At 72.0% G+C, this 54,841-nt stretch carries 48 protein-coding genes and 1 pseudogene; 18 read left to right on the top strand and 31 right to left on the bottom strand.

Annotation, left to right across the window (positions count from 1 at the left end; translation table 11 throughout):
• A pseudogene (locus ACZ619_RS24855) lies at nucleotides 1–172 on the bottom strand (ATP-binding protein); the annotation flags it as partial.
• A gap of 182 nt (nucleotides 173–354) precedes the next feature.
• Between ACZ619_RS24855 and ACZ619_RS24850 the strand changes: the two are divergent.
• The 4 genes from ACZ619_RS24850 (at nucleotide 355) to ACZ619_RS24835 (ending at nucleotide 2,511) form a co-directional block, all read left to right on the top strand.
• Nucleotides 355–1,206: a helix-turn-helix domain-containing protein gene (locus tag ACZ619_RS24850; RefSeq protein WP_469602840.1), complete on the top strand. Its 852-nt coding sequence runs from the start codon at nucleotides 355–357 to the stop codon at nucleotides 1,204–1,206.
• A 7-nt stretch (nucleotides 1,207–1,213) separates the two neighbouring features.
• Entirely contained in the window at nucleotides 1,214–1,411 is a 198-nt protein-coding gene (locus ACZ619_RS24845; RefSeq protein ID WP_469602837.1) for a DUF397 domain-containing protein, read from the top strand.
• Nucleotides 1,412–1,485: 74 nt separating this feature from the next.
• On the top strand, nucleotides 1,486–1,683 hold the full coding sequence (locus ACZ619_RS24840) for a DUF397 domain-containing protein (RefSeq protein ID WP_469602834.1): 198 nt from the start codon (nucleotides 1,486–1,488) through the stop codon (nucleotides 1,681–1,683).
• A 63-nt stretch (nucleotides 1,684–1,746) separates the two neighbouring features.
• On the top strand, nucleotides 1,747–2,511 hold the full coding sequence (locus ACZ619_RS24835) for a class I SAM-dependent methyltransferase (RefSeq protein ID WP_469602831.1): 765 nt from the start codon (nucleotides 1,747–1,749) through the stop codon (nucleotides 2,509–2,511).
• Here the strand turns inward: ACZ619_RS24835 and ACZ619_RS24830 are convergent.
• From ACZ619_RS24830 to ACZ619_RS24800, 7 genes are all read right to left on the bottom strand, one after another.
• On the bottom strand, nucleotides 2,508–3,614 hold the full coding sequence (locus ACZ619_RS24830) for an ABC transporter ATP-binding protein (RefSeq protein ID WP_469602828.1): 1,107 nt from the start codon (nucleotides 3,612–3,614) through the stop codon (nucleotides 2,508–2,510). The genes ACZ619_RS24835 and ACZ619_RS24830 overlap by 4 nt on opposite strands.
• A gap of 13 nt (nucleotides 3,615–3,627) precedes the next feature.
• Nucleotides 3,628–4,689, bottom strand: a complete 1,062-nt coding sequence (locus ACZ619_RS24825; RefSeq protein WP_469602825.1) for an ABC transporter ATP-binding protein — start codon at nucleotides 4,687–4,689, stop codon at nucleotides 3,628–3,630.
• 30 nt (nucleotides 4,690–4,719) lie between these two features.
• Nucleotides 4,720–5,697, bottom strand: a complete 978-nt coding sequence (locus ACZ619_RS24820; protein ID WP_469602823.1) for an ABC transporter permease — start codon at nucleotides 5,695–5,697, stop codon at nucleotides 4,720–4,722.
• Between the two features lie 97 nt (nucleotides 5,698–5,794).
• The gene (locus ACZ619_RS24815) at nucleotides 5,795–7,597 is read right to left on the bottom strand and encodes an ABC transporter substrate-binding protein (RefSeq protein WP_469602820.1); all 1,803 of its coding nucleotides are present in this window, start codon (nucleotides 7,595–7,597) and stop codon (nucleotides 5,795–5,797) included.
• 101 nt (nucleotides 7,598–7,698) lie between these two features.
• Nucleotides 7,699–8,739: an ABC transporter permease gene (locus tag ACZ619_RS24810; protein WP_469602817.1), complete on the bottom strand. Its 1,041-nt coding sequence runs from the start codon at nucleotides 8,737–8,739 to the stop codon at nucleotides 7,699–7,701.
• Between the two features lie 631 nt (nucleotides 8,740–9,370).
• Entirely contained in the window at nucleotides 9,371–11,278 is a 1,908-nt protein-coding gene (gene typA / locus ACZ619_RS24805) for a translational GTPase TypA (RefSeq protein ID WP_469602814.1), read from the bottom strand.
• 221 nt (nucleotides 11,279–11,499) lie between these two features.
• Entirely contained in the window at nucleotides 11,500–13,665 is a 2,166-nt protein-coding gene (locus tag ACZ619_RS24800; RefSeq protein WP_469602812.1) for an ABC transporter family substrate-binding protein, read from the bottom strand.
• A 387-nt stretch (nucleotides 13,666–14,052) separates the two neighbouring features.
• On the opposite strand from ACZ619_RS24800, the gene ACZ619_RS24795 reads away from it, so the two are divergent.
• From ACZ619_RS24795 to ACZ619_RS24780, 4 genes are read left to right on the top strand one after another with little or no spacing between them, the layout of a single operon-like run.
• Nucleotides 14,053–14,343 (top strand): hypothetical protein, encoded by a 291-nt coding sequence (locus tag ACZ619_RS24795; protein ID WP_469602810.1) that lies wholly within the window; start codon nucleotides 14,053–14,055, stop codon nucleotides 14,341–14,343.
• 47 nt (nucleotides 14,344–14,390) lie between these two features.
• Nucleotides 14,391–15,212 (top strand): hypothetical protein, encoded by an 822-nt coding sequence (locus ACZ619_RS24790; protein WP_469602808.1) that lies wholly within the window; start codon nucleotides 14,391–14,393, stop codon nucleotides 15,210–15,212.
• 25 nt (nucleotides 15,213–15,237) lie between these two features.
• On the top strand, nucleotides 15,238–17,169 hold the full coding sequence (locus ACZ619_RS24785; protein WP_469602806.1) for a fumarate reductase/succinate dehydrogenase flavoprotein subunit: 1,932 nt from the start codon (nucleotides 15,238–15,240) through the stop codon (nucleotides 17,167–17,169).
• The gene (locus ACZ619_RS24780; RefSeq protein ID WP_469602804.1) at nucleotides 17,166–17,942 is read left to right on the top strand and encodes a succinate dehydrogenase/fumarate reductase iron-sulfur subunit; all 777 of its coding nucleotides are present in this window, start codon (nucleotides 17,166–17,168) and stop codon (nucleotides 17,940–17,942) included. Before ACZ619_RS24785 ends, ACZ619_RS24780 begins: the two co-directional genes overlap by 4 nt.
• Here ACZ619_RS24780 and ACZ619_RS24775 read toward each other — a convergent pair.
• Nucleotides 17,917–18,906, bottom strand: coding sequence for a phosphotransferase family protein (locus tag ACZ619_RS24775; protein WP_469602801.1), 990 nt, complete (start codon nucleotides 18,904–18,906; stop codon nucleotides 17,917–17,919). The two genes, ACZ619_RS24780 and ACZ619_RS24775, sit on opposite strands and share 26 nt — an antisense overlap.
• A complete protein-coding gene (locus ACZ619_RS24770) occupies nucleotides 18,903–20,060 on the bottom strand; it encodes a glycoside hydrolase family 18 protein (protein ID WP_469602798.1) in 1,158 nt (385 codons plus the stop codon). Before ACZ619_RS24770 ends, ACZ619_RS24775 begins: the two co-directional genes overlap by 4 nt.
• A 475-nt stretch (nucleotides 20,061–20,535) precedes the next feature.
• Between ACZ619_RS24770 and ACZ619_RS24765 the strand changes: the two genes are divergently transcribed.
• Nucleotides 20,536–21,807 (top strand): hypothetical protein, encoded by a 1,272-nt coding sequence (locus tag ACZ619_RS24765; RefSeq protein ID WP_469602795.1) that lies wholly within the window; start codon nucleotides 20,536–20,538, stop codon nucleotides 21,805–21,807.
• Nucleotides 21,808–21,960: 153 nt separating this feature from the next.
• Here the strand turns inward: ACZ619_RS24765 and ACZ619_RS24760 are convergent, their stop codons facing one another.
• The 6 genes from ACZ619_RS24760 to ACZ619_RS24735 form a co-directional block, all read right to left on the bottom strand.
• Nucleotides 21,961–24,549 carry a SpoIIE family protein phosphatase gene (locus ACZ619_RS24760; RefSeq protein WP_469602793.1) on the bottom strand — a complete coding sequence of 863 codons (2,589 nt, stop codon included), beginning with the start codon at nucleotides 24,547–24,549 and terminating at the stop codon, nucleotides 21,961–21,963.
• 259 nt (nucleotides 24,550–24,808) lie between these two features.
• The gene (locus tag ACZ619_RS24755; RefSeq protein ID WP_469602790.1) at nucleotides 24,809–25,240 is read right to left on the bottom strand and encodes an ATP-binding protein; all 432 of its coding nucleotides are present in this window, start codon (nucleotides 25,238–25,240) and stop codon (nucleotides 24,809–24,811) included.
• An 84-nt stretch (nucleotides 25,241–25,324) separates the two neighbouring features.
• Entirely contained in the window at nucleotides 25,325–25,741 is a 417-nt protein-coding gene (locus tag ACZ619_RS24750) for a (deoxy)nucleoside triphosphate pyrophosphohydrolase (RefSeq protein ID WP_469602787.1), read from the bottom strand.
• Nucleotides 25,742–25,771: 30 nt separating this feature from the next.
• Nucleotides 25,772–25,975, bottom strand: a complete 204-nt coding sequence (locus ACZ619_RS24745) for an SPOR domain-containing protein (protein ID WP_469602784.1) — start codon at nucleotides 25,973–25,975, stop codon at nucleotides 25,772–25,774.
• 302 nt (nucleotides 25,976–26,277) lie between these two features.
• Complete coding sequence (locus tag ACZ619_RS24740; protein WP_469602782.1) at nucleotides 26,278–27,030, bottom strand: GntR family transcriptional regulator; 753 nt, start codon at nucleotides 27,028–27,030, stop codon at nucleotides 26,278–26,280.
• Nucleotides 27,031–27,177: 147 nt separating this feature from the next.
• Nucleotides 27,178–28,395 carry a DUF4190 domain-containing protein gene (locus ACZ619_RS24735; RefSeq protein ID WP_469602780.1) on the bottom strand — a complete coding sequence of 406 codons (1,218 nt, stop codon included), beginning with the start codon at nucleotides 28,393–28,395 and terminating at the stop codon, nucleotides 27,178–27,180.
• A 191-nt stretch (nucleotides 28,396–28,586) separates the two neighbouring features.
• Here ACZ619_RS24735 and ACZ619_RS24730 point away from each other — a divergent pair, with 191 nt between their 5' ends.
• Nucleotides 28,587–29,759: a serpin family protein gene (locus ACZ619_RS24730; RefSeq protein WP_469602777.1), complete on the top strand. Its 1,173-nt coding sequence runs from the start codon at nucleotides 28,587–28,589 to the stop codon at nucleotides 29,757–29,759.
• 87 nt (nucleotides 29,760–29,846) lie between these two features.
• On the opposite strand, the gene ACZ619_RS24725 is transcribed toward ACZ619_RS24730, so the two are convergent.
• The 3 genes from ACZ619_RS24725 to ACZ619_RS24715 form a co-directional block, all read right to left on the bottom strand.
• On the bottom strand, nucleotides 29,847–31,322 hold the full coding sequence (locus tag ACZ619_RS24725; RefSeq protein ID WP_469602775.1) for a sensor histidine kinase: 1,476 nt from the start codon (nucleotides 31,320–31,322) through the stop codon (nucleotides 29,847–29,849).
• Nucleotides 31,323–31,441: 119 nt separating this feature from the next.
• On the bottom strand, nucleotides 31,442–32,149 hold the full coding sequence (locus tag ACZ619_RS24720) for a response regulator transcription factor (protein WP_469602774.1): 708 nt from the start codon (nucleotides 32,147–32,149) through the stop codon (nucleotides 31,442–31,444).
• 74 nt (nucleotides 32,150–32,223) lie between these two features.
• Entirely contained in the window at nucleotides 32,224–35,226 is a 3,003-nt protein-coding gene (locus tag ACZ619_RS24715; protein ID WP_469602772.1) for a glycoside hydrolase family 2 TIM barrel-domain containing protein, read from the bottom strand.
• A 254-nt stretch (nucleotides 35,227–35,480) separates the two neighbouring features.
• Here ACZ619_RS24715 and ACZ619_RS24710 point away from each other — a divergent pair, with 254 nt between their 5' ends.
• A complete protein-coding gene (locus ACZ619_RS24710; RefSeq protein ID WP_469602769.1) occupies nucleotides 35,481–36,482 on the top strand; it encodes a LacI family DNA-binding transcriptional regulator in 1,002 nt (333 codons plus the stop codon).
• A 7-nt stretch (nucleotides 36,483–36,489) separates the two neighbouring features.
• On the opposite strand, the gene ACZ619_RS24705 is transcribed toward ACZ619_RS24710, so the two are convergent.
• Together ACZ619_RS24705 and ACZ619_RS24700 are read right to left on the bottom strand one after the other, a co-directional pair.
• Nucleotides 36,490–37,719, bottom strand: a complete 1,230-nt coding sequence (locus ACZ619_RS24705) for a hypothetical protein (RefSeq protein WP_469602767.1) — start codon at nucleotides 37,717–37,719, stop codon at nucleotides 36,490–36,492.
• On the bottom strand, nucleotides 37,716–39,104 hold the full coding sequence (locus ACZ619_RS24700; RefSeq protein ID WP_469602764.1) for a HesA/MoeB/ThiF family protein: 1,389 nt from the start codon (nucleotides 39,102–39,104) through the stop codon (nucleotides 37,716–37,718). The genes ACZ619_RS24705 and ACZ619_RS24700 overlap by 4 nt, the downstream gene beginning before the upstream one ends.
• Before the next feature lie 243 nt (nucleotides 39,105–39,347).
• Here ACZ619_RS24700 and ACZ619_RS24695 point away from each other — a divergent pair, with 243 nt between their 5' ends.
• On the top strand, nucleotides 39,348–40,688 hold the full coding sequence (locus ACZ619_RS24695) for a M14 family zinc carboxypeptidase (protein ID WP_469602762.1): 1,341 nt from the start codon (nucleotides 39,348–39,350) through the stop codon (nucleotides 40,686–40,688).
• Here the strand turns inward: ACZ619_RS24695 and ACZ619_RS24690 are convergent.
• From ACZ619_RS24690 to ychF, 5 genes are all read right to left on the bottom strand, one after another.
• The gene (locus tag ACZ619_RS24690; protein WP_469602759.1) at nucleotides 40,642–42,237 is read right to left on the bottom strand and encodes a serine/threonine-protein kinase; all 1,596 of its coding nucleotides are present in this window, start codon (nucleotides 42,235–42,237) and stop codon (nucleotides 40,642–40,644) included. The genes ACZ619_RS24695 and ACZ619_RS24690 overlap by 47 nt on opposite strands.
• A 201-nt stretch (nucleotides 42,238–42,438) precedes the next feature.
• Entirely contained in the window at nucleotides 42,439–42,873 is a 435-nt protein-coding gene (locus ACZ619_RS24685) for a hypothetical protein (RefSeq protein ID WP_469602758.1), read from the bottom strand.
• 404 nt (nucleotides 42,874–43,277) lie between these two features.
• Nucleotides 43,278–43,691: a PIN domain-containing protein gene (locus ACZ619_RS24680; protein WP_469602755.1), complete on the bottom strand. Its 414-nt coding sequence runs from the start codon at nucleotides 43,689–43,691 to the stop codon at nucleotides 43,278–43,280.
• A complete protein-coding gene (locus tag ACZ619_RS24675; RefSeq protein WP_469602752.1) occupies nucleotides 43,673–43,957 on the bottom strand; it encodes a hypothetical protein in 285 nt (94 codons plus the stop codon). Before ACZ619_RS24675 ends, ACZ619_RS24680 begins: the two co-directional genes overlap by 19 nt.
• A 177-nt stretch (nucleotides 43,958–44,134) precedes the next feature.
• Complete coding sequence (ychF, locus tag ACZ619_RS24670) at nucleotides 44,135–45,223, bottom strand: redox-regulated ATPase YchF (protein WP_469602749.1); 1,089 nt, start codon at nucleotides 45,221–45,223, stop codon at nucleotides 44,135–44,137.
• A 195-nt stretch (nucleotides 45,224–45,418) separates the two neighbouring features.
• Here ychF and ACZ619_RS24665 point away from each other — a divergent pair, with 195 nt between their 5' ends.
• Entirely contained in the window at nucleotides 45,419–45,988 is a 570-nt protein-coding gene (locus ACZ619_RS24665; protein WP_469602746.1) for a DUF6542 domain-containing protein, read from the top strand.
• Here ACZ619_RS24665 and ppgK read toward each other — a convergent pair.
• The gene (ppgK, locus tag ACZ619_RS24660) at nucleotides 45,985–46,734 is read right to left on the bottom strand and encodes a polyphosphate--glucose phosphotransferase (RefSeq protein ID WP_469602743.1); all 750 of its coding nucleotides are present in this window, start codon (nucleotides 46,732–46,734) and stop codon (nucleotides 45,985–45,987) included. The two genes, ACZ619_RS24665 and ppgK, sit on opposite strands and share 4 nt — an antisense overlap.
• A 110-nt stretch (nucleotides 46,735–46,844) precedes the next feature.
• Complete coding sequence (locus tag ACZ619_RS24655) at nucleotides 46,845–47,858, bottom strand: 4-hydroxy-3-methylbut-2-enyl diphosphate reductase (protein ID WP_469602740.1); 1,014 nt, start codon at nucleotides 47,856–47,858, stop codon at nucleotides 46,845–46,847.
• A gap of 105 nt (nucleotides 47,859–47,963) precedes the next feature.
• On the opposite strand from ACZ619_RS24655, the gene ACZ619_RS24650 reads away from it, so the two are divergent.
• From ACZ619_RS24650 to ACZ619_RS24635, 4 genes are all read left to right on the top strand, one after another.
• Nucleotides 47,964–49,343 carry an APC family permease gene (locus tag ACZ619_RS24650; RefSeq protein WP_469602738.1) on the top strand — a complete coding sequence of 460 codons (1,380 nt, stop codon included), beginning with the start codon at nucleotides 47,964–47,966 and terminating at the stop codon, nucleotides 49,341–49,343.
• A 72-nt stretch (nucleotides 49,344–49,415) separates the two neighbouring features.
• A complete protein-coding gene (gene xseA / locus ACZ619_RS24645; RefSeq protein ID WP_469602736.1) occupies nucleotides 49,416–50,624 on the top strand; it encodes an exodeoxyribonuclease VII large subunit in 1,209 nt (402 codons plus the stop codon).
• A 57-nt stretch (nucleotides 50,625–50,681) separates the two neighbouring features.
• Entirely contained in the window at nucleotides 50,682–50,939 is a 258-nt protein-coding gene (locus ACZ619_RS24640) for an exodeoxyribonuclease VII small subunit (RefSeq protein WP_469602733.1), read from the top strand.
• Between the two features lie 155 nt (nucleotides 50,940–51,094).
• Nucleotides 51,095–51,685 carry a malonic semialdehyde reductase gene (locus tag ACZ619_RS24635; RefSeq protein WP_469602730.1) on the top strand — a complete coding sequence of 197 codons (591 nt, stop codon included), beginning with the start codon at nucleotides 51,095–51,097 and terminating at the stop codon, nucleotides 51,683–51,685.
• A 72-nt stretch (nucleotides 51,686–51,757) separates the two neighbouring features.
• Here the strand turns inward: ACZ619_RS24635 and ACZ619_RS24630 are convergent, their stop codons facing one another.
• Entirely contained in the window at nucleotides 51,758–52,282 is a 525-nt protein-coding gene (locus tag ACZ619_RS24630) for a DUF4245 domain-containing protein (RefSeq protein WP_469602728.1), read from the bottom strand.
• Between the two features lie 127 nt (nucleotides 52,283–52,409).
• Between ACZ619_RS24630 and glpX the strand changes: the two genes are divergently transcribed.
• Nucleotides 52,410–53,447: a class II fructose-bisphosphatase gene (glpX, locus tag ACZ619_RS24625; protein WP_469602725.1), complete on the top strand. Its 1,038-nt coding sequence runs from the start codon at nucleotides 52,410–52,412 to the stop codon at nucleotides 53,445–53,447.
• 57 nt (nucleotides 53,448–53,504) lie between these two features.
• Here glpX and ACZ619_RS24620 read toward each other — a convergent pair whose 3' ends face one another.
• Both ACZ619_RS24620 and ACZ619_RS24615 read right to left on the bottom strand, forming a co-directional pair.
• Entirely contained in the window at nucleotides 53,505–53,882 is a 378-nt protein-coding gene (locus ACZ619_RS24620; RefSeq protein WP_469602724.1) for a WhiB family transcriptional regulator, read from the bottom strand.
• A gap of 152 nt (nucleotides 53,883–54,034) precedes the next feature.
• Nucleotides 54,035–54,736 carry a DUF1707 SHOCT-like domain-containing protein gene (locus ACZ619_RS24615; RefSeq protein ID WP_469602721.1) on the bottom strand — a complete coding sequence of 234 codons (702 nt, stop codon included), beginning with the start codon at nucleotides 54,734–54,736 and terminating at the stop codon, nucleotides 54,035–54,037.
• Between the last annotated feature and the right edge of the window lie 105 nt (nucleotides 54,737–54,841).

The raw sequence follows: 54,841 nt of genomic DNA, 5'->3' as shown, positions 1-54,841 counted from the left end.
GCCGCACCGCATTGGAGACCAACTCCGCCGCCAGCAACTCCGCGGTGTCCGCGAGACCGATCAGACCGTGCATCGTCAGGATCAGACGGAGAGTATGGCGGCACACGGTCACCGCTCTGAGGTCGTTCGGAACGGAGAGCGTGTAGTCCCAGGTGTCGCAGATTTCGGGCATGCCGCATCAACTCCGGTCAGGCAGAAGGGGGTTCACGCGCGGTGGCATTGCCGCATGGCGAAGCGGTGCACTTCCACAGCGTGTTCGTTGCATCACCGACGGTAGGGGTCAATTTTGGCACCACGCAAGTCGCTGCCATAATCTGGCACTCGAACGCGGCAGTTGGGGTGGAGGAGGAAGCCGTGCCACGCAGGCAGCAGGCCACCGCACGACAGCAGCGACTGGGCGCCGAGTTACGGAAACTGCGTGAGGCCGCCGGCCTAAAAGGGCGTGAAGCGGCCGAGTTGCTGGGAACCGACAGCGCCCAGATCAGTCAGTTCGAGGCCGGACTCGCCGGCGTCAGCGAGGCACGCGTTCGCAGGATTGCCGCCCACTACGCCTGTACGGAGCAGGATTTGGTCGACGCCCTCGCGGCGGTGGCCGCCGACCGGAACCACGGATGGTGGGAGGAATACCGGGGACGTCTGCCCTCCTCGTTCCTCGACCTGTCGGAACTGGAGCACCACGCGACCTACCGGCGGGACGTGGACTTCCTGTTCGTCCCCGGGCTTCTCCAGACCGAGGACTACGCCCGGGCACTCTTCTCCTCCCGCGTTCCGCGACTTCCCGAAGAAGAGCTGGAGCTGCGCGTCCGGCACCGCATGCGGAGGCGCGTCATCCTGGAGAGGGCGGTGCCCGTTCCGTACGAGGCCGTCGTCCACGAGGCAGCGCTGCGCATGATGGTCGGCAGCCGTACTGCGGCACGGACTCAACTCACCCGCGTGCTGGAGCTCTCCGAGGCACAGGGCACCTCGGTGCGAGTGATCCCCTTCGACCTGGAGCACTTCGTCGACGTCGGGGCCGCCATGGTGTACGCGGGCGGCGCCGTCCCCAAGCTGGACACAGTCCTCCGGGACGGGCCCCACGGCACTGTGTTCGTGGACTCCGAGGCGCAACTGGGCGTATTCCGAACACACTTCCGTAGAGTGGAGGCGGCGTCACTCGACCCAGGCCGGTCCCGTGACTTCATCCACCGACTGGCGAAGGAGCTGTGAGGCGCGCATGACCCACCGCGACCTGTGGCGGAAGTCGTCGTACTCGGGCGGCGGCGACGGCAACGCCTGCGTAGAGGTGGCGCCCCACCCCACCCACATATCCGTCCGCGACTCCAAGCACCCCGCCACCGGCCCCCTCACCTTCCCGCCCGCCTCGTTCGCCCCCTTCATAGACGCCCTCAAGGCGGACCCGCCGCGCCCCTGAGCCAGTTCCGGCAGGACGGCGATGCGGTCGCGTGACTTCACCCGCCACCTGGCGAAAGAGCTGTGAGGCACACCATGCGCCCTGACAACTGGCGGAAGTCGTCCCACTCCGGAAGCGGCGACGGCAACGCCTGCGTCGAAGTCACCGCCCACCCCACCCACATATCCGTCCGCGACTCCAAAGCCCCCGCGCGAGCCGTTCTCAGCTTTCCCACTGCCGTCTTCGCTCCGTTTCTCAGTGCCATCAAGTTCACACATGACACAGGAAGTTGATAGAAGCTCAAGAAGAAACCCGTTCCTGATCCATCGTTCAACATCATGTGCCACACTGCCGCGGTGGTAGATCATTCGTACGCGGATCTCTCGCTCGCCGCGCTCTACGACGGCCTCAACCCGTGGGGTCCCGGTGACGACTTCTACCTGGGCCTGGTGATGTCCGCGGAGTCCGTGCTCGACGTCGGCTGCGGCACCGGGCAGTTGCTGCGGCGGGCCCGTGCGGACGGGCACGCCGGGCGGCTCGTGGGGCTGGATCCGGCCGCCGCGATGCTCGTCCAGGCCCGGAAGGGCGACCCGGGTGTCGAGTGGGTGCTCGGCGACCTGCGCAGCCACCGCTGGGACACCGGCGGCTTCGACCTCGTCGTGATGACCGGTCACGCCTTCCAGGTGCTGCTCGGCGACGAGGAGCTGCGGCGCGCTCTCGGCGCCGTACGACAGGCCCTCTCCCCCGGCGGACGCTTCGTGTTCGAGACCCGGAATCCGGCCGCCCGTGCCTGGGAGACGTGGACCCCGGACCGGGTGCGCCACGTCACCGACGGGGAGGGCCGCGAGGTCGGTGTGCGGCACGAGGCCGACAAGGCCCCCGTCGGGGACCGGGTGTCCTTCACCGAGACCTACGAGGGCGCGCACTGGGCCGAGCCCCGGGTGTGCCGCTCCACCCTGCGCTTCCTCGGCCCCGACGCCCTCTCCGGCTTCCTCACGGAGGCCGGCCTCAGGGTCGCCGAGCAGTACGGCGGCTGGTCCCGCGAGCCCCTCACCACCGACAGCCCCGAGATCGTCACCGTCGCGGAACCGGAACCGGAACCGGGTTCAGAGTCGGCCTAGTTGTCCTCCTCCAGTGCCGCCAGGGCCGGGTCCAGGACGATGTCCTCGTCGCGCCGGGTGGTCGGCTCCTCCGGGAAGTGGCAGGCGGTCAGGTGGCCGTCCTCGTTCCCGGAGATCCGGACCAGCGGCGGTTCCTCCGTCGCGCAGCGTTCCTGCGCCTTCCAGCAGCGGGTGCGGAAGCGGCAGCCGGACGGCGGGGAGATGGGCGACGGGACGTCGCCGGCCAGACGGATCCGCTCACGGCCCGTCGCCTCCCCGTCCTCCGCGAGGCTGACCTCGGGCACCGCGGAGAGCAGGGCGTGGGTGTAGGGATGGCGCGGGCGGGTGTAGATCGACTCCCGGTCGCCGACCTCGATGATCTTCCCTAGGTACATCACCGCGACGCGCTGCGAGAAGTGCCGCACGATCGCCAGGTCGTGGGCGATGAACAGGAACGCGATGCCCAGTTCCCGCTGCACCTCCTGGAGGAGGTTGACGACCTGGGCCTGGATGGAGACGTCCAGCGCGGAGACGGGCTCGTCGGCGACGATCAGCTTGGGTTCGAGGGCGAGCGCGCGGGCGACGCCGATGCGCTGGCGCTGGCCGCCGGAGAACTCGTGCGGGAAGCGGTTGAAGTGCTCCGGGTTCAGGCCGACGATCTCCAGGAGTTCACGGACCCGCTTCTCGCGGCCGCCCTCCGGATTGATGTCGTTGATCTCCATCGGACCCGAGATGATCTTGCCGACGGTCTGGCGCGGGTTGAGTGACGAGTAGGGGTCCTGGAAGATCATCTGGATCTCGGACCGGATCGGCGCCAGCTGACGGCGGTTGGCATGGGTGATCTCCTGGCCCCGGTAGGAGATCGTGCCGCTCGTCGGCTCCAGCAGCCGGGTGATCAGGCGGCCCGTGGTCGACTTGCCGCAGCCCGACTCGCCGACCAGGCCGAAGCTCTCCCCCACGCGCACGGTCAGGTCGATGCCGTCCACGGCCTGGACCTGGCCGACCGTCCGGCGGATCGGGAAGCCGCCCTTGACCGGGAAGTACTTGGTCAGCCCGGAGACCTCCAGCAGCGGTTCCCCGGCGGTGGCCTCGCGCTGGGCGGGCAGGATCGTTTCCTGGGTCATGAGGTGTCGTCTCCTAGCCCAGTCGGGGCTTGATCTCTTCGATGAAGATGCTTCGCTTCTGGTCCGCCGTCAGGTGGCAGGCCGAGGCGCGGTCGGGGGCCAGCGCGGGCCGTTCGGTGGCGCACCGGGCGCCGCCGACCCGGTCCTGGAAGGTGCAGCGGGGATGGAAACGGCAGCCGGAGGGCGGGTGCAGCAGCGACGGCGGTGTGCCCGGGATCGGACTCAGGGGGGTGGAGAGATCGGAGTCCAGTCGCGGCATCGAGTTCAACAGGCCCCAGGTGTAGGGATGCCGGGGGGCGCGCATGACCTCGTGGACCGAGCCGCGCTCCACCGCGCCCCCCGCGTACATCACCATGATGTCGTCGGCCATGTCCGCGATCACCCCCAGGTCGTGGGTGATGAAGATGATGCCGGAGCCGAACTCCTGCTGAAGGTCCTTCAGCAGATCCAGGATCTGCGCCTGGACCGTCACGTCCAGGGCCGTCGTGGGTTCGTCGGCGATCAGCAGGTCCGGGTCGCAGATCAGCGCCATCGCGATCATCGCGCGCTGGCGCATGCCCCCGGAGAACTGGTGGGGGTAGTCCTTCGCCCGTTCCCGGGGGTTGGGGATGCCCACCTTCGCCAGCATCTCCACGGCCCGCTCCCAGGCCACCCGCTTCGAGACCCGCTTGTGCTTCATGTACGGCTCGGCGATCTGCCGGCCCACCGTGTAGAACGGCGACAGCGCGGTCAGCGGGTCCTGGAAGATCATCGCGACCCGGTTGCCGCGCAGTTGCTCCAGCTCGGTCTCGGTGGCGGTGATCAGCTCCTTGCCGTCGAGCAGGATCTCGCCGTCGACCTTCGTGAACTGCGGGTTGTGCAGGCCGAGGATCGTCAGGTTGGTGACGGACTTGCCGGAGCCGGACTCGCCGACGATACCGAGTGTCCTGCCGCGCATCAGCTCGAAGGAGAGTCCGTCGACCGCCTGCACGGGACCGTCCTCCGTGGAGAACGTCACCTGGAGATCGCGGACCGAGAGGAAGCCGTCCGGCGCGCTCGCCGCCGGTGCGCCCTCGGGCTTGGTCACTGTGGTCACGGTGTCGCTTCCTAAGGTTCTTCAGACGGGTCAGGAAAGGCGGATGCGCGGGTCGATCCACGCATACGTGATGTCGGTGAGGATGTTGATGATCAGGATGAAGAAGGCGCCGAAGAGCATCACGCCCATCGTCAGCGGCAGGTCCTTGTTGACCGCGCCGTCCACCGCGAGCCGGCCGATCCCCTGGAGGGAGAAGGTCAGTTCGGTGACGACGGCACCGCCGAGCATCGCGCTGACGTCGATGCCGAGCACGGTGACGATCGGGATGAGCGAGCCCCGCCAGGCGTAGCGGAAGAAGACGTACTTGCGGGACATGCCCTTGGCCTTGGCGGTGCGGACATGGTCCTCGGCGAGCTGCTCGATCATCGAGGAGCGGGCCATACGGGTGTACTGGGCGGTGAAGATGGTCGCCATCACGCACACCGGGATCGACATGCCGACGAACCAGCCGACCGGATCCTGGGTGAGAGGCACGTACTTGGGGTCCTCCATCAGGCCGGTGCTGTAGACGAGGACGGTCAGGACGATCGGGCCGAGGAAGTAGATCTGGAACGAGCTGAGCACCATGGAGGCGCCGGTCGCGAACTTGTCGATGTACGTGCCCCGGCGGAAGGCGGCGATCATGCCCGCGCCGACGCCCACGACGAGGAAGACGACCGCGCCGCCGACGGTCAGGGTGAGGGTGAGCGGGAAGCGGTCCATGATGGTGCTCCACACCATGTCGCCCGAGTAGAACGACACGCCCAGGCACGGGGCCGGGCAGTGGCCGGTCGGGAAGTCCCGGCCCATCACGATGCCGGACATGAAGTCCCAGAACTGCTGGGCCAGCGGCAGGTTGAGGCCCAGCGCCTCGCGGATGTCCGCCAGCCGGGCCGGTGTGCAGTCCTTGCCGCAGGCGAGGGAGGCGTAGTCGGAGGGGGCTGCCACGAAGAGGAAGAACGTGGCCGCGCCGATGAGGAACAGGGTGACGGCGGCGCCCACCGCGCGCCGGACGATGAACTGGATCATGACGGCCTGGCTGCTCTCTGCAAGGACGGTTGGAGGGTTCACGCAGGGCCGCGGAGGCACACCGGGGGGTGTGCCTCCGCGGCACCGGAGCCGTGGACTACGACTTCAGGTAGAGCCTGGTGACGTCGATGTAGCTGGAGACGCTGCTGTAGCGGGCGCCGCCGATGTTGGAGCCGAACAGCTGGAGCTGCTTGGTGTACCAGAGCGGGGCGGACGGGTTGACCTTCTCCAGGATGTAGTGGTGCGCCTCGCGCCAGGTCTTCGCGGCCTCGGTCGGCTCCTGGGTGAGGGCCTTCTTGATCAGCGCCTGGACCTTGGGGTCGTTGATGTGCGAGTAGTTCGAGCCGCCGTCGGCGACCTGGTCACCGTCGTAGATCGGGGTGACGACCGTGCCCGGCGACGGCCAGTCCTGGCCCCAGCCGGTGATGTACATGTCGTACGGGTTGTCGAGCTTGCCGATCTGCTCGTAGTAGCTCGCCGCGTCGACCTCCTTGGCGACGACGTCGAAGCCGACCTTGGTCAGGGCGTCCTCGATGGCGACCTTGCGGCGCTGGCCCGCCTCGCTGTTGGCGTAGGCGAAGACGACCTTCTTCTCGGACGCCGGGACGCCCTTGAGGATCTCCTCGGCCTTGGCGATGTTGCCCTGCGGGGTCTTCAGCCGGCCGTAGGGGTCGTACGACGCCTCGTAGCCCGGCAGGGTCGGGGCGAACAGGTTCGGGGCGACGTCACCGCCGTACGCACCGCCCTCACCCGCGATGAGGGACTTGGAGTTCACCGCGTAGGTGATGGCGTCGCGGACCTTCTTGTCCTTGATCCGGTCGAGGTTGAACGTGAGCGTCATGACGTACGGCTGGTAGCCCTTGATGGTCCGCTTGTACGTCTCGGCGTTCTTGACGACGTCCTGGATCTGGGTGGCGTCGACGCTGCCGGTGAACTGTATGGCGTCCTTGGAGTCGCCCTGGTCGGCGATGAGCCGCTTGGTCTGGGTGGACTCGGTGATGCCGTAGGTGAAGTTGAAGCCGTCGAGGTACTGGTGGCGCACCGAGTCGGTCTTCGGGTCCCAGTTGGTGTTCTTCACCAGGACCAGGGACTTGCCGGACTTCGAGGAGGCGATCTTGTACGGACCGGTGGCGACCGGGGCCTTGTCGTAGTTGGCCTTGGTGTCGGTCTTGGCCGGGACGATGGCGTAGCCCGCCATGGCGAGGGTCTGCGGGAGGTCCGTGCGCGGGGTGTCGAAGTGGAAGACGACCGTCTTGTCGTCCGGGGTGTCCAGGACCGAGGCCGGCAGGTGCTTGGAGCCGAAGCCGCCGTCGGGCAGCGCCTTGCGGTAGTCGGCGCCGCTCAGCCAGTTCTGGAGGTAGGTCGGGCCGTCGAAGATGAACTTCGCGTACAGGCGCTCGACGGTGTGCCGGACGTCGGCGGAGGTGATCGCGTTGCCGTTCTGGTCCTTGATCCCGTCCTTGAGGGTGAAGGTCCAGGTCTTGCCGCCGTCGGAGGACTTGCCGGAGTCGGTGGCGAGGTCGCCGACGACCGAGACGTTGCCCTTGTCGTCCTCCTGGAACTGGGTCAGCCGGCGGAAGAGCAGGTTGGCGGCGAGCCCGGCGTCGGAGACGTAGATCTGACCGGGGTCCAGGTGGGTCAGCTGGGTCTCCTGGTACACCTGGACCGTGCCGCCGCTCTTCGCGCCGGGCACGTCCTCGGCCGGGCCCGTCGACTCGGCGGCGCCGAGGTAGGACACCGCCTTGGACTGGACGGAGGCCTCCTTCTGGTCCTTCTTGGAGTCGGTGCCGGACTTCCCGCCCTCGTTCTTCGAGCAGGCCGTGAGCGCGAGGGAGCCGGCCGCGACCGCGACCACGAGGGTGCGCGCTCTGCGGGACAGCAGTGAGCGATGAGACATCATGTGGCGAATCCACCTACTAGTCGGTTGTGATCCCTGAGTGCTGCCGTGCGCCGGCCGTGAGACCGACGGGGGCGGCAGCCACCCCCCACCCAAGGGACGCCCTACCGCCCGGACTTGGGGTCGAACGCATCCCGAACGGAGTCGCCGAGCAGGTTGAAGCTCAGGACGAAGATCACCAGTGCGACGCCCGGGAAGAACATGAACGCGGGGTCCTGCTCGGCGTATTGGGCGCCGGCCGCGAAGAGGCGTCCCCAGTCCGGGGTGGGCTCGACGAACCCGACACCGGCGAACGAGAGAAAGGCGATGCTGAGGATGGTGTTGGGGAGCTGGAACGTGAACTGCACCAGGATCGGCGTCACGACGTTCGGCAGGATCTCCTTGCGGACGATCCGCCAGGGCGAGGCTCCGGAGACCCGGGCCGCGTCGACGAACTCCCTTTCCCGCAGGGACAGCACGGTGGAGCGGACGATGCGCGCCATGCCCATCCAGCCCAGCAGCCACAGCACGATCAGCATGGCCAGGGCCCGGAAGTAGGTGGGCGTCTCCTCGCGGGGATTGACGAAGAACGAGGTCACCACGGGCATGAAGGCGATGAAGAAGAGCTGCTGCGGGAAGGACAGGAAGAAGTCCGTCACCCGGCCGAGCCAGTAGTCCGTACGACCGCCGAAGTAGCCGCCGATCAGGCCGATGACGATGCCCGTGAGCATGACCAGGACGGTGATGCCGAGCGCCATGAAGAGCGAGGTCCGCATGCCGTACAGCAGCATGGCGTACAGGTCACGGCCGTACTGCGGCTCGACACCGAACCAGTGGCCGCCCGAGACGCCGCCCAGGTAGCCGAGCGGCAGGCCGAATTCGTCCAGGATCGGCTTGTCCGCGTAGGTGGGGTCCTGGCCGTACAGGGTGTACGGATTGGTGCCGGAGAGCTTCGTCAGCAGCGGGGCGGCCAGCGAGATCACGAAGTACGCGATCACGATGAGGGCGCAGATGACTCCGGTGCGGTCGCGCTTGAAGCGGATCCACATCAGCTGGCCGGGGGACCGGCCTTCGAGCGTGCCTGCTCCGGGCTTCACCGAGGGCGCTGGTCCGCCCTCGACGACAGCCGAAGTACCGCCGTCCTCGATGTCGATAGGACTGGTCACTGTTCGTCCGTTTCACAGATATGGGTGTGGGGGCTTCCGGGTAGCCCGAGGCACGCGCGGCGCAGCGGCGGGAAACCGCAGTCGGACGCGCGTAGGCGAGCGGCCGCGCTAGGCGGCCGGACGGAGCCTCAGAACCGGGTGCCGGACGAACAGTCGGAACGGGCAAGGCCTGATGGCGCGAGTGCGACCCACCTGGTGCTCGTGACACCACGCATGGGAGTTCCTCCTCATGACTACACGTGTTCACCAACCGGAGAAGGTTTCCGCCTACCCTCCGACACCCCTGACGGAGGGTCAGGCACCTTCTGGTGCTCGTGAGTCGGCGCTGTCCCCACAGCGCTGAGACCCATTGACCCGAGCGTTACGCGGCTAACTATCTGCCATGAGTCAGGTGCCGACCACTGTCTTTAGATCTCAGTTCAGTCACAGCTGGCGCGAAGTTCTTCCAAAAACTGGACAAACCGTTCGCCACGAGAACGCCGCGAAACGGACGTGTTACATGGCTATCGGGCGAGGATCTCCGCATTACGGACAACGGTCGAAGATCGGCGGACGCCGTGCGCCGGAAAACGGGTTGCAAAAAGCCCGGGCACCCCCATCATGGGGATGCCCGGGCTCAGGTGTCCTGCGGTCAGCCGTGCTTGGCGCGGCTCGCGGCGCGGGCCCGCTCGCGGGCGTCCAGGTTCACCTTGCGGATGCGAACGGCCTCCGGGGTCACCTCGACGCACTCGTCGTCACGGCAGAACTCCAGCGACTGCTCCAGCGAGAGCTTGCGCGGCGGAACGATCGCCTCGAACGAGTCGGCCGAGGAAGACCGCATGTTCGTGAGCTTCTTCTCCTTGGTGATGTTGACGTCCATGTCGTCGGAGCGCGAGTTCTCGCCGACGATCATGCCCTCGTACACCTCGGTGCCAGGCTCGGTGAAGAGCACGCCGCGCTCCTGGAGGTTCGTCATCGCGAACGCGGTGACGGCACCGGAGCGGTCGGCGACCAGCGAGCCGTTGTTGCGGGTCTGGAGGTTGCCGAACCAGGGCTCGTGACCCTCGTGGATCGAGTGGCCGATACCCGTGCCGCGGGTCTGGGTCAGGAACTCGGTCCGGAACCCGATCAGGCCACGGGAGGGCACCACGAACTCCATGCGCACCCAGCCCGAGCCGTGGTTGGACATGTTGTCCATCCGGCCCTTGCGGACGCCCATGAGCTGCGTGACCGCGCCCATGTGCTCCTCGGGCACGTCGATCGTCATGCGCTCGACCGGCTCGTACGTCTTGCCGTCGACCTGCTTCGTGACCACCTGCGGCTTGCCGATGGTCAGCTCGAAGCCCTCGCGGCGCATCTGCTCGACCAGGATGGCGAGCGCCAGCTCACCACGGCCCTGGACCTCCCAGGCGTCCGGACGCTCGGTGTCGAGCACGCGCAGCGAGACGTTACCGATCAGCTCGCGGTCCAGGCGGTCCTTGACCTGGCGGGCGGTGACCTTGCGGTCCTTGACCGCGGCCTTGTTGTCGGCGCCCTTGCCGGTGCCGCCACGGCCGACCAGCGGCGAGGTGTTCGTACCGATGGTCATCGAGATCGCCGGCTCGTCGACCGTGATCAGCGGCAGCGGGATCGGGTTCTCGGTGTCGGCGAGGGTCTCGCCGATCATGATGTCCGAGATACCGGCGACCGCGCAGATGTCACCCGGACCGGCCACCTCGGCGGGCTTGCGGGTGAGCGCCTCGGTCATCAGCAGCTCGGTGATGCGCACGTTGGACATCGTGCCGTCGCGCTTGATCCAGGTGACGGTCTGGCCCTTGCGCAGCTCGCCCTGCTCGACGCGGAGCAGCGCGATACGGCCGAGGAAGTTGTCGGCGTCCAGGTTGGTGACGTGCGCCTGGAGCGGGGCCGCCTCGTCGTACTCCGGGGCCGGGACGTGGGAGAGGATCGTGGAGAAGAACGGCTCCAGGCTGTCGCTGTCGGCCGGGACGGTGCCGTCCTCCGGCTTGGTCAGCGAGGCCACGCCGTCCCGCGCACACGCGTAGACGATCGGGAACTCGATCTGGTCCTCGTCCGCGTCCAGGTCGAGGAAGAGGTCGTAGGTCTCGTTGACGACCTCGTCGATGCGCGAGTCGGGGCGGTCCGTCTTGTTGATGCACAGGATGACGGGCAGGCGCTGCTGGAGCGCCTTGCGCAGGACGAACCGGGTCTGCGGCAGCGGACCCTCGGAGGCGTCCACGAGCAGCACCACCGCGTCCACCATCGACAGACCGCGCTCGACCTCGCCACCGAAGTCGGCGTGGCCCGGGGTGTCGATGATGTTGATGGTGATGACGTCGCCGCCATCCTTGGGGTGGTACTTCACGGCCGTGTTCTTGGCCAGGATCGTGATGCCCTTCTCACGCTCCAGGTCGTTCGAGTCCATCATTCGGTCGTCGAGCGATTCGGCGGCGTGCGCTGCGAAGGCACCGGCCTGCTTCAGCATGGCGTCGACGAGGGTCGTCTTGCCGTGGTCGACGTGGGCGACGATGGCGACGTTGCGGATGTCGTGGCGCGTGGCCATAGTGCGGCGTACTCCCGGAGTGTGAGGAAGGGGCCCGCGCGTACATCGGTGTTACGCGAACCCTGCCGGGCTGAACACGCCACGGCCTCACCCCATCGTACGTGCACTCACCAGCAGGGGCTCGCCGGGCCGACGGAAGGGGGTGCGGGGAACCGCGCGACCGGCCACGATCCACCCGCACCCGGCACTCGTCCGGCCCCCTCTCCGCCTCGCGGAGAGCCCTACCCCTTGCTCGGGCCCGGCGACGCCTTCGCGCCCTTCTTCAGGAAGCCCATGTCCTGGTAGACGGGCGTCTGGAAGCCGAACGCGCCCACGTTCACCAGCCCCTTCCGGGCCCCGACGATCTGCGGCCGCTGGTACAGCGGCAGCGACCCGGCCGACGCCCAGATCCGGGAGTCCGCCTTCCGCAGCAGCCCGTCCGCCTCGTCCTCGTCCAGCGTCCCGAGCGCCTGGTCGAAGAGCTGGTCCACCTGGTCGGTGCCGACCCGCGTGTAGTTCTGCTCGACGTTCAGCGACCCGTCGGCCGCCACCACGGGCTTCGCGTAGATCGGCCGCGCGTCGGTCGCCGGGAACGCGGAGGCCGGCCACGAGTAGAGCGCGAGGTCGTACTGCCCGGACGCGATGTGGTCCTTGAAGTAGCTCTCGTCCGGGACCTTGCTGATCTCGGTGACGATCCCCACCTTGTCCAGCATCTTCGAGATCCGGTCGGCGACCGAGAGCAGCGTCTCGGACCCCGGCCCCGACGGCAGCACGAACCGCAGGGTCAGCGCCTTGCCGTCCTTGGCCAGCGGCCCGGCCGGCGCCCCGGCGCCCTTCGGCGCGGCGGTCCCCTTCGGCGCGTACGCCCCGGGCGCGCCGTGGGCGTGGTCGCCCTGGTGGTCGCGGGTGTCCTTGCCGTCGGGGTCGGCGTGCCCCTTGTCGTCCTCACCGACGATGTACTGCCCGTCCCGCCCGCCGTCGGACGCGTCCTCCGGGTCCCCCTTGTCGCCCTTGTCGCCCTTGTCGCTCTGCGCCCCGGCCGCCTTGCCGCCGTTCCTGACCGGCCCGCCGGCCACCCAGCCGGCGTCGGCCAGCAGTGCCTGCGCCTCGTGCGCGTCGAGGCCGCCGAGCGAACCGCTGCCGTCGGTGTAGGCGGGCTGCCCGGAGAGCGCGAGGTGGCTGCCGACCGGTACGGCGGGCAGTCCCAGCGGGGTGAGCACCAGCTTGGCGAGCGCCTCGCGGTCCAGCGCGCGGGCGACGGCGCGCCGCACCCGCTCGTCGGCGAGAGGGCCCTCGGAGCCGTTCAGGGCGAGCTGGGTGTAGGCGGGCTCCAGCGACTTGCGGACGTCGAAGGAGCGCAGCACCTCCTGCTGCTCCAGCCACTTCTCGATGCTCCCGCGGAGCTTCCTCCGGCCGTCGGGCAGCTTCTCCGCGTCCATGCCGAGGTCCAGCGCCCAGGCGCGCAGCTTCTTCGCGGAGGTCTTCCCGGCGCCCTGGAGCGGGGTGCCGGTGCCCTTGTCGCGGCCGGCGATGACGATCCGCTCGGCCTCGGAGGCGTCGATGTCGGCGACGTCGACCGTGCCGTCGGCGAGCGCGGCGGCCCGCTTGTCGCGGGGGACGGCGTGCAGGTCCAGCTCGTCGAGCTTGGCCGGGCGGCCCCACCAGCGCGGGTTGCGGGTGAGGACCACGTCCTTCTGGGCGGTGTCGACCTTGTCGACCCTGAAGGGGCCGGCGGTGACGGTGAGCTTGCGGCGGGCGCCGTCGTTGAAGGCGTCGGGGGTGCCCATGACGTCCTTCGGGTACAGCGGGGAGAACAGCGACCTCCAGTCGGCGTACGGCCGCTCGAAGGTGACCCGGACCTCCAGGTCGTTGGCGCCGCGCTCGATCTTGGAGATGCGGTCGTAGCCGGCGTTGCGGGCGGTCCAGTAGGCGGAGTCCTTGCCGGACAGGGCGCGCCACTGGGCGGCGAAGTCGGCGGCGCCGATCTCCCGGCCGTCGCTCCAGACGGCCTGCTGGTTGAGCCTGTAGAGGACGACCTGGCGCGGCTCGGTCTCGATGACCTTGGCGGACTCCAGGTAGTCGGGGTTGCGGACCGGGCGGCCCTCGGCATCGAGGGTGAACATCGACGGCAGGACGGCCTGGGCGACCCGGGTGGTGCCCGCGTCGGCGTCGGCCTGGAAGGTGTTCAGGGTCTCCGGTACGGCGTCCACGGCCATCTTCAGCGTGCCGCCCTCGGCGACCAGGTCCCTGGCGGCCGGGGCGATCTCCTGGCCGGCCAGCGGCTTGCTCGCCTCCTCGTCCGAGCCGCAGCCGGACAGCAGGGGCAGGGCGAGGGCGCTCGCCGCGAGCAGCGCGAGGCTCCGCCGGTAGCGCCGCGATGTGCCGTCGTTCGTCTGCGGCGCCGTCATGGCTGGTCGCGCAGTTCCCCGCGCCCCTTCAGGGCTCGGTCCGAAGCGGTGGTGGGACATCTCTGCTACCTCCGGAAGGCCCCGTGACACGGGTGCGGTCTGTTCGCATTTGGGGGTATTTTGGAGTTGATCACATGTACGCAGAAGTACGGACCCACTGAAATGGACGGGGTCCGCCGGCCGGGGACGACACGGCGACCGGGGTGGTCAAAGGCCACCCGTGCGGCGCAATCCCGGCGCACACAGAGCGCGTGCGGGCGTGCGGCTCAGGCGCGCAATCCGCCAATCGCTGCACATGCCTTCACATCAGCAGGTGTGGCGCGCAACACTCGCAGGCGCATGAACGTTGCCGCCCAGGACCACGGGGTCCGGAAGTGAGGTCACGTCATGTCCGTGCACGACGACCTGACGTCAGTCCAGCGCTGCCTAGAGGACCTGAACCGGTCCGTAGGCCGCCTGGAGCAGCAGCTCGGGAGCGGCGGACTGGAGATGCGCCGCGTCCGTGCCGACGCCGATCACCTGCGCGAGAGCGTGGCACTGCTGCGGGAGGCCGCCGGCACCGGCACCCCGCGCCGGCGCCCCGAGCTCGTCACCATCTCCGACGATCCGTACGACATCAACCTGTGGACGGACACGGACGACGAGGGCCTCGGCGCCCGCGACCGGCGCGCACCGTAGGAGCGCGGCCCGCAGGCCCCCACCCCCGAGCCGACCGGAGTCATCCATTGGCCACTGGTACGGAACCACATCCGAAGAGCGGCGGCGTACGCGCCCGTACACGCGCCGCGATCGCCGCCCCGCACCTGCGGACCGACCGCTGGTGGCTGGCTCCCGCCGTCACCGCGGCCGGTCTGTTCGCGTTCGTCGTGTACTCGACGTGGCGGGCCTTCTCGAACGCGCACTACTACGCGGCGCCGTACGTCTCGCCGTTCTACTCGCCGTGTCTGGCCGAGAACTGCCAGACCATGCCGTCCGGCCCGAACGCCGACCTCTTCGGCAGCTGGTGGGCGATCTCCCCGGCGATCATCATCCTGGTCTTCCCGCTGGGCTTCCGGCTGACCTGCTACTACTACCGCAAGGCGTACTACCGCAGCTTCTGGGCGTCCCCGCCGGCCTGCGCGGTGGCCGAGCCGCACGCGAAGTACACCGGTGAGACCCGCTTCCCGCTGATCCTCCAGAACGTCCACCGGTACTTCTTCTACTTCGCCCTCCTGGTCGCCTGCGTCCTGTCCTACGACACGGTCCTGTCCTTCCGCGACCCGCACGAGCGCTGGGGCCACATGGGCCTGGGCACCCTGGTCTTCCTCGTCAACATCGTGCTGATCTGGGCGTACACCCTGTCCTGCCACTCGTGCCGGCACATCGTCGGCGGCAAGCTCAAACACTTCTCCAGACACCCCGTGCGCTACCGGGCGTGGCAGTTCGTCGGCCGGCTCAACGCCCGGCACATGCAGCTCGCCTGGGCGTCGCTGCTGAGCGTGGCGCTCGCCGACTTCTACGTCTATCTCGTCGCGTCCGGTGTCTTCGACGATCCGCGATTCTTCTGATGCTTCCAGGGAGTAGGGCCTTCTGATGACCGTGGTCGACCGCCAGGAGTGGGATGTCGTCGTGGTCGGTGCCGGCGGCGCCGGTCTGCGCGCCGCGATCGAGGCGCGCGAGCGGGGCGCCCGTACGGCGGTGATCTGCAAGTCGCTGTTCGGCAAGGCCCACACGGTGATGGCCGAGGGCGGCATCGCGGCGGCGATGGCCAACGTCAACGAGCACGACAACTGGCAGGTCCACTTCCGCGACACCATGCGCGGCGGCAAGTTCCTCAACCAGTGGCGGATGGCCGAGCTGCACGCCAAGGAGGCCCCGGACCGGGTCTGGGAGCTGGAGACCTGGGGCGCCCTCTTCGACCGCACGAAGGACGGGAAGATCTCCCAGCGCAACTTCGGCGGCCACGAGTACCCGCGCCTCGCCCACGTCGGCGACCGCACGGGCCTCGAACTGATCCGCACCCTCCAGCAGAAGATCGTCTCCCTCCAGCAGGAGGACCATCGCGAGACCGGCGACTACGAGTCCCGGCTGAAGGTCTTCCAGGAGTGCACCGTCACGCGGATCCTCAAGGACGGCGCACGCGTCTGCGGGGTCTTCGGGTACGAGCGGGAGACCGGCCGTTTCCTCGTCCTGGAAGCGCCCGCCGTGGTGATCGCGACCGGTGGCATCGGCAAGTCCTTCAAGGTGACGTCGAACTCCTGGGAGTACACCGGCGACGGGCACGCGCTCGCCCTGCTGGCCGGGGCACCCCTGCTGAACATGGAGTTCGTGCAGTTCCACCCGACGGGCATGGTCTGGCCGCCGTCCGTGAAGGGCATCCTCGTCACCGAGTCGGTGCGCGGCGACGGCGGTGTGCTCAGGAACTCCGAGGGCAAGCGGTTCATGTTCGACTACGTCCCGGACGTCTTCAAGGAGAAGTACGCCGAGTCGGAGGAGGAGGGCGACCGCTGGTACGAGGACCCGGACCACAACCGGCGCCCGCCCGAACTGCTCCCCCGCGACGAGGTGGCCCGGGCCATCAACGCCGAGGTGAAGGCGGGCCGCGGCTCCCCGCACGGCGGGGTCTTCCTGGACGTGTCGACGCGGATGCCGGCCGAGGTGATCCGGCGCCGGCTGCCGTCCATGTACCACCAGTTCAAGGAGCTGGCGGACGTCGACATCACCGCGGAGGCCATGGAGGTCGGGCCGACCTGCCACTACGTGATGGGCGGGGTCGCGGTGGACTCCGACACCGCCGCCGCGCGCGGCGTCCCGGGGCTGTTCGCGGCCGGCGAGGTGGCCGGCGGGATGCACGGCTCCAACCGGCTCGGCGGCAACTCCCTCTCCGACCTGCTGGTGTTCGGGCGCCGGGCGGGCTGGCACGCGGCCGACCACGCGGCCGACACCGGCACCCGGCCGGCGGTGGACGACGCCCAGGTCGACGCGGCGGCGGCCGAGGCGCTGCGGCCCTTCTCGGCCGAGGGCCTGGACCCCGACTCCGGCCCGCCCGAGAACCCGTACACCCTGCACCAGGAGCTCCAGCAGTCCATGAACGACCTGGTCGGCATCATCCGCCGGGAGGGCGAGATGGAGCAGGCCCTGGAGAAGCTCGCCGAGCTGCGGGTCCGGGCCCGCCGGGCCGGGGTGGAGGGGCACCGGCAGTTCAACCCCGGCTGGCACCTCGCCCTGGACCTGCGGAACATGCTGCTGGTCAGCGAGTGCGTGGCCCGGGCCGCCCTGGAGCGCGCCGAGTCCCGCGGCGGCCACACCCGCGAGGACCATCCGGCGATGGACCGCGGCTGGCGCCGGCTCAACCTGCTGTGCGGGCTCGCCGACCCCACCGGCGGGCTGGCGGCCACCGACCCGGTGCGCGGCCAGATCACCCTCGCCCGCGAGACCACCGAACCCATCCGCCCCGACCTGCTCGCCCTCTTCGACAAGGAGGAGCTGGTCAAGTACCTCGCCGAAGAGGAGCTGTACGAATGAGCGGCTACACGGCCCACTTCAGGGTGTGGCGAGGCGACGTCGAGGGCGGCGGCCTGGAGGACTTCAAGGTCGAGGTCAACGAGGGCGAGGTGGTCCTGGACATCGTCCACCGCCTCCAGGCCACCCAGGCCCCCGACCTCGCCGTCCGCTGGAACTGCAAGGCGGGCAAGTGCGGTTCGTGCTCGGCGGAGATCAACGGCCGTCCGCGCCTGATGTGCATGACCCGCATGTCGGTCTTCGAACCGGACGAGACGATCACCGTCACGCCGCTGCGCGCCTTCCCGGTGATCCGCGACCTCGTCACGGACGTCGGCTTCAACTACCAGAAGGCCAGGGAGGTCCCGGCGTTCGTGCCGCCGGAGGGGGTCGGCCCGGGCGAGTACCGCATGATGCAGGAGGACGTGGACCGGTCGCAGGAGTTCCGCAAGTGCATCGAGTGCTTCCTGTGCCAGGACACCTGCCATGTGGTCCGTGACCACGAGGAGAACAAGACGGCCTTCGCGGGCCCGCGTTTCCTCATGCGGGTCGCCGAACTGGACATGCACCCGCTGGACGCGGCGGAGGCCTCCGGCCTGGACCGCAAGCGCACCGCCCAGGACGAGCACGGCCTCGGCTACTGCAACATCACCAAGTGCTGCACCGAGGTCTGCCCCGAGGGCATCCACATCACCGACAACGCGCTGATCCCGCTGAAGGAGCGGGCCGTCGACCGCAAGTACGACCCGCTGGTCTGGCTCGGCTCGAAGATCAGGAGGCGCCCCGCAGGAGACTGAGCACCTGGCGCAGGCTGGACTCGGCGACGTCCCGCAGACGTTCGCGCTCCGGGAAGTCGCCGGCCGGCAGCCGCAGCGGCCCGGCGACGAGGCCGAGGTGCATCGCCAGCCGGTAGAGCCGCATGCGGTTCTCGTCGAGGTCGGCGGAGTGCAGCACGTCGTAGGCGGGCCCGAAGCGGTGCCGCAGGAAGACGTGCTCCCACTCGGCGTCGAAGTACATCAGGCCCTCGATGTCGATCAGCGCGGGATCGCCCTGCTCGGTCACCAGGACGTGGTCCGGGCCGAGTTCGCCGTGCACGAGGGTGGCGTGGTCGCGCGGCCCGACCGCGTCGTGGAGCTCGCGCACCCGCTCCGACAGCGCCTCGCGGACCTCGCGCACCCGGGCGTCCCGCTCGGCGGTCAGAGCGATGTCGCGCACGGCCCGGTCCGCGACGACCTGCTCGCAGGAGCTGCCGATCGGCGTCCCGCCCTCCTCCACGAGGGCGGCCTTGCCGTACCCGGCGGCCGCGCACCCGCGCAGCACGCCGAGCGTGCCGGCGAGCCGGGCCAGCGGCACCCTGGCCGCGCCCGGGTCGCTGCGCAGCAGCGTCTGGAGGCTGCCGCCGCGGACGTCCTCGACGACCGCCGCGTACGACGGCAGGTGCTCGGCCTCCTCGTCGGCGAAGAGCAGCCGCGGGGTGCGCACGCCGAGTTCGGTGAGGCGGTCGTGGGCCGCGAGGAAGAGGCCCAGGCCGGAGGCGTGCGCGAAGGGGTCGCGGATGTCGGCGTCCGCGGGGCCCCAGTAGTCCTCGTCCGGGGACCAGACGTAGGCGACGGCGCTGCGGCCGTTGTCGAGGACGAGGCGGTAGACGCCCTTCTTGGAGCCGCCGCGCAGCCGGGTGACGGCGGCGGGGGCCCGGCCGAGCGCCTCGCGGGCGAGCGGGGCGAGGTCGTCACGGGTGAGGTGGGCACGAGCGGTGGTCATGACGTACGGACCCAGTCCTTCCGGTAAGCGGTCCAGTCATCCTCGGTGGCGGCGAAGTCGACGTAGAGGGCGACGCCGAAGTTAGCGCGATCCGGGTCGCTCCGGGACAGTCCCAGCCGAACTCCCCGCACGGCCGCCGGTACGGTCTCCGCGTGCGCCCAGTGGCCGAAACGATTCTCGTGGTAGAAGGGCAGCCCCATGAGGAGATCGGTCCCGGCCGGGGTGGCCTCGACCGCCAGGCCGGTCTGCTGGGCCACATAGCCGCCGTACAGGCTCTGCAACGGCTGCATGGTGTCGTACGACATCACCGCGATCTGGTCCACCCGGCGGGCGACCTGCCCGAAGTACGCCTGCGACCACCACTTCGGATGGCCGGTGACGGTACCCCAGAAGGAGTGAAACGCCGGGAGCGGGTCTATCTGGTGGGCGGCGACGGAGAGCAGCGGCGTCACGGGCCGCAGGGCGTCCAGCAGGGCCAGGAAGTTCCCGTCGCCGGAGTGCAGGGGCTCCAGGTCGAAGTGCACCCCGTCGAACCCCGCCGCCACCACCTGCCGGGCGGACGCCACCACGGCGGCGCGGGTCGCCTTCCTCTCCAGATGCATGGCGTACGGCTTCTCCGGCGCGACCTCGTCCCCCAGCCAGGCCTGCACCCGTACGCCGGGGAGTTTTCGATGCACGGCTGTTATCAGCCAATGCGCCTCGGGGTAGGCGGACTTGGGCAGCGTCCCGTTGTGTTCGAGTGGTCCGGCATGGACGTAGAGGTCCCGTATGCCGGTCCCCGCGAGCCGGTCGGCCAGAGCGGCGACATCGGCATCGGTCCTGCGCCCGTCCACCCAGGCGTGGCCGAGCCAGACCGCGTCCTTGCCCCGGCTGCGGGCGCCGGGCGCCGGGTCACCGACGTAGTCGACACGAAGGGCGGTCTCGGCGATGAGCAGGGGGAGCAGCAACAGCGCCACACCCCCGAGAGCCCACCGCCACTTCCTCCCCGGCCGCCACCCGGACGACGACGCGGCGGAGGGCCGTTCGCCGGTGGACGCGGAGGGCGGGGTGGTCGCGGGCGGGTCCTGGTCCTGGCCCTGCGGGGAGGCCGGTCCGCCGGACGGCGGCCGGGGGTTCGGGGTGCCGGGGTGGGGCGGGTTGGGGTTCTGGGTCATGGGTCGGGCCCCGTTTCCTGGTGTCGCTCGGCTGTCCGCGCCCCGGTCGCGAAGCGGACTTGCTGCCCATACGCTCCGAAATGTGACGTCATCCTTGATCCGGGGTCGGCCGAGGCGTGCCACCGGGCACATAGGTGTGCGGGTGGGGCACGCGGTGCTGGGCGGCCTGGCCGGGGTGGTCTGGCTGGTGCTGCCGGTGATGACGAGCACAGGACAAGATCCGGTTCCCACCGCACGGAGCGGCACGGCCGCCTCGGCGGAGCCGGTGACGATGACGGGGGCGGGGACGGCGACGAGGACCGGGACGGCGGCCGGGACAGGGACGGGGACGGCGAGGGGGACAGGGACAGCGACCGGGACAGGGACGGGGACGGCGAGGGGGACAGGGACAGCGACCGGGACGAGGACCGGGACGGCGACGGCGACGGCGACGGGGGCGGTGGCGGAGGCCGCGGGGGTTTCCGCCGCTGACTACGTGCTGCCGCTCGTCGTCGTGGTGGCGGCCGGGGCGCTGGGCGGCTACGGGTACGTGCGGCGGGTGCGGCGGGCGCGGTCCCGGACCACACCGGGGATCGTCTCCCCGGCCCCGCCGGTGCCCTCCCCCGCGGACTTCGAGCGGCAGGCCCGGGCCGCCCTGGTCCTCGCCGACGACTGCGTGCGCACCAGCCGGGAGGCGCTCGGCCTCGTGGCGGTGAGCGAGCCCGTCCTGCGGGCGCTGCGGGCGGCCGGGACGGAGCTGTCCGCCGCGTTCGCGATTTGGCGGCGGTACGAGGAGGGTGCCCCGGGCGACGACGCCGGACGGCGCCAGGCCCTGGTGGGGGTGGTCGGACGCTGCGCGGAGGCGGGGCGGCAGCTGGACGCGGCGGCGGAGGGGTTCGACGCCGAGTGGGACACGGGCGACGCGCTGGCGGTCGCCGAGGGCCGGTTCCGGGAGCTGGCGGCCCGCACCAACGGCGTGGAGGGCGCGCTGGGCCGGGCGGGCGCGCGGTACGGCTCGTCCGCCGTCGCCTCCGTCCTCGGCCACGTCGAACAGGCCAAGGACCGGCTGGTGTTCGCGACCGTACGGCTCAACCAGGCCCGCCAGGACTCCGATTGGGGCGACGGCGACGGGTTCCGCCGTCGGCTGCGGGCCGCCGAGGGCGCCGTGGCGCAGGCCGGGGTGCTGCTGGACGGCGTGGAACGGCTCACGGAGGAGCTGCGGACGGCGGCGGGCACGGTGCCGGCGGCCCTCACGGGCGCGGAGGCGGAGCTGGCGGGCCTGCGGGCGACCGGGCTCCCGGCGCGGCTGGCGCACGCGGACGCCGTGCTGGCCGCCGTCCGCGGGGAGGTGACCGGGGGGCCGTACGACCCGCTGGGCGCCCTGCGCCGGATCGTGCGGGCCGTGGAGGGGACGGGCGGCGGGCGGGCCGGGGTGATCGCGGCCGGGGCGGAGCTGGTGGCGCGGAGCGCGATCGGTTCCGCGGACGACTTCGTGGGGGTGCACCGGGCGGCGGTGACGGCCGAGCCGCGGGCGCTGCTGGCGGAGGCCGGGCGGGCCGCGCCGGCCGACGCGGACAGGCTGGCCCGGCGGGCGCGGGAGCTGGCGGAGCGGGACGTACGGACGCACGGGAACCCGTACGCCGGGGAGGCCGCGCACGAGAGCGGGGTGGCGGGGGCGGTGCTGGGCGGTGTGCTGCTGGGCGAGGAGCCGGACGGCGGACCGGTGACGGCCTTCGGGGGCCCGGACACCCGGGGACGGCTGCGGTAGCCCCTGCGGGGGCGGCGCCGGGTCGTGGGTCGGGTGCGGGTGTGTGGGGGTTGGTCGCGCAGTTCCCCGCGCCCCTGAAGGGGCGCTGCCGTGACCCCCTGCTTGCAGGGGCGCGGGGAACTGCGCGGCAGGCCGGGGACCGTTCCCGCTGCCTCAGAACAGGCTCAACAGGGCCTCCGCCGGGTCGGTGAGGCCTGTTTCGCCGTCCGGGAGGGGGAGTTCGAACCACACCGTCTTGCCGCGCGGCGTCCTGCGCGAGCCCCACGCCGCGCTGAGCAGCCCGACCAGCTGGAGCCCCCGGCCGCCCTCGTCCGTGTCGCGGGCGCGGCGGCGCCTCGGCTGGACCAGGCCGGAGTCCCAGACCTCGCAGACCAGGGTGCGGTCGAGGAGGAGCCGGAGCCTTATCTCGCCCTCGCCGTAGCGCAGCGCGTTGGTGACGAGTTCGCTGACGAGCAGCTCCGCCGTGTCGACGAGGGGCTCCAGGTCCCACGAGATCAGCTGGCCGCGCGCGTACTCACGGGCGCGGCCCACGCTGCGCGGCTCGCGCGGCAGCGTCCAGTCGCCGACCGACTCCGCCGGCAGCCCCTGCACCCGGGCCATCAGCAGGGCGATGTCGTCCTCGCCGTGGTGCGTGTCGAGGGTGTTGAGGACGTGGTCGCACACGTCCTCCAGGGGCCGGGAGGGGTCCGTGAGGGCGCCGACGAACGCCTGGAGCCCCTCGTCGAGGGGGTGGTCGCGGGACTCGACCAGGCCGTCGGTGTACAGCGCCAGCAACGCGCCCTCGGGGAGTTCGACCTCCACCTCCTCGAAGGGCTCGCCCCCGACGCCGAGCGGCATGCCGGGCGGCACGTCGAGCATCAGCGCGTCCTCGCCGGGTTCCACGAGCACCGGGGGCAGGTGGCCGGCGTTGGCGAACGTGCAGCGCCTGGTGACGGAGTCGTAGACGGCGTACACGCAGGTCGCGAGGTAGACCTCGGAGAGGTCGGCGTCGCGGGGCTGGCGGGCGGTGCGGGTGGCCTGCTGGATGCCTCCGGGGGTGCCGAGGCCGCGGGCGATCTCGTCCAGGGCGGAGAGGACCTCGGCCGGTTCCAGGTCCAGCAGGGCCAGGGTGCGGACCGCCGTGCGGAGTTCGCCCATCGCGACCGCCGCGCGCAGACCGCGGCCCATCACGTCGCCGACGACCAGCGCCGTGCGGTGGCCGGGGAGTTCGATGACGTCGAACCAGTCGCCGCCGACCTCGGTGGCCGCGTTGCCCGGCAGGTAGCGGCAGGCGATGTCGAGGCCGGAGGCCTCGGGGTCGCCCGGCGGGAGCAGGGAGCGCTGGAGTATCAGCGCCCGCTCGTGCTCGCGGCGGTACAGGCGCGCGTTGTCGATGCAGACGGCGGCGCGGGCGGCCAGCTCCACGGCGAGGTCGCGGTCGCGGTCGCCGAACGGTTCGCTGCCCTTGGTGCGGGCGAACTGGACGAGGCCGACGACGGTGTCGTGGGCGACCATCGGGACGGCCAGGGTGGACTGCACGAGGCCGCCGTCCTCGGCCGGCACGTGCTGCGGGCGGGCGGTGCGCAGGGCGTCCGCGCACGGCGAGTTGAACGGGTAGTGGTGGACGGCGCCCACGGCGACCGGGGCGCCGCCGCCCACGAAGGGCGCGTCGGAGACCGCGCTGGCGTAGGCGACCCTGCGCAGTTCGGCGCTGCCGTCGGCGAGGCCGGGCGGGGTCTCGTCGCCGGCCAGCAGCCCCTGGTAGAGGTCGACGGTGGCGAGGTCGCAGAAGCCGGGGACGACGACGTCGAGGAGTTCGCGGGCGGTGGTCTCCAGGTCGAGGGAGTTGCCTATGCGGGCGCCGGCCTCGTTGAGGAGGGCGAGATTCCGCCGGGCGGCGGCGGCCTCGCGGGCGGCGGCGCGGCGGGCGGTGACGTCCAGGCCGAGCCAGGCGACGCCGATCGGGCGGCCGCTGCCGCTGTGCACCCGGTAGAGGTTGATGGACCAGTGACGGCGCTCGTCGGAGCCCGGCACGAAGCCCGTGACGTGCATGTCGGTGATGGAGTTGCCGGTGTCCAGGACCCGGCGCAGGGTGGCGGCGACCCGGTCGGCCTCGGCGCGGGGCAGGTAGTCGTGGACGCTCTTGCCGCGGTGGTCGTCGGGGATGCCGCCGAAGATGGAGGAGAACCGCACGTTGGCGCGGCGGATGCGCAGGTCGGGATCGATCAGCAGGAAACCGAAAGGAGATTGACCGAATATCGACTGCGAGGCGGCGAGGTCGGTCTCGATGCTGCGCAGGGTGCGCACGTCGACCACTATGCAGACGGCGGCGTGCTCGCCCTCGGTGGTGCGGGTGGGCATGACGTAGACCTCGGCGAGGCCCTCCTCGCCCCGTCCGCCGTCCGCGGCGGCGGGCATCCGGAACGGCACCACGCCGGTCCACTCGCGCCCGTCCAGGATCTCGGCCATCTTCCGCTGGCCGCGTTCGCGCAGGTCGGGGTCGATGAACGCCTCGATGGGGTCCATGCCGACGGCCCGCTCGGCGGGGATGCCGAAGATCTGTTCGGCGCGCACACTCCACTGGTCGACGAGGCCGCCGGCGCCGATGGAGAACGAGGCGACCCTGATGTAGTCGTAGATGGAGCCGGGTGGGCTGCTCTGCCACATGGCGTCGCCAGGGCCCGCGGCTGACTCCGCGGTCCCCGACCTGCCGCCGTCCGACGGGTCCTCGGACTCCGTGGCCTTAGCTGGTATCTCGCTCACGCGAACCGTCCCCTCCAGCTCACCGCGCCCGGCACCGGTCACCGGGTACGGCTGCCCGCAGTATCCAGCACTACGGCGCCGCCTGACACGGTGTTCACGATCACAGCACGGTCCGGACGATTTCCGGACCGGACCGTGACAACACTTCCAGTCTTCTAACCAGGGAACACGCCCTCGAACCACACACCCCGGCACGCGTTGCCGGGCCACTCTCGCGGGTGGACGGCGCAACACCGTGTGTACACCCCGTTCACCCGGTTCACCCTGGTACGGCCAGCTCGAACCAGACGGTCTTGCCGGTGCCGCCGGGGCGGGTGCCCCAGCTGCGCGAGGAGCCGGAGACGAGCTGGAGGCCGCGGCCGTTCTCGTCGTCAAGACCGGCGACGCGTTCGCGCGGCGGGTCCGGGAGCGGGTCGGAGACCTCGACGCGGAGGGTGTCGCCGAGGTCGGCGGGGCGTACGAGGCGTACGCCGATGGGTCCGGTGGCGTGCCGGAGCGAGTTGGTGACCAGCTCGCTGACCAGCAGGGCGGTGATGTCGGCGAGGGGGTCCAGGCCCCAGCCGCGCAGTTGGTCTCGGACCGCGGTCCGGGCGGTGCGCACGGCGCCCGGTTCCGCGGGAAAGGTCCACTCGACGGTGACACCTTCGGTGTCGATCACACCGATCACTTCCCGTACAGCATCCCCACCCATGTCTGGTTACATGAGGTTATTAGTCACATACCCGACATTCCGGATGCAGTACCGCGAAGATTGGCACACCGTGGTGCGAACGGCCTACGGCGAAGGCGGCGCGCCCGTGTCTTCGGCGATCACCGCGCGCACGGCCGGCACGTCCTGGTCCAGCCAGTCGACGTCCCAGACCTCCGCCGCCGTCAGCCAGCGCAGTTCGTCGTGGTCCTGGAGCGGCTTGGGCTCGGGCGACCCCGGGCACAGGCGGGCCGTCCAGACCTGGAGGGTGTACGGCGTCCTGAGCGGCCACTCCCCCGGGACCCGCGCCAGCACCTCGGCCGTCACGCCCAACTCCTCGTGGAGTTCGCGCACCAGCGCGTGCTCGGGGGTCTCGCCGGGCTCGACCTTGCCACCGGGCAGCTCCCAGCGGCCGGCCAGCTCCGGGGGCGCGCTGCGGCGGGCCGCGAGCAGGCGGCCGGCGTCGAGCAGGGCGGCTCCGACCACCACGATCCGTTCGCTCATGGACCGGAGCCTACGGGAGGCGGCGGAGGGTCAGTTCCGGCTGCCGCCGTCGCCGTTGCCGTTGGTGTGGCCTATGCGCTCGACCCAGTAGAGCTGCTTGTGCCCGCGGTCGTCGAGGCTGTCGGCGATCTTCTGCGCTTCGGCCCGGGTCGCGTACCGGCCGACCCGGTAGCGATTGCCGTTGTCGTCCTGGCGTATGACGAGCCAGGGGAGCGAGACCGTGCCTTCCGTCATCGCACCCCTCCGTCTCTCCCAGCTCCCGCCCATCCCCGCCCCGCTAAGGAAACCGCACTCCGCATATGCCCGAGCGTACGCCTAACCTTTACGCAGCGAATACGGCTTTTCACAAAGAGGTACGCAACCAGCCAGAACGGTGGGGGCGCACGATGCCGAACGCGCCGTTCGCACACCTCCCGCTTCGGGTCGCGGGCGTACCGGGCACGACCGGGGCCACCTGCGAGAACGGCCGGATCGCAGCGGCCGGGCGCAGGTCCGTACCTCGATGGTGGAGGCGTCAACTATCGCAAGGGTGTGCGCTACTTCACGGGCAGGTGGTACGCGGCACGATAGCGGTCGGCCGGGATGACGACATCGGCGGTCTCCACCGGGCGGCCCGAGGCGTAGTAGGTCCGCTGGATCACCAGGACCACATGACCGGGGACGCCGCCCAGGGTGAGCAGCTCCTCGGCGAGGCCGGGGCGGGCGCCGACCTCCTCGGTGACGTTGTCCACGATGACGTCGATGGCGCGCATCCGCTCGACCACGCCCATGCCCCCGAGGGGGCCCTCCTCGGGCAGCATCACGGGGGTGCGGCCGGTGACGGCGAGGGGTTCCCAGGAGGTGGAGAGCATCATCGGCTCGCCCGCGTCCCGGAACAGGTAGCGGGTGCGCATCACGCGGTCGCCGACCCGGATGCCGAGCCGGTCGGCGATCGCGCCGCCCGCCTCGGCCTGCTCGCTGCTTGACTCCCAGGTGCCGCGCGCGAGCGCGTCGGACTGCTCCTGCCGGAACGGGGTGGCGCCGCCCGCCGGGCGGTAGCCGGAGCGGGCCACCCGCCGGGGCACGGGCCGTTCGCGCACATAGGTGCCGGAGCCGGAGCGCCCCTCCACCAGCCCCTCGGCCATCAGCACCTTGCGGGCCTCCAGGGCGACGGTGTCGGAGACGCCGTACTCCTCGCGGATGCGGGCCTGGGAGGGAAGCCGGGTGTGCGGGGGCAGCGAACCGTCGACGATCTTCTTGCGGAGATCTCCCGCGACACGCAGATACGCCGGCTGCTCACCGAAAGTCACTGGCCGCTCCCATCAGGTTGTACAGACAGCAACAGCGTGGCAACCGTGGGTTGTGTGGTGCAAGCAAAGGCCAGAGAATCACTCGATGTGATGACATGTGGCCCGGGTATGCATTACGCAGGCACTTTCTCCCCGTTCTGGCGGCGATCACACCTCCATGCCGGAGCCGCTTCCTCCGCTCCCGGAGCCGCCGTCTCCGCCGTCGGAGGAGGGCGGGGTCGTGGCGAGGCCCAGAGCCTTGCGCGCGGTGACCGTCCGCTTCGGGTCGAGCAGCGTCGAGGCCTTGTCGTAGTGGGCGTAGTACGTGTCGGCGTCCGTGGCCTTCGCCGCCTTCGCCCACTCCGCGCGCGCCCTGCCGAGGCTCGCGACGAGGTCGTCCACCGGCCGCTTCGCGTCCGCGTCCCAGGTGTGCGCGCGGAGCATGCCGGTCTGCTCGGTGATGGCCTCGGTGACCTGGTCCGCCCAGTCCCGGTAGCCCGGCAGGTCGTCCTCGACGTACTCCGCGTCGGGGACGGCGTCCAGGGCGTCGTCGAGGACGTGCGCGGCCTTGAGGTAGGCGATCTGGTCGGCGTCCAGGACGGACTCGTCGTTGCGCTGTGAGCCGGTCAGCGGCTTGCCCTCGGTCGTGTTGCCGAAGACGCAGGCCACCTCCCGGTCGCCGAACTCCCAGCTGTCCTCGCTGGGCGTGAAGTAGTACACGTCGACGTCGTCCGGGATCGCCCAGCCGTCCATCGCGTAGCCGTCCGCCAGGGCGTAGCAGCGCTCGTCGGCCGACTCGCCGACGCCGTCGTCGCCGGGGTAGTCGGCGCCCTTGAGGCCGTAGGTGGCGAAGACCTCGCCGTCGTGCGATCCGGCGCAGTCCACGACGGTGACGTCGGTGACCAGGTCGCCGGTGAGCGCGCCGTCCGGGGTGTCGAAGCACTCGCCGGTGTCCAGCGAGAGGCTGGAGGTGTCGCTCGCGCCCTCCTTGACGCCCTCCCAGAAGTCGGCCGCGCCGCCCGTGGCGAGCACCAGCACCCACAGCGCGAGCCCGATCGCGGAGAGCGCCGAGCCGGTGACGGCCATCGCCCTGCCGCGCTCGCCCCTCCTGCGGATCTGGCTCAGCCCGATCACGCCGAGCACCAGCCCCACCCCCGGCAGGCAGCACAGCAGCCCCAGCACGAGCGAGGCGATGGCCAGGCCGTTGACGGGCGCGGGGGCCGCGTAGGGGCTGTAGCCCTGGCCCCAGGGCTGGTACGGCGAGGGGTAGGGCGGCTGCTGCCCGTACGGTCCCTGCGGGTACTGCGGGTACTGCGGCGGGCCCGACTGGGGCGGCTGATACGGCCCTTGTGGCTGATGGGGGCCGGGGGGCGGAGGTATGGACACCGGTACCGTGCTCCTGAGGGGGCGTTCGGCCGCGTGGAAACGGACGGCTGGGCTTGTACGACTGCGCGCATCGTAAGCGCGCCGTGAACGGGGGCGGAATGAGGGTGGGGGGCGGCGGTCGCGCGCGGAGGACCCGCCGGGGTTCCCCGCCCCTCCCCGCCCCTCCCCGAGCACTCCTGGGAGGACGACGAATGAACCGGACCGTCAGCGCCGTCAACGCGCTCACCACACGCTGGGCGCGGCAGACCAGACAGGGTACGGTCTTCTCGGCCGCCGGTGTCTGGCCGCTGCTGGCCTTCCTCGCCGACGGCGCCGCGGGCCCCGCCCGGGAGCAGCTGACCCGCGCCCTGGGGATGCAAGCCGACCAAGCCGCCGCCGGAGCGCGGGAATTACTCACCGCGCTGGACGCGACGGCCGGTGTCGGGGCGGCCCTCGGGCTGTGGACCGACCGGACGCTGGAGCTGCACGAGCGGTGGGCGGCCGGGCTGCCCGCCGAGGCGCACGGCGTGCTCGGCCCCGATCCCGCGGCCTCCCAGGAGGCGCTGGACGCGTGGGCGGCCAAGCGCACCGACGGGCTGGTCGAGCGGATGCCGGTGCGGGCGGACGAGGGCGCCCGGCTGGTCATGGCGACCGCGCTGGCGCTGCACACGGACTGGCGGCACCCGTTCCGCGAGACGGTGCTGCGGCCCGGCTCCGGGCCCTGGCAGGGCCGCGCGCTGGCCGGTCTGCACCGCAGCAGTGTGCGGCCGGACCGGATCGGGGTGAGCGCGGGCCCCGAGGGCCGGGTCACCACGCTGAAGGTGCCCGGCGACAACGGCCTGGACGTCCATCTGGTGCTCGGCGACGAGGGGATGGCGCCCGGGCAGGTGCTGCACACCGGCATCGGCGCCCTGGAACGCACCCTGGCGACGACGACCGGCGGACAGCTCCCCTACGGGCCCGCCGGACCCGGCGTGGTCGTGGAGCGGCGGCCGTCGGCGACCCCGGACCCGACCCGGCTCGATGTGACCGCCCCGGGCTTCGTGGTCCGCGCCGACCACGATCTGCTGCACCTGCACGGCCTGTTCGGGCTGTCCGCGGCGGCGGACGCCCGCGAGGGCCACTTCCCGGGGATCAGCGCGGCCCCGCTGGCGGTCGGCGCGGCCGGGCAGTCCGCGGTGGCGGAGTTCGGCCCGCTGGGCTTCCGGGCCGCCGCGGTGACGGCCGTACTGGCCGCGCCCGGGGGCGGACCGCCGCACTGTCCGTACGAGTCGACCGTGGTCCGGGCCGCCTTCGACCGCCCGTTCGGCTTCCTCGCCGTGCACCGTGAGTCCCGCCTGATACTGATGGCCGGCTGGGTGACCGACCCGACGGCCGCCGGCTAGCGCGTTTCCGACGGATCTCCGTGGAAGAAGGGGCGGCGAGGGTGCGTGCCGGGCGCCGCGACGCCGCGGAGAGCCGTCGGAAGCGTCCTAGGACGCTTCCGGCGGGAGTTCGTGTCCGGCCGGTGTGCGCGGCGGGTTCGCCCCGTCGGCGTACGCCGGGCACAGCGGCAGCCGGACGGTGAACACCGTGCGGCCGGGCTCGCCGGCGACCTCCGCCCGTCCTCCGTGGGCGGCGGCGACGGCGGCGACGATGGCGAGGCCGAGGCCGCTGCTGCCGGTGGCCCGGGAGCGGGAGGCGTCGCCGCGGGCGAACCGCTCGAAGACCCGGGGCAGCAGGTCGGGCGGGATGCCGGGACCGTCGTCGGCGACGCGGATCACCGCCTGGTCCTCGGCGGTCCGGACGGTGACGGTGACCCTGGTGCCGGGCGGGGTGTGGACGCGGGCGTTGGCGAGGAGGTTGGCGACGACCTGGTGGAGCCGGTCCGGGTCGCCCTCGACCAGCACCAGCTCCCCGGGCATCAGGAACTCCCAGCGGTGGTCGGGTCCGGCCGCGCGGGCGTCGGCCACCGCCTCGGCGAGCAGCGGGCCGAGACCCACCTCCTCGCGGGCCAGCGGGCGGCCGGTGTCGAGCCGGGCGAGCAGCAGCAGGTCCTCGACGAGGGTGCGCATCCGGCCGATCCCGGACTCCATGCGGCCGAGCGCGTACTCGGCCTGCGGCGCCGCCGACTTCGGGGCCCGGCGCACCAGTTGGAGGTGGCCGGCCACGGAGGCGAGCGGGGTGCGCAGTTCGTGGCCCGCGTCGGCCAGGAAGTCCCGCATCCGCAGCTCGGTGGCGTACCGGTCGGCGAGCGCGCTCTCGACGTGCCCGAGCAGCCGGTTGACGGCCTGGGCGAGCCGGCCGGTCTCGGTGGCGCAGTCCTCCTGGGGCACCCGTTCCAGCGAGTGGACCTCGCCGTGCCCGAGCGGCTCGCGGGAGATACGGGTGGCGGTGTCCACCACCCGGCGCAGCGGCCTCAGCTGACGGCCGATCACGGCGGCGGCGATCAGCGCGGCGACGACGAGGGCGGCGGCCGCGGCGGCCGACTCGACGGCCAGCAGCCGGCCGAGCAGGTGGTCGACCGGGCGCACGGACAGGGCGGTGACGATGGTCAGTTCGGTGTGCCGGGTGTCGGCGCGCACGGCCTTGACCCGGTAGGAGCCGAGTCCGGGCAGGTCCATGGTGTGGCGGTGGCCGTCCGCCTCGACCGTCGCGAGGACGCGCTGCTGCGCGGCGGTCGGCTCGGTCAGCTCCTCGGCGGGTCCGACCACCGCCGCGTGGCGGACCGGGCCGTGCCGGCCGGTGAGGGAGACCCCGACGGTGCCCTCGGGCACCCCGAAGGCCCTGAGGTACGGCAGCCCCGCGGCCGGCGCCCCGATCCGGCCGCCGGCGGCCGAGGAGTGCTCGGCGAGCGCGTCGAGCCGCTGGTCGAGGCCGGTCATCAGGTAGGAGCGCATGACCACACCGCTGAGGGCGATGATCACCACGGAGAGCGCGGCCAGCAGCACGGTGCTGGAGAGGATCATCCGCGAGCGCAGACTGCGCGGGCGGCCCGGCCCGCGCGGGCGGCGCGGCCCGCCGCCGGGGTCCCGGACCGCCGCAGCCGTCCTCGCCGACCCGCTCGCCGCCCCGTTCGCCGCCCCGCTCACGGCTTCGCTTCGGCGGGCTTCATCAGGTAGCCGACGCCGCGCACGGTGTGGATGAGGACGGGACCGTCGCGCTCGATCTTGCGGCGCAGGTAGCTGACGTAGCTCTCGACGATGCTCAGGTGCCGGTCCTCCTCGGTGGCCCAGACGTTGTCGAGGAGCTCCTCCCGGCCGAGGACCCGGCCGGTGTGCCGCATGAGGTAGCGCAGCAGCTCGAACTCCCGTCCGGTGAGCCGGATCTGGACACCGCCCCGCCGCACCTGGCGGGTCTCCTCGTCCAGGGTCAGGTCGCCGACGGCGAGCAGCGAGCCGCCCGGCCGTCCGGCGTCGCAGCGGCGCAGCAGGACGCGCAGCCGGAGCACCACCTCGTCGAGGTCGAACGGCTTGGGCACGTAGTCGTCGGCGCCCGCCCGCAGGCCGGCGACCCGGTCCTCGACGCTCTCCCGGGCGGTGAGGAACAGCACGGGCAGGTCCGGCCGGTAGGCCCGCAGGCGCCGCAGCACCTCCAGGCCCTCCAGGTCGGGCAGTCCGCGGTCCAGGACCACCGCGTCGGGTCTGAACCCGCGCGCGGCCCGGACCGCGGCCGTGCCGTCCAGGGCCTGGCTGGTCTGCCAGCCCTCGGCCCGCAGCACCGTCGCCAGCAGGTCGGTCAGGTCTTCCTCGTCGTCCACGACCAGGATCCGTGGGGTACCGGTGGATAAGTTCATGGCCGGTGACCGTCCACCTCCCGGCCGTGAGACGCGTGGGTGCGGACTGTGAAAGACCTGTCGGCCGCGGCCGCTCAGCCGGCCGCCGTGATGCGCAGCCTGATCGTGCGGGCCTCGGGGCGCAGCGCGAACTCGGGCCACACGTCGGGCCCGCAGGCCCGGGAGCCGAGGCCGTGCTGGGCCGCGTCGACGATGAGGTGGCTGGTGGCCGACTCCGGCAGCTCGTAGGGGTGCTCGGCCCGGTCGATCTGCTGGGGGGTGTGGCGGGCCAGGGTGAAGCCGGGGCGCCGGCCGCGGGTGTCGGGGAGCGCCTCGACGTGCAGCACCCCGGTCTCGCCGCTGGTCAGCGTGAGCGTGCGCAGGCCGGAGCGGTGCCCGGTCTCCTGCGGGCGGGCGTAGTCGACGGACAGGTCGCCGACGCCCGCCGCGAAGCGGCCGGTGCGGGCGGCGCGCATGCTGTCGGGGTACGACTCCAGCGGGCCCAGGCCGAACCACTCGGCGCCGTCCACCGGGGCGGTGCCGTCGGGCAGTTCGAAGCGCACGCCGATCCGCGGCCACACCGTCCGCCAGCCGCTCGACGGCTCGATCTCCACGCGCAGTTCCAGCGCACCGTCCTCGACCGTCCAGACCGACTCGACGGTCACCGACCGGGCGGAGTTGGCGGCGGCGACCCGGTCGAGGGTGCGCAGGGCGTCCGCGGTGCGCTCGACGCGGATCCGCCGGGTGGTCAGCCGGTCGAGGCCGTCACGGCGCCAGAGGTCGGCGCTGGACACCCCGGCGACGCTGTCGTCGCTGCCCTCGACGCGGTCGGCCGGGCTCGCGTCGTTGTCGGTCGGCGCGCGGAACAGCTCCAGGCGGGGGCCGGTGACGGGCCGTCCGGCCAGGCGGGTGAGGGAGCCGCCGGTGAACTCGGCGATGCCGAGCGTCAGCGTCCCCTCGTCCGGCCGCCAGCCGGCGCGGGGGTGGACGGCGGGCACCGGACGCCGTACCGAGCGGTCCAGCTGGGCGGTGGCGATCTCGTGTCCCGCGGGGGCCCAGGCGGTCCCGGCCGCCAGCACCGCCTCGACCGTCAGCCAGGTCTCGGCGTCCGGGGCCACCGCGACCGCCGGCAGCGGCACCCGCCCCGACGCGCCCGCCGCGAGCGGCTCCACCTTCAGCTCGCCCGTTTCCACGGGGACCCCGTCGTGCTCGACGCGCCAGCGGAAGGCCAGGTCGCCGGTGTCGGCCGAGTGCCGCAGGTTGGTGATCTCCAGCTCGTCGCCGTTCCCGTCGTCGTTCCCGTCGCCGTGGAAGACGAAGCGGACCGGCTGGACGACCGCCTTGTACTCGTGGAGGCTCGGCGTCGGCACGTCGTCGCTGAGCACCATGCCGTCCATCACGAAGTTGCCGTCGTGGACGACCTCCCCGAAGTCGCCGCCGTAGGCGTGGTACGGCGTCCCGTCCGGGGCGGTGGCCAGGATGCCGTGGTCGCGCCACTCCCAGACGAAGCCGCCGTGCAGCCGCGGGAACCGGTGCACCAGTTCCTCGTACTGGTCGAAGGCGCCCGGCCCGTTGCCCATGGCGTGGGCGTACTCGCAGAGCAGGAACGGCTTGGTGCGCTGGCGGTCGCCCTGTGCGGGGGTGCAGCCCAGCAGCGGGGCGCGCGAGCCGTCGGTGCCGATCTGCTCGGTCTCCGTGACCGTGGAGTACATGCGCGAGTAGACGTCGGTGTACTCGCCGGTGTAGTCGCCCTCGTAGTGCACGGGACGCTCGGGGTCGCGGGCGTGCACCCAGGCCGACATGGCGGCGAGGTTGGCGCCGGTGCCGGCCTCGTTGCCGAGCGACCAGAGCACGACCGAGGGGTGGTTCTTGTCCCGTTCGACGGTGCGCTCGATCCGGTCCAGGCAGGCCGCGCGCCAGGCCGGGTCGTCGGTCGGGTTGCCGACCCAGCCGGTCTCGCCGAAGCCGTGGGTCTCCAGGTCGCACTCGAGGACGACCCAGAAGCCGAGTTCGTCGGCGAGGTCCAGCAGCCTCGGGTGCGGCGGGTAGTGGCTGGTGCGGATGGCGTTCACGTTGAACCGCTTCATCCGGGCCAGGTCCTCGCGGGCGTGCGCCTCGTCGAAGACCCGGCCGCGCTCGGGGTGCGCCTCGTGCCGGTTCACCCCGTGGAAGACCACCCGGCGGCCGTTGACCAGGAAGCGGTCACCGCGGATCTCGACGGTGCGGAAGCCGACCCGCAGGGCGACGGTCTCGGCGGCCGAGGACACCGTGACGTCGTAGAGGCGCGGCAGCTCGGCGGACCACGGCTCGACGCCCGCGACGTCGAGGGGCGCCACGTCCGCCGGCGTCCGCCAGACCCGCTCGACGCCCAGCTCCGGGATGCGCAGGGTGACCGGGAACGCGGCCGCCCCGGCGGTCACCTCCGGGTCGATGCGGCCGTTCCCGTCGCCGTACGCGGTGCGCAGCCAGACGTCCTCGACACCGCCGGCCGGGCGGGCCTGGAGGGTGACGTCGCGGAAGATGCCCGGCAGCCACCACTGGTCCTGGTCCTCCAGGTAGCTGGCCGCCGACCACTGGTGGACGCGTACGGCCACCACGTTGTCCCCGGGGCGCACGGCGGACGTCACGTCGAACTCGTGGGCCAGCCGGCTGCCGCTCGCGCTGCCGATCAGGACGCCGTTCACCCAGACCCGGAACAGCGACTCGACGCCGTCGAAGCGCAGCACGATCCGCTCGGCGTCCGACCAGTCGGCGGGGACGTCGAAGTGGCGGCGGTAGTCGCCGGTGGGGTTCTCGTCGGGAACGTGCGGCGCGTCGATCGGGAACGGGAACTGGATGTTCGTGTAGATCGGCCGGCCGTGGGCGCCGTCGCCCTCCAGCACCCAGTGCGCGGGCACCGGGATGCTGCCCCAGCCGCGGTCGTCGAAGTCCTCGGCCGCGAAGTCCTCGGGCACGGCCGCGGTGGGCGACAGCCGGAAGCTCCAGGTTCCGTCGAGCGACTGGGCGGGGGCGTCGGAGCGCAGCCACGAGCGGGCCGGGCGCAGGGCACCGCTCCAGGGGGCGGGGTCCGATACGTACGCGGAGAGCTGGGAGGACAAGGGGCCACAACTTTCTCGGTGGGACCGGCAGCGGTACCGTGAACGCTCACGGGAGCGGTAACGGAGAGCGCTTCGGAGTCTCTGCCGAGCCCCGGCCGGGTGTCAAGACCGGGCGGTTCGGAGCGGGGCGGGGAGGGCGGCCGGGAAGAGCGGCCGAACGGGGAGGCCGGGAGGGCGCCGGGCCGGGCGCGGGGGATACTCGGGGTCCCCGTGGCGCGGGTGCGCCGGCGGGCGGGCGTGTGCGGAGGTGGGCGATGGCGTCGTCGGGGAGCGGACCCCGCAGGGTGACGATCGACGATGTGGCCGAGGCCGCCGGGGTGTCCCGGCAGACCGTGTCACGCGCGCTCAACGACAAGGGCGAGATCGGCCCCGCCACCAAGCAGCGCGTCCTGGACACCGCCCTGGCGCTGGGCTACCGCCCGAGCCGGTTCGCCCGCGGGCTGGTCCGGCAGGACACGATCAGCGTCGGACTGGTCATCCCCGACCTGCTCAACCCGTTCTTCACCGAGGTCGCCGCCGCCGCGCTGGACGCGGCACGGGCACGCGGCTGGCACGTGGTCGTGTACGACACCGGCGACCGCGTCGAGGAGGAGCGCGGCACGCTGGCGGTGATCGCCTCGCAGGTGGACGCGGTCGTGGGCTATCTGAGCCTGCCGGAGGACGAGATCGACAGGCTGACCCGGGGCCTGCCCGTGGTCCTGATCGGCCGCAAGCACCGCACCGAGCGGTTCAGTTCGATCCGCATCGACGGCGAGGCGGGCGTCCACGCGGCGATCGGGCACCTCACCGGGGCCGGGCACCGCCGCATCGGCATGCTGGACCACGCCGAGCAGTCCGAACCGAGCGTCCGGCACGGGTGGTTCGCCGGCGCGATGGCCGCGCACGGACTGGACGCGGGCGCGGTGGTCCGCACCGACCAGACCGTGGAGGGCGGCGAGCGCGCCCTGCGTGAACTCCTCGACCGGCACCCCGGGCTGACCGCGGTGTTCGTCTTCAACGACATCATCGCCATCGGCGCGCTGCGGGCCGCCCGCCGCCTGGGCCGGGAGGTCCCGCGCGACCTCGCGGTGATCGGCTTCGACGGGCTGCGGCTGGGCGCGCTGGTCGAGCCGCCGCTGACCACGGTGGCCCTGGACACCCGCGGCCTCGGCGCCCTCGCCGTCGAGCAGGCGGCCCGCCTCCTCACCGACACCGGCCCGCTCCCCGCCGGGGAACTGACGGTGGGGGCGCAACTGCGGGTGCGGGAGTCGGCGTAGGGGTGCCTCAGGCCGCTCGCGCGGCGCGGCGCGCGCGGCGGCCCCGCCACCAGGTGACCAGCCACAGGACGTTGACGCCGCCCAGGGTGACCAGGACGGCCGCCGAGTCGGCGTTGCGGGCGAGGCCGTGGTCCGGGCCGAGGCCGCGGGCCGCGCGGACCAGCAGGGTGATGTCGGCGGGCAGGGTGACGGCGGCCATGAACGCCAGGCAGACGACCGTGCCGACGACGAGGACGACGCTGTAGAGGCGGACGGCCCGGCGCTCGTGCGGGGGCAGCCCGGTGCTCGGGTCGGCGCCGGCGCGCGGTGAGCGCAGGGTCCGCCGGAGCCGGTGGCGGGCGTAGGCGAGTCCGTCGCCGTACAGGTTGCGGCAGCCGGTGAGGTCCTGGAGGACGAAGTACAGGTCCGTGCGCGTGAACACCATGAGCTGGAACGGCAGCGGCATCAGGGCCAGCAGCAGGACGGCGGCGAGCACGCGGTGGGCCGTCGTGCCGGTGTCCGTCGCGGCGAGGACGAGGAGCACCGACGACGCGACGGAGAGGTTGAGCGCGATACCGGCCAGGTAGGCGGTCAGCCGGTGGCGGCGCGGGGCGAGTTCGATGCCGCTGATGTCGGTCTGCATGACGAGGAACTGGAGCCGGGTGCCCAGCCGCATACTGCCGGGCACGCCCGCGGCACGGGCGGTGACCAGGTGGGCCAGTTCATGGGCCAGCAGCAGCGTCCAGCCGGCCGCCGCGGCGGTGAGCAGGACCAGGCTGCCGTGCGGGCTCCACAGCAGGTCGCGGTAGCCGGGCAGCAGGTCGGGGCGGTGGACGAGGACGGCGACGGCGGCCAGCAGCAGGGCCGCGACGAGGACCGGGAGCGCGGGGTGCAGCGCGGGGCGGGCCCGGCGGGGGCGCAGCCGGGGCAGGGAGGCGCGCGGCGGCTCGGGGTCCGGGAGCGGGCTGTCCCCGATCCGCGCCACGAAGCCCAGCGCGGCCAGGTCCCTGACGAAGTCCGGGATGTCCAGCTCCTCGCCGGTCTCGGTGCGCAGGACCTCCGTCGTGCGGCCCACGCTCAGCCCCTCGCCCAGCAGCTCCACCGCCCGCGCGCCGGGCTCCGGCAGCGCGACGAAGGTCCGGGTGGCCATCCGGCCCACGATCCACTCGTCCCGGTCCCGCCGCATGCCCAGCTCGTGCAGCACGACACGGGTGGCGGCCCCGATCCTCGGCACGTCCTCCGCCTCAACACCGGTCACGAGGGGTCCCGCGGTTCGGGCGGTCGCTCCGTCCCGCAGGACGGACAGTCGGGACGGCGGTCCGCGCGCTGCATGACGGGGACGTCGGGGGTCATGAGGTTGAGGCCGAAGCGGCATCCTGGGGTGACCGGCGGGATGCCGCACAGCAGCGTGATCGCGGCGTGGGCCAGCAGGCTGCCGGAGAGGCCGGCGGTGACGGCGTTGACCGGGTTCCAGGGCATGCGGGGCGAGGCGGTCTCCTCGTCCTGGCCGGGCGCGAGCCGCAGGTCACGGCGCTCGACCTCGGCGTCCCGCAGGCACTGCCAGCACGCGCCCCGGCCGGGCGCGAACACCCCGACACTCACCAGCGGCCCCCGGTACCCGGCCTCGGCCCACGGCGTCCCGGACGCGAGACAGACCTGGTTGGCCCACCGCCGGATGACAGCGGGCCGATCAGCGGCCAACAACAACAGGTCGTAGCCGGGGCGGGGACGGGGGGCGGGGGCGGGGGCGGAGCTGGCGCCGTCGGAGCTGCCGCCATCGGGGCCGCTGCCGTGGCCGAGGGCGTTACCGAGGGTGCTGCCGTGGCCGGCGCCGATGGTGCTGCCGGCGCCGGGGGCCCTGTCACGGCCGGCGCGGCTGTCGCTACCGCTACCGCTACCGCTACCGATGCCAGTGCCAGTGCCCATGTCGGTCTCGGGGGTGGTGTCGCCGCCGTTGTCGCCGGCCGGGGCGGCGGTCAGCAGGTCTTCGAGGTCGGTCGGGCCGTGTATCTCGCGGCGTTCGCCGGTGACGGTGGTGTGTGGGTTCAGGGCGCGCAGGGCCGTCAGCGCGGCGTCGATCTTGGGTGTGCCGAGGTCGGCCTCGCGGAAGAGGGTCTGCCGGTTGAGGTTGGAGAGTTCGACGACGTCCGGTTCGACGCAGTGCAGGTGCCCGACCCCGGAGGCCACCAGGTCGCGCGCGGCGGCCCCGCCGGTGCCGCCGACGCCGACCAGCAGGACCCGGGCCCGGCGCAGCAGCAGCTGCGGCTCCCAGGGGCTCTCCCTGGGCCGCAGGTCCATCCAGCGCAGCAGGGTCATGCCCCTGCCGTAGCGCTCGCGCTCCCGCTCGGACAGCTCCGCCGGCGGCTCGGCGCCGGCGTCCTCGACGAACCCGGCCGCGGCCAGGTCGGCCATCGCCTGGCGGATGTCCGGGCCGGTCAGCCCGGTCCCGGGGTGCCGGCGGGACACCTCGGCGACGACGTCCCCGGGGCTCCGCGTGCCGTCCATGGCCTCGACGAGCGTCCACACCCAGCCGTCGGGATCCTTGACCTCCGCGCCGATGCCGTGCACAACGCTCCCGATCCGCACATGGCCGTCGACGGTCCGGTAGGCCCGGTGTTCCGGCTTGATCCGAGGCCGCCGCATCGCGGGCAACGTCATCTTCGCGCCAATCTCGTGAGTCCCAACTACCCATGGAACAACGGACATTGACAAGACTTGTCGGCCCGGCGAACTCTGGCAAGGGCACCAGGAGCACATCGAGTACGGCAGGCCACGGTCACCGACGGGAGGACAGGGCATGGCGAACAAGATCGAGATCCGGCCGCTGGACAAGAAGGAGACCACCGGCGACAGCGGCGGCAACGGCGGCGGCTGATCGGCGCGCGCATGACGGACCGTCACCCCACGGTCGGGGAAGTCGCCGACTCGGCGCGGCGGTTGGTCTCCGGGTTCCCCGGGGCCGGCCGGCTGCGCCGGATCGGTACGTCCCGCGCGGGCCGCCCGGTCGAGATGCTGTCCGTGGGACACGGACCGCGCCACGTCCTGGTGGTGGCCCGGCCGCACCCGGACGAACCGGTCGGCGGCGCGACCGCGCTCGCGCTCGCGGAGCGGGTGGCGCGCGGCGGCCGGCCGGCCACGGCGACCGACCCCGCCCTCGTCACCTGGGACATCGTGCTGTGCCTCGACCCGGACGGCGCCGCGCTGAGCGAGGGCCTCGAAGCGGCGACGGCGGACCCCGGCCGCACCCTGGCGGCCTACTACCGCGCGGCCTACCGCCCGGTCGCCGCCGAACAGCCTGAGTGGGCGCCGATCGAGTCGCGGCAACTCCCCGAGAGCCAGGCGCTGTTCGACGTCATCGACGAGCTGCGGCCGTTCCTCCAGTGCTCCCTGCACGGGATCGAGGCGGGGGGCGGCTGGGTCCAGTTGACCCAGGACCTCCCCGAACTCGCCGTGCCCTTCGGCGCGTCCGCCGCGGAACTCGGCGTCCCGGTGCAACGGGGCACCTTCGACGCCCTGTACTGGGAGAACCCCGGCCCCGGTGTCTACGTCCTGCCCCCGCCCGGCAGCACCGCGCGGCTGGCGGCCGGGTCCGAGAACATCGGGGTCTCCACCTGGTGCGCCCCCGCGCGGTACGGCGGCACGACGGCGATCGTCGAAGTGCCCATGTGGGCCACCGACCTGGCCGACGACCCGTCTCCGCACCCGGCGCCCGCCGCCGCCCTGCGCGACCTGGCCGAGCTGGTGCGGGACGGCGGACGACAGGTGACCGCCGTACTCGGCAAGGCCCGCGCCTTCCTGCCGCCGGCCCGGGACGACGCGCGCCGACGCGTCCTGGAATGGATGGCCGACGGCCTCTACGACCTGGTCGCCGACTCCTGGACCCCGCTCGTCCGGCAGGCGTCCGACGCCGGCGCGCAGCGCCTGACGACGGCCCAGGTCTGCGCCCTGGACATCGTGGCCCGCCGGCAGCCGCTGCGCGCCGCGGGCCTTCTGCTACGGCTGCTGGAGGCGGCGGACGACGGCTCCGCCCGCGGCCTCCACACCGACCTGGACGGCCTCTTCACCGCCTGGTGCGGGGACTTCGAACAGGCCCTGCGACTGCGCCGGGTGCCCGTCCGCGACCAGGTGGAACTCCAGTGCCGTACGGTCGTGCACGCCGCCGAGAGCGCGCTGGCCGGGGTCAGTTCTCCGTCCCCGCCGCCCAGAGCACGGAGTCGCCGGACTTGATCAGCATGTTCCCGTCGGCCTGGAACACCAGGAGCGCTCCCGGGTTGCCGTCGGTCTGCGAGGCCCACAGGGGCTGGTCGCCGCTGTTGTAGACGACCAGGTTGCCGTCCGCCTGGAAACGGGCGGAGTTGCCCTCGCCGCCGGTCATCGTGGCCCAGCGCGCCTTGTGGTCCTGGTCGTAGATCACCAGGTTGCCGTCCTCCTGCATGATCAGCGTCCTGGCGCCGGCCGTCACGGAGTCCCCCGTGGCCAGCTCGAAGACGGCCCGCACGACCTTGACCGGGGTGCTCGCCTCCTGGGACTCCTCGGGCTGCTGCGACTGATCCGGCTGCTGCGACTCCTGGGGCGAGGCGGACGCCGAGCCGCTCGCGGTCGCCGAGGCGGCCGAGTCCGACGGCCGTACCCGCGCGGACTCCGAGGTCTCGGCCCCGGCCGCGGTAGCGCCCGTACCGAAGTGGAGGGCGGCCGCCGCCGCGACCGCGACGACGGCCACGACCGCGGCGACGACCGCGGCCACCGGCCAGGCGCGCCTCTGCGGCCCGCCGGCCGGGCCGGAGGTGGTGGGTGCGTGGGCGGGCGCGGGCATCAGCGCCGTCGGGAACGGTTCCTGTCCGGCGGCGACCGTCTCGGCGGCGTGCGCGAGGTCGACCACGGTGCGTGCCGCGTGCTCGGCCTCGGTCACGCTTCCGGTGAGGGCCGCCGGGCACTCCTCGGGCCAGCTCCCGATCCGGCCACCGAGCTGCGCGAGCCGTCCGGCCAGTTCGGCCGCGGTCGGGCGGGCGGCGGGGTCCTTGGCCAGGCACGCGGTGAGCAGCGGCACCAACGACGCGTCGACGCCCGCGAGATCGGGTTCCTCGTGGACCACCCGGTACAGCAGCGTGGCCGCGGGGATCTCCTCCCCCGCGCGCGAGAAGGGGCCGCGCCCGGTCGAGGCGTAGACCAGCAGGGCGGCCAGCGAGAAGACGTCCGCGGGGGCCGCGGCGACGCCTCCGAGGGCCTGGTCCGGGGCGAGGAATCCGGGGGAGCCCACGGAGACGCCGATCCGGGTGTGCCTGCTGTCGTCGGTGGCCCGCGCGACACCGAAGTCGATCAGCCGCGGGCGGTCGCGGGCCAGCAGGACGTTCCCGGGCTTGAGGTCCCGGTGCGCGAGGCCCGCCTGGTGCACCGCCTGCACGGCGCCGCACAGTTCGGCGGCGAGGGAGAGCAGCGCGGTCCGCGGCAGCGGGCCGTGGGCGGCGACCCATTCACCGAGCGACGGCGCGGGCACGTACTCGGTGGCCAGCCACTGCGGGCGCTGGTCCGGGGCACTGTAGTCCACGAGGGTCACGGTCCACGGGGACCGGACGCGGTCGCTGTTGCGTATCTCGCGGGCGAACCGCTCCTCGAACCCCGGTTCGGAGCTGAGGTCGTCGCGGATCGTCTTGAGCGCGAGCAGCCGGCCGGAGGCCGTGCGGGACAGGAACACCTGCCCCATGCCGCCCGCGCCGAGCCGGCCGAGCAGCGGATAGCCGCCGATGGACGTCGGGTCCGAAGGCTGGAGGTTGTTCATGACGGGTGTTCCTCGGAGGTGTTCGGCGGCTCGGATGACACGACGGTTCTGCGGTCCCACCGCGGCCCGCCGGTGCCACGAACACCGTTTCTATCAGCGCCGACCGACAACACACAGGTACGCAAGGGCAGTTGAGCGGGCCGAGTCCCCCGGCGAAGGGACCGTAGCACAAAGTGAGCGTTCGCTCTCTTTTCCCGCGGGTCAGCCGAGCGCGTCCAGCGCCGCCCCGGCCGCCCTTCTGGAACCCGGTGCGTCCAGGGGGTGTTCGGTGGCCACGAGCGAGGCGTACCCGATCATCGCGGCAAGCAGAAACTCCGCGAGATCACTCGCCCCCACCGCCGTGTCCGCGGGTTCGGCGTGCCCGTCGGCGATGCGTGCGGCCAGGTGGTCGCGCAGTGCGGAGTGCCCGGTGCGGATCGTGTCGGCGAGGGCCGGTGCCCCGGCGCCCTCCGCGAAGATCTGGGTGACCAGCCGGGCGTGCGCGCGGCCCTCGGGTCCGGCGGAGACGTGGTCCAGCAGCCGGGAAGACCATCTCCGCCGCGGGCTCCCCGGCGTCGAACTCGCCGTCGACGGTGCCGTCGCGGCCCTCGACCACGGCGACGACCAGGTCCTCCTTGCTTCACCATCACCGCCCAAGGCGAGAGTGTCGGATTCCTCGTCATTCAAGAACAAGACCGCAGCGAACACGTCCCCACGGACAAGGAGCTCACCAACGCCGTCGCAGCAGTACGCGACCACGCCACATCACTGCCGCCGGGGAGGAGCGGACCGAGATCGAGGCGTGGCTCGCGTTCGCGGACGCTCACCTCCAACACCTCACCGAATCGGTCTCAGCGCCGAAACTGCCCACGCCGCCGAAGCCCAGCGGCGACGGCCTCAAGCCCTTCCTCGGCCACTGGAGCCCCTACGGGCCCCGCCCCTGCCGAGCCGCAAAATAGCGGCGAATCGCCGATTACCAAAACCGGTGATCCGCCGAATACCGGTAGCTCCACCGCCACGCACTGACCAACGGTCGAAAGGCAGAAAGCGGGGAGGGGAGATCACACCGCCACGAGCCGGACCCGATCGCCGCACAGCTTGGCCATGTCGTCAATATCGGAAGTCAGCATGACCACGGGGCGGTGCTGTCGTAGCGCGCCCTCGGCGACGGCCGCATCGATCGCGCACTTGTGTCCGTGCAGCCCGGCATTCATCAGCAACTTCGAGGCCGCCCTCGCCTCCTCGTCACCGACCGGGACGACCCGCAGCCCGGAAAGCACCCAGTTCAGGCGGGACTTGTTCGAACGGGCGTGGACCGCTTCGATGATGGTGAGCGCACTGATCACGACCTCCATGCCGCGCGAGCGCGCCTCAGCGGTCAGAGCCACCACCTGCTCGTCGTCGGCGAGCAGCTTCGAGAGTCCCTCGCTGTCGAGGACCAGCGTCCCCTCGTGACTCAGCCTGCGGCGGGCCATTCGGCCTCCTCGGCGAACACCTCGTCGAAGACCTGCCGCGCCCGCTGACGAGCCGGCTCGGAGACCGGCCCCTTGCGGCTCTCGTAGTCCGCCAGGTACTCGTCCAGGACCTGCCCGCGCAGCTCACGCTCGACCGCCTCGGCGATGAACGCGGAGAACTCCCGCTTGCCCACCCGAGCCCGGATCGCCGCCGCGGTCCCCTCCGGCAACGACAGACTCACCCGCGTCGCCGGGCCTTCGCCGATGCTGTACGTCGTCTCACCCATACCTCGATTGTGTCAAACGAGTAGGAAAAGTGCCACGGCCCAAAACCCAGCACGGGCTTCTCATCCCATCCCAGCGCCATCCCAGCACGGGAAAAAACCAAGGGCCCGACCCCGAAGAGTCGGACCCTCTCTGACCTGCATGTTTGGCAGGTCAGCGACGTGGTGGTAGGTCAGCGGCTACACGTTGAAGCGGAACTCCACCACGTCGCCGTCCTGCATGATGTAGTCCTTGCCCTCCATGCGGGCCTTGCCCTTGGCTCGGGCCTCGGGGACCGAGCCGGTTTCGACGAGGTCGGCGAAGGAGATGACCTCGGCCTTGATGAAGCCCTTCTGGAAGTCGGTGTGGATGACACCGGCCGCCTCGGGGGCCGTGGCGCCCTTCTTGATGGTCCAGGCGCGGGATTCCTTGGGGCCGGCCGTGAGGTAGGTCTGCAGGCCCAGGGTGTCGAAGCCGACGCGGGCGAGGGTGGCGAGGCCGGGCTCCTCGGCGCCGACGGACTCCAGCAGCTCCAGAGCGTCCTCCTCGTCCAGCTCGGCGAGGTCCTGCTCCAGCTTGGCGTTGAGGAAGATCGCCTCGGCGGGGGCGACCAGGGCGCGCTGCTCGGCCTTGAAGGCGTCGTCGGTCAGCTCGTCCTCGTCGACGTTGAAGACGTAGAGGAACGGCTTGGTGGTGAGCAGGTGCAGGTCGTGCAGGAGCTCGGCGCGCTCCGAGCCCTGGAGGATGCCCTGCGAGAACAGGGTGTCGCCCTTCTCCAGGATCTCCTTGGCCTCCTCGACGGCCTTGACCTTGGGCGCCACGTCCTTCTTGATGCGCGACTCCTTCTGGAGGCGCGGCAGGACCTTCTCGATGGTCTGGAGGTCGGCGAGGATCAGCTCGGTGTTGATCGTCTCGATGTCGTCCTTCGGCGAGACCTTGCCGTCGACGTGGACCACGTTCTCGTCCTTGAAGGCACGGATGACCTGGCAGATCGCGTCGGACTCACGGATGTTCGCGAGGAACTTGTTGCCCAGGCCCTCGCCCTCGGAGGCACCCCGCACGATGCCCGCGATGTCGACGAAGTCGACCGTGGCCGGGAGGATCCGCTCCGACTTGAAGATCGACGCCAGCTGGGCCAGCCGCGGGTCGGGAACGCCGACCACACCCACGTTGGGCTCGATCGTGGCGAACGGGTAGTTGGCCGCCAGCACGTCGTTCTTGGTCAGGGCGTTGAACAGGGTCGACTTGCCGACGTTGGGCAGGCCGACGATTCCGATCGTGAGCGACACGTTGCGACTTCCCGTAGTGAGTGGGTGGGTGAGCCAGAGGCTGCCAGTGCCGGCGGGCCGGCCGATCCACCAGTTTACGGGGTTCGGGCCCCGCCCCGGCGGCCGCGTCGAACACCTGGACAAGCTCTGCTCTTCGGCTTGGTTTCGGCGTGTCTGGGCCGCGATTGGGCACATTAACCGACCTAAGTTGGTCCGGTGGAGCAACACAGGACCCGACCCCGACAGCACGGACAGCGCCCCGGCGACTCCCGTGCGCCCCTGCCGCCGCAGGCGAGACGCCGGCCGGCGACGGCCGAGCGCCGCCCCGCCCCGGGACGGTCGCGCCCGCAGCCGGCGGCGGGGCCGGGGCGGCTGCCGAACCCCCGGCTCACCGGGCTGGGCGGCGCCCTCTTCTGCGGGGCGGCGATGATCCTGCTCGGCCTGCTGGACGACCTGCTGTTCGGAGAGTCGCTGACCGTGTACGGGGTGCTGTTCCTGCCGGTCGCGGTCCTCACCGCGCTGTGGGTGCGCGGGGGCGACCTGCTGACCGCCCCCGTGGTCGTCCCGATCTCCTTCGCCGTCGGCCTGCTGACCGTCGCCGACGGCGGCGGCGGCTTCCTGGGCGGTGTGATGGGCCTGTTCACGGCCCTGTCCACGCAGGCCGGCTGGCTCTACGGCGGCACGCTGGCCGCCGGGGTGATCGTCCTCGTCCGCCGGGCCCGGCTGGTCAGGAGCCGGCGCCGCACCTGGACCGAGGACGCGCCGGACCCGGCCCGGCGCCGCTAGGAGGCGTGGTGGGACGCGCGCATCGCCGCGCCCACGATGCCCGCGTTGTTCTGGAGCTGCGCCGGCACGATCTCGGCCTTGATGCCCTCGATGTACGGCAGGAACTTCTCGGCCTTGCGGCTCACCCCGCCGCCGATGATGAACAGGTTCGGGGAGAACAGCATCTCGACGTGCGCGAGGTACTTGGTGACCCGGCGGGCCCAGTGCTCCCAGCTCAGGTCGTTGTCCTCCTTGGCCTTGCTGGAGGCCTTCTTCTCGGCGTCGTGGCCGTCGAGCTCCAGGTGGCCCAGCTCGGTGTTGGGGACCAGCTCGCCGTCGACGAACAGGGCGCTGCCGATGCCGGTGCCGAAGGTGAGCAGGAGGACGACGCCCTTGCGGTCCCGGCCGGCGCCGAACTCCATCTCGGCCACGCCGGCCGCGTCCGCATCGTTCACCACGGTCACCGGGAGGCCGCCGAGGCGCTCGCTGAACAGCGTGCGGGCGTCGGTGTCGATCCAGCTCTTGTCGACGTTCGCCGCCGTGCGGATGTGGGTGCCGTCGGTGATCACGCCCGGGAAGGTGAGGCCGACCGGGCCGGTCCACCCGAAGTGGTCCACGACCTGCTTGACCCCGTCGGCCACGCCGTCGGGCGTCGCCGGATGCGGGGTGAGCACCTTGCACCGCTCCTGGGCGAGATCGCCCTTGTCCAGGTCCACCGGGGCGCCCTTGATCCCGGAACCGCCGATGTCCACACCGAAGATCTGCATGGCTACACGTTACGGCGTACGACTGACAGTCACGACGCGGGGCGGCGTACGGCGGTGGGCGCGGGGCTCACCGCCGTACGCCCCGGGACTCGGCCCTGGGCGCCCGGGGCTCAGCCCTGCGTGCCGGAGCCGCCGCGCTCGGCGACCAGGGCGGCCGCCTCCTCGCGCAGGTCCCGGCGGAGCTCCTTGGGCAGCGAGAAGGTGATGGACTCCTCGGCCGCCTTGACGATCTCGACGTCGCCGTAGCCGCGCTCGGCGAGCCACTCCAGGACCTCCTCGACGAGGACCTCCGGGACGGAGGCGCCGGAGGTGACGCCGACCGTGGTCACGCCCTCCAGCCAGGCCTCGTCGATCTCGGCGGCGAAGTCGACCAGGTAGGAGGCGCGCGAGCCGGCCAGCTTGGCGACCTCGACGAGCCGCTTGGAGTTGGAGGAGTTGCGCGAGCCGACCACGATGACCAGCTCGGCCTCGGCGCCCATCTGCTTCACGGCCAGCTGGCGGTTCTGCGTGGCGTAGCAGATGTCGTCGCTGGGCGGCGAGATGAGCTGCGGGAACTTCTCCTTGAGGGCGTCGACGGTCTCCATCGTCTCGTCCACGCTCAGGGTCGTCTGGGAGAGCCAGACGACCTTGGACTCGTCGCGGACCTCGACCTTGGCGACGTCGGCGGGGCCGTCGACCAGCTGGATGTGGTCGGGGGCCTCGCCGGAGGTGCCGATGACCTCCTCGTGGCCCTCGTGGCCGATCAGGAGGATGTCGTAGTCGTCGCCCGCGAAGCGGACGGCTTCCTTGTGGACCTTGGTGACCAGCGGGCAGGTCGCGTCGATGGTGGCGAGCCGGCCGCGCTCGGCCTCCTGGTGGACGACGGGGGCGACGCCGTGCGCGGAGAACATCACGATGTTGCCCGGCGGGACCTCCTCGGTCCGCTCGACGAAGATCGCGCCCTTCTTCTCCAGGGTCTGCACGACGTACTTGTTGTGGACGATCTCGTGCCGGACGTAGATCGGGGCCCCGTACTGCTCCAGGGCCTTCTCGACGGCGATCACGGCGCGGTCCACACCCGCGCAGTAGCCACGGGGGGCGGCGAGCAGGACACGGCGGCCAGGCGAAGCAGTCATGGCACCCATCGTAAGGCCGCGTTCGGGGGGTCAGAGATCGCGGCCGGGTGACGGTCCCGGGGAGACTGGCGGAAGACCGGAGGAGTGTGCGACACGGCGCCACGGGAGGCACGCATGTCCGAGACCGGAACGGCGACCGCGCAGCCGCCCGGGGCCGACGAGGGGCACCGGCTGCGGCGCAGTCTGGGCTTCCGGGACCTGGTGGTGTACGGCCTGCTGTTCATCGCCCCGATGGCGCCGGTCGGCGTCTTCGGCACGCTGGACGCCAAGTCGCACGGGGCGGTGGCCCTGGTCTACGTCGTCGCCACGGTGGCGATGGCGTGCACCGCGTTCAGCTACGCGCAGATGGTCCGGGTGGTCCCGCTGGCGGGGTCGGTGTTCGCCTACGCGCGCGTGGCGCTGGGGAAGGACGTGGGGTTCGTCGCGGGCTGGATGGCGATGCTGGACTACCTGCTGATCCCGGCCGTGGCCTACCTGTTCTCGGGCATCGCGATGAACGCGCTGGTGCCGGAGGTCTCGCGGTGGGTGTGGACGGCGCTCGCCGTGGTCGTGACGACCCTGCTGAACCTCTGGGGGGTGCGGGCGGCCGCCCTGGTCGGCTTCCTGGTGCTGGCCCTGGAGATCGTGGTGCTGCTGGTCTTCATGGTGTCGGCGGTCGTCGTGCTGGCGCGGGACGGGGCGCAGCGCGGGCTGTGGTCGCCGCTGTCCGGGGACGGCACCCAGGGCGCGTTCGCGCTGTCCGCGGTCCTCGGGGCGGTGTCGGTGGCCGTGCTCTCCTACCTGGGCTTCGACGCGATCGCCACGTTCGCGGAGGAGGTCACCGGCGGGTCGGAGAAGGTCGCGCGGGCGCTGCTGTTCTGTCTGGCGGTGGCCGGTGTGCTGTTCGTGGCCCAGACGTACCTGGTGGCGCTGCTGGAGCCGACGACGTCCGCGCGGCTGGCCGCCGATCCCGCGCTCCAGGGGGCCGCGTTCTACGACGCGGTCGACGTGTCGGTGGGGGCGTGGCTGCACGATCTGGTGGCCGCGAGCAAGGCGATCGGCGCGGCCTTCGCGGCGCTGGCCGGGCAGGCGGCGGCCGGGCGGCTGCTGTTCGCGATGGGGCGGGAGCGGCGGCTGCCGCGCGCGCTGTCCCGGACCGACGGCGGGGTGCCGCGGGTGGCGGTGCTGTGCGCGGCGGTGATCACGCTGGTGGCGGCGGTGTGGGCGGCGCGGCGGGGCGACGGCATGGACAAGCTGGTCTCGGTGGTCGACATCGGGGCCCTCACGGCGTTCACGCTGCTGCACGCGAGCGTGGTGAGCTGGTTCGCGGTACGCCGGGAAGGCGGCCCGGTGAGCTGGTGGCGGCATCTGGCGGTACCGGTGGCGGGCGCGGCGATCACGATCGCGGTGATCGCGGAGGCGTCGGCGGCGGCACAGGTGGTGGGCACGGTGTGGCTGGCGGTGGGACTGGCGGTACTGCTGGCACAACACGGCCGAACGAGCTCCGCCGGCTAGCGGCGCCGGGGGCGTCGGGGGCTGGGTGTCGGGGTGGGCCGGGTTGTCGGTGGGGGCCACTACGCTCGCGGCATGGCTTTGAACACGTCTGCCGAGGCGCCCGTCCCCGTGGGTGAGATCTCGCGGCTCATCGGCGGGTGGATCGACCGGCTCGGGGCCGTGTGGGTCGAGGGGCAGATCACCCAGCTGTCGCGGCGGCCCGGGGCGGGGGTCGTGTTCCTGACCCTGCGGGACCCGTCGCACGACATCTCGATCGCCGTCACCTGCTACCGGCAGGTGTTCGACGCCGTGGCCGACGTGGTCGGGGAGGGTGCCCGGGTCGTCGTCCACGCGAAGCCGGAGTGGTACGCGCCGCGCGGGCAGCTGTCGTTGCGGGCGGCCGAGATAAGGCCGGTCGGGGTCGGGGAGCTGCTGGCGCGGCTGGAGGCGCTCAAGAAGTCGCTGGCCGCGGAGGGGCTGTTCGCGGCCGGGCGGAAGAAGCCGCTGCCGTTCCTGCCGCAGCTGATCGGGCTGGTGTGCGGGCGGGCCTCGGCCGCCGAGCGGGACGTGCTGGAGAACGCCCGGCACCGGTGGCCCGCGGTGCGGTTCGAGGTGCGGAACGTGCCGGTGCAGGGGGTGCACGCCGTACCGCAGGTGGTGCAGGCGGTGAAGGAGCTGGACGCGGTCGCCGAGGTGGACGTGATCATCGTCGCGCGCGGCGGCGGCAGCGTGGAGGACCTGCTGCCGTTCTCCGACGAGCAGCTGGTGCGGGCCGTCGCCGAGTGCCGTACGCCCGTCGTGTCCGCGATCGGGCACGAGCCGGACACCCCGCTGCTCGACCTCGTCGCCGACCTGCGCGCCTCCACCCCGACGGACGCCGCCAAGAAGGTCGTACCGGACGTGGGCGAGGAGCTGGACCGGGTGCGGATGCTGCGGGACCGGGCCCGGCGGTGTGCCGACGGTCTGGTGGCGCGGGAGGAGCGGGGGCTGGCGCAGGCTCTGGCGCGGCCGGTCATGGAGGATCCGCACCGGATGGTCGACGAGCGGGCGGACCACGTCGCCTCGCTGACCGACCGTGCGCGGCGCACCCTCGGGCATCTGCTGGACCGCGCCGACTCCGAGCTGACGCACACGCACGCGCGCGTGGTCGCCCTCTCCCCCGCCGCCACGCTGCGGCGCGGGTACGCCGTGCTGCAGAAGGACGACGGGCACGTGGTGCGGGACCCGGGGGACGTCGGGCCGGGCGAGGCGCTGCGGGCGCGGGTCGCCGAGGGCGAGTTCACGGTGCGGGTGGACGGCTGACGGCCGCCGCCGTGCCGTACCGGTCGTGCCGTACGAGTCGATGGGAAAGGTGAACGCATGAGCAGCAGGACGGAAGAGGCCGCCCCCTCCTACGAGCAGGCGCGGGACGAGTTGATCGAGGTCGTGCGGCGGCTGGAGGCCGGCGGGACGAGCCTGGAGGAGTCCCTGGCGCTCTGGGAGCGGGGCGAGGAGCTGGCCAAGGTGTGCCGGCGGTGGCTGGAGGGGGCGCGGGCGCGGCTGGACGCGGCGCTGGCCGGGCCGGACGAGGAGGACGGGGAGGCCGGGGAGGAGGCCGCGGAGGGCGCGGAGGGGTGATCCGGGAGGGCGGTGGGCAGGAAGCGGGTGTGAAGCGGATCACCACTTCCGCTTTTTGTTGAAGCTTGAAACTCCTGTCGCGTATCGTCATGCCGTCAGCCGATCCGGACCGCGGTCCGGATCCGACCGGGACGCGACCTCCAGGAAGATCTCTCATGTCTCTCGTTCTCGACCCCGCCGCCCAGGACCTGCTCTTCCGCGAGGCGCGCACCGCCAACACCTTCACCGACGAGCCGGTGACCGAGGAGCAGGTACGGGCGATCTACGACCTGGTCAAGTACGGCCCGACCTCCATGAACCAGTCGCCGCTGCGGGTCGTCCTGGTCCGTTCCGCCGAGGCCCGTGAGCGCCTGCTGCCGCACCTGTCCGAGGGCAACCGGCAGAAGACCGCCAACGCCCCGCTGGTCGCGATCCTCGCCGCGGACAACGAGTTCCACGAGGAGCTGCCGCAGCTCTTCCCGCACTTCCCGCAGGCCAAGGACGCCGTCTTCGGCGACCGCGCGGTGCGCGAGGGCAGCGCCGCCCTGAACACCGCCCTCCAGACCGCCTACTTCATCATCGGCATCCGCGCCGCCGGCCTCGCCGCCGGCCCGATGACCGGCTTCGACGCCGCCGGCGTCCAGAAGGAGTTCCTGGACGACGACCACACCCCGCTCGTCGTCGTCAACATCGGCAAGCCGGGCCCGGACGCCTGGTTCCCGCGCGGCCCGCGCCTTGCGTACGACGACGTCGTGACGACGGTCTGAGCGGTCGTGCGCGTGCGAGAGGCCCCCGGCGGTGCGCCGGGGGCCTCTCGTGCCGTGCGGGGAGGCGGCGGGTCAGGACGTCTTCAGCGCGGCCGCCATCTTCGACAGCTGGGCGAAGGAGGCCGTGCCGGCCACCACCGTCGTGGAGCCCGGCGTGCTCTCCAGCACCAGCGCGTCGTAGCGGCCGCCGGTGTAGCGGGTCCAGGTGCGGTCGCCGATCTCCTCGGTCGTCCTCGTGGCCGAGCCGCCCTGGCTGGCGTCGGTGATGAAGTCCGCGCGCTTCTGAGTCGACTGCTCGATCTGGACGTACTGACCGTCGGGGGTCTGGTAGCCGAGATGCCAGCGGTCGCCCTGCTCGCCCTGGAAGCGGACCGAGGTGGCCTTCCAGGCCGCGGGCAGGCCCTCGGGCGCGGCCACCGGGTACGACGCGGCCCGCCGCGCCGTCAGCAACTCGACCCGGTAGTCGACCCGCTTGATGTCGGGAGCGTGATCGTCGTGCGGGACCAGAAGGTAGATGAAGCCCGCCGCGAGACCGATCAGGGCCAGGGAGAGAATCATGTCCCGGACCGTCTTCTGCTTGCCGTTCGTGCCTGCCACGCCCCCTATCGTCGCAGGTGCCCGCTGCGCTCATACGTGGGGTCCCCTGCTCATTTTGTCAGCCTGACGATAGAGTCGACGGGAAAACCCTCATCCGGCCGTCGTCGTATCAGAAAGGTGCGCTCCGATGACCGAGAATCATCATCACCTGCCGTCCGAACTCGATGTCCCCTCCGAGGCCCCCGACCGCAACCTCGCCCTGGAGCTCGTCCGGGTGACCGAAGCCGCCGCGATGGCCGCGGGGCGCTGGGTGGGCCGCGGCGACAAGAACGGCGCCGACGGTGCCGCGGTCCGCGCGATGCGGACCCTCGTCTCCACCGTGTCGATGAACGGCGTGGTCGTCATCGGCGAGGGCGAGAAGGACGAAGCGCCGATGCTCTTCAACGGGGAGCACGTCGGTGACGGCACCGGACCCGAGGTCGACATCGCCGTCGACCCGATCGACGGGACCACGCTGACCGCGAAGGGCATGCCCAACGCGATCTCCGTGCTGGCCGCCGCCGAGCGCGGGGCCATGTTCGACCCGTCCGCCGTGTTCTACATGGACAAACTGGTCACGGGCCCGGAGGCGGCGGACTTCGTCGACATCAACGCGCCCATCTCCGTCAACATCCGCCGGGTCGCCAAGGCGAAGCGGTCCTCGCCGGAGGGCGTGACCGTCGTCATCCTCGACCGGCCGCGCCACGAAGGGATCATCAAGGAGATCCGGGAGGCCGGCGCGCGCATCAAGCTGATCTCCGACGGTGACGTCGCGGGGTCGGTCTACGCGCTGCGCGAGGGCACCGGCGTCGACATGCTGCTCGGCATCGGCGGGACGCCCGAGGGCATCATCTCGGCGTGCGCGGTGAAGTGCCTGGGCGGGACCATCCAGGGCAAGCTGTGGCCCAAGGACGACGCCGAGCGGCAGCGGGCGATCGACGCCGGGCACGACCTGGACCGGGTCCTGACCACCGAGGACCTGGTGACCGGCGAGAACGTGTTCTTCGTCGCCACCGGCATCACGGACGGGGAGCTGCTCCGCGGGGTGCGCTACCGGTCGGAGACCGCGCTGACCGAGTCCATCGTGATGCGGTCCAAGTCGGGGACGGTACGCCGGATCGACTCGGAACACCGGCTGCGCAAGCTGCGGGCGTACAGCACGATCGACTTCGACAAGGCGAAGTGACGAGCGGACCGGCCGCGGGGCGCCCTCTGTGCGGAGAGGGCGCTTTCCCGCCGGGGGTCAGCCCGCTATGCGGTTCGCCGCGGCCGTCCGGGCCGGCTTCTTCAGCTCCATGTCGCGGCGCCTGCGCCTGGCCAGGACCACACGGCGCTCCGCCGCCGTGAGGCCGCCCCAGACGCCGTAGGGCTCGGGCTGGAGCAGGGCGTGTTCGCGGCACTCCACCATCACCGGACAACGGGCACAGACCCGCTTGGCCGCCTCCTCCCGGGAGAGCCGGGCGGCGGTGGGTTCCTTGGAAGGTGCGAAGAACAGGCCCGCCTCGTCGCGCCGGCACACCGCCTCGGTGTGCCAGGGGGCGTCTTGGTCCCTGTCCCGCACAGGCACCCGCTGGGCCGGCACGGCAGCTACCTGCAGGGACGAATGCGGCGGTTGCAGCACGGTCTACTCCTGACGACGGCTTCGCGAGCGAGAGACGATGCAGCAAGGCCTACCCGCTGTGCGCGGGCCTATGCACAGCGTTGGCGGGCACGGTGGCGCGGCGGCCGGTTCACGACCCCGGGCGCCGTCCGGCACGGGGCGATTCGCGACCGTCAACGGTCGAGGTGTTTGCGCATCTTCCTGTCGATCTTGTCGTGAACCCGGTCGAGGATGTCCTCGATGAACCTCCCGCGCTTCGGCCGGGCCTCCACGTTCCCGAGGACGGCCCAGCCGTCGACGTAGACGACCGGCGCGTCGGGATCGACCGAATCCAGCGTGTCCGCCTCGAAGTTGCCCAGCACCCCGCCGCCGGTGCCGCGCAGCGACACGTTCTCCGGGACCCGGATCTGGACGTCGCCGAAGACCGAGATCGCCTTGATGACGACCTGCTGGTACTCGAAGATCGCCTCGCTCAGGTCGATCTCGACGGAGCCGAAGACCGAGTACACGTGCAGCCGGCGGCCCGCGCGCCAGCGGCCCCGGCGGACCGCGCTGCTGAAGACGGCCACCACGTTGGCGTCCGCCTCGACGGGGATCGCGCCGGGCGTCGGCCGCGGCGGCACCGGCGTGTACGCGGGCGAGGCGGGGCCGGCGTGGGCCGCGGGCAGGTCCCGTATGAAGACCTCCAGCTCGCCCACCGTCTTGGCGTTCAGCACCCCCTCCACGCGCTCGGCGTGCTCGTCGGCGGTCAGGCGCCCCTCGGCGAGGGCCTCCCGCAGGATGTCGGCGATGCGGTCGCGGTCGGCGTCCGAGGCGCGCAGCTCGGCGACCGGCGCCCCGGCGCGCTCCTGAGGGGTCTGCTTCTGAAGGTCCACGACAGCAGGGTACCGAAACGCGATAGATCGCGACTACCCCTCGTCCGGTCCTGTGGAAAACCCGCCGGAGAACGTCGGTGGACCCGCCGGAGAACCGTCGGCGGA

This window comes from Streptomyces sp. NPDC104367 (assembly GCF_055583825.1).
Note: the sequence above shows the minus strand (reverse complement) of the source record. Positions and strands in the feature narration are given on the sequence as shown.

Bases quoted from the DNA above. Each gene is read 5' to 3' on its own strand.
- glpX (WP_469602725.1), top strand. From the start codon at position 52,410: ATGACCGAGAATCATCATCACCTGCCGTCCGAACTCGATGTCCCCTCC.
- ACZ619_RS24800 (WP_469602812.1), bottom strand. From the start codon at position 13,665: ATGACGGCGCCGCAGACGAACGACGGCACATCGCGGCGCTACCGGCGG.
- ACZ619_RS24710 (WP_469602769.1), top strand. From the start codon at position 35,481: ATGGCGTCGTCGGGGAGCGGACCCCGCAGGGTGACGATCGACGATGTG.
- ACZ619_RS24655 (WP_469602740.1), bottom strand. From the start codon at position 47,858: ATGGGTGCCATGACTGCTTCGCCTGGCCGCCGTGTCCTGCTCGCCGCC.
- ACZ619_RS24750 (WP_469602787.1), bottom strand. From the start codon at position 25,741: ATGAGCGAACGGATCGTGGTGGTCGGAGCCGCCCTGCTCGACGCCGGC.
- ACZ619_RS24725 (WP_469602775.1), bottom strand. From the start codon at position 31,322: ATGATCCTCTCCAGCACCGTGCTGCTGGCCGCGCTCTCCGTGGTGATC.
- ACZ619_RS24650 (WP_469602738.1), top strand. From the start codon at position 47,964: ATGTCCGAGACCGGAACGGCGACCGCGCAGCCGCCCGGGGCCGACGAG.
- ACZ619_RS24695 (WP_469602762.1), top strand. From the start codon at position 39,348: ATGACGGACCGTCACCCCACGGTCGGGGAAGTCGCCGACTCGGCGCGG.
- ACZ619_RS24745 (WP_469602784.1), bottom strand. From the start codon at position 25,975: ATGACGGAAGGCACGGTCTCGCTCCCCTGGCTCGTCATACGCCAGGAC.
- ACZ619_RS24780 (WP_469602804.1), top strand. From the start codon at position 17,166: ATGAGCGGCTACACGGCCCACTTCAGGGTGTGGCGAGGCGACGTCGAG.
- ACZ619_RS24755 (WP_469602790.1), bottom strand. From the start codon at position 25,240: ATGGGTGGGGATGCTGTACGGGAAGTGATCGGTGTGATCGACACCGAA.
- ACZ619_RS24785 (WP_469602806.1), top strand. From the start codon at position 15,238: ATGACCGTGGTCGACCGCCAGGAGTGGGATGTCGTCGTGGTCGGTGCC.
- ppgK (WP_469602743.1), bottom strand. From the start codon at position 46,734: ATGCAGATCTTCGGTGTGGACATCGGCGGTTCCGGGATCAAGGGCGCC.
- ACZ619_RS24795 (WP_469602810.1), top strand. From the start codon at position 14,053: ATGTCCGTGCACGACGACCTGACGTCAGTCCAGCGCTGCCTAGAGGAC.
- ACZ619_RS24770 (WP_469602798.1), bottom strand. From the start codon at position 20,060: ATGACCCAGAACCCCAACCCGCCCCACCCCGGCACCCCGAACCCCCGG.
- ACZ619_RS24830 (WP_469602828.1), bottom strand. From the start codon at position 3,614: ATGACCCAGGAAACGATCCTGCCCGCCCAGCGCGAGGCCACCGCCGGG.
- ACZ619_RS24815 (WP_469602820.1), bottom strand. From the start codon at position 7,597: ATGATGTCTCATCGCTCACTGCTGTCCCGCAGAGCGCGCACCCTCGTG.
- ACZ619_RS24840 (WP_469602834.1), top strand. From the start codon at position 1,486: ATGCGCCCTGACAACTGGCGGAAGTCGTCCCACTCCGGAAGCGGCGAC.
- ACZ619_RS24820 (WP_469602823.1), bottom strand. From the start codon at position 5,697: ATGATCCAGTTCATCGTCCGGCGCGCGGTGGGCGCCGCCGTCACCCTG.
- ACZ619_RS24775 (WP_469602801.1), bottom strand. From the start codon at position 18,906: ATGACCACCGCTCGTGCCCACCTCACCCGTGACGACCTCGCCCCGCTC.
- ACZ619_RS24675 (WP_469602752.1), bottom strand. From the start codon at position 43,957: ATGGGTGAGACGACGTACAGCATCGGCGAAGGCCCGGCGACGCGGGTG.
- ACZ619_RS24680 (WP_469602755.1), bottom strand. From the start codon at position 43,691: ATGGCCCGCCGCAGGCTGAGTCACGAGGGGACGCTGGTCCTCGACAGC.
- ACZ619_RS24640 (WP_469602733.1), top strand. From the start codon at position 50,682: ATGAGCAGCAGGACGGAAGAGGCCGCCCCCTCCTACGAGCAGGCGCGG.
- ACZ619_RS24720 (WP_469602774.1), bottom strand. From the start codon at position 32,149: ATGAACTTATCCACCGGTACCCCACGGATCCTGGTCGTGGACGACGAG.
- ACZ619_RS24700 (WP_469602764.1), bottom strand. From the start codon at position 39,104: ATGCGGCGGCCTCGGATCAAGCCGGAACACCGGGCCTACCGGACCGTC.
- xseA (WP_469602736.1), top strand. From the start codon at position 49,416: ATGGCTTTGAACACGTCTGCCGAGGCGCCCGTCCCCGTGGGTGAGATC.
- ACZ619_RS24730 (WP_469602777.1), top strand. From the start codon at position 28,587: ATGAACCGGACCGTCAGCGCCGTCAACGCGCTCACCACACGCTGGGCG.
- ACZ619_RS24635 (WP_469602730.1), top strand. From the start codon at position 51,095: ATGTCTCTCGTTCTCGACCCCGCCGCCCAGGACCTGCTCTTCCGCGAG.
- ACZ619_RS24845 (WP_469602837.1), top strand. From the start codon at position 1,214: ATGACCCACCGCGACCTGTGGCGGAAGTCGTCGTACTCGGGCGGCGGC.
- typA (WP_469602814.1), bottom strand. From the start codon at position 11,278: ATGGCCACGCGCCACGACATCCGCAACGTCGCCATCGTCGCCCACGTC.
- ACZ619_RS24690 (WP_469602759.1), bottom strand. From the start codon at position 42,237: ATGAACAACCTCCAGCCTTCGGACCCGACGTCCATCGGCGGCTATCCG.